Source organism: Martelella mediterranea (genome assembly GCF_021021415.1).
GTDB classification, from domain to species: Bacteria; Pseudomonadota; Alphaproteobacteria; order Rhizobiales; family Rhizobiaceae; genus Martelella; species Martelella mediterranea_C.
Genome location: NZ_JAINWJ010000011.1, coordinates 56,711 through 114,381, shown reverse-complemented (window position 1 = coordinate 114,381; position 57,671 = coordinate 56,711). Strand labels below are relative to the sequence as shown.

Annotated in this window: 45 protein-coding genes and 1 pseudogene (2 of these 46 running past the window's edge); 22 read left to right on the top strand and 24 right to left on the bottom strand. The window is 64.0% G+C overall.

What is annotated here, in order from left to right:
- The 3 genes from K7H91_RS09355 to K7H91_RS09345 all read right to left on the bottom strand — a co-directional run.
- A protein-coding gene (locus K7H91_RS09355; protein WP_230719958.1) for a hypothetical protein crosses the window boundary here: on the bottom strand, nucleotides 1-366 show its 5' end (the start). Its footprint begins 396 nt before the window's first position; 366 of the gene's 762 nt are visible here — the first part of the coding sequence; its start codon is at nucleotides 364-366; the stop codon falls past the left edge of the window.
- A gap of 258 nt (nucleotides 367-624) precedes the next feature.
- Nucleotides 625-1,878 carry a type II toxin-antitoxin system HipA family toxin gene (locus tag K7H91_RS09350; protein ID WP_230719957.1) on the bottom strand — a complete coding sequence of 418 codons (1,254 nt, stop codon included), beginning with the start codon at nucleotides 1,876-1,878 and terminating at the stop codon, nucleotides 625-627.
- Complete coding sequence (locus tag K7H91_RS09345; RefSeq protein WP_230719956.1) at nucleotides 1,875-2,147, bottom strand: helix-turn-helix transcriptional regulator; 273 nt, start codon at nucleotides 2,145-2,147, stop codon at nucleotides 1,875-1,877. The genes K7H91_RS09350 and K7H91_RS09345 overlap by 4 nt, the downstream gene beginning before the upstream one ends.
- Nucleotides 2,148-2,877: 730 nt before the next feature.
- Between K7H91_RS09345 and K7H91_RS09340 the strand changes: the two genes are divergently transcribed.
- From K7H91_RS09340 to K7H91_RS09310, 7 genes and pseudogenes are all read left to right on the top strand, one after another.
- Entirely contained in the window at nucleotides 2,878-4,560 is a 1,683-nt protein-coding gene (locus K7H91_RS09340; protein ID WP_230719955.1) for an OFA family MFS transporter, read from the top strand.
- Between the two features lie 111 nt (nucleotides 4,561-4,671).
- Nucleotides 4,672-5,580, top strand: a complete 909-nt coding sequence (locus tag K7H91_RS09335) for a LysR family transcriptional regulator (RefSeq protein WP_230719954.1) — start codon at nucleotides 4,672-4,674, stop codon at nucleotides 5,578-5,580.
- A gap of 92 nt (nucleotides 5,581-5,672) precedes the next feature.
- Entirely contained in the window at nucleotides 5,673-6,152 is a 480-nt protein-coding gene (locus tag K7H91_RS09330; RefSeq protein WP_230719953.1) for a formate dehydrogenase subunit gamma, read from the top strand.
- The gene (locus K7H91_RS09325) at nucleotides 6,149-7,720 is read left to right on the top strand and encodes a formate dehydrogenase beta subunit (RefSeq protein WP_230719952.1); all 1,572 of its coding nucleotides are present in this window, start codon (nucleotides 6,149-6,151) and stop codon (nucleotides 7,718-7,720) included. Before K7H91_RS09330 ends, K7H91_RS09325 begins: the two co-directional genes overlap by 4 nt.
- A gap of 4 nt (nucleotides 7,721-7,724) precedes the next feature.
- Nucleotides 7,725-10,598, top strand: coding sequence for a formate dehydrogenase subunit alpha (gene fdhF / locus K7H91_RS09320; protein ID WP_230719951.1), 2,874 nt, complete (start codon nucleotides 7,725-7,727; stop codon nucleotides 10,596-10,598).
- A 43-nt stretch (nucleotides 10,599-10,641) separates the two neighbouring features.
- Complete coding sequence (locus K7H91_RS09315; RefSeq protein WP_230719950.1) at nucleotides 10,642-10,866, top strand: formate dehydrogenase subunit delta; 225 nt, start codon at nucleotides 10,642-10,644, stop codon at nucleotides 10,864-10,866.
- Between the two features lie 254 nt (nucleotides 10,867-11,120).
- Nucleotides 11,121-11,672, top strand: a pseudogene (locus tag K7H91_RS09310) (HlyD family secretion protein); the annotation flags it as partial.
- 40 nt (nucleotides 11,673-11,712) lie between these two features.
- On the opposite strand, the gene K7H91_RS09305 reads toward K7H91_RS09310, so the two are convergent.
- The 10 genes from K7H91_RS09305 to K7H91_RS09260 form a co-directional block, all read right to left on the bottom strand.
- Entirely contained in the window at nucleotides 11,713-18,450 is a 6,738-nt protein-coding gene (locus tag K7H91_RS09305; protein WP_230719949.1) for an autotransporter outer membrane beta-barrel domain-containing protein, read from the bottom strand.
- Nucleotides 18,451-18,703: 253 nt separating this feature from the next.
- On the bottom strand, nucleotides 18,704-19,777 hold the full coding sequence (locus K7H91_RS09300) for a saccharopine dehydrogenase family protein (RefSeq protein WP_230719948.1): 1,074 nt from the start codon (nucleotides 19,775-19,777) through the stop codon (nucleotides 18,704-18,706).
- A gap of 3 nt (nucleotides 19,778-19,780) precedes the next feature.
- Nucleotides 19,781-20,560: an amino acid ABC transporter ATP-binding protein gene (locus tag K7H91_RS09295; RefSeq protein ID WP_330165999.1), complete on the bottom strand. Its 780-nt coding sequence runs from the start codon at nucleotides 20,558-20,560 to the stop codon at nucleotides 19,781-19,783.
- A gap of 10 nt (nucleotides 20,561-20,570) precedes the next feature.
- Nucleotides 20,571-21,236 (bottom strand): amino acid ABC transporter permease, encoded by a 666-nt coding sequence (locus tag K7H91_RS09290; protein ID WP_230719946.1) that lies wholly within the window; start codon nucleotides 21,234-21,236, stop codon nucleotides 20,571-20,573.
- Between the two features lie 257 nt (nucleotides 21,237-21,493).
- Nucleotides 21,494-22,411, bottom strand: coding sequence for a 4-hydroxy-tetrahydrodipicolinate synthase (gene dapA, locus K7H91_RS09285; RefSeq protein WP_230719945.1), 918 nt, complete (start codon nucleotides 22,409-22,411; stop codon nucleotides 21,494-21,496).
- 23 nt (nucleotides 22,412-22,434) lie between these two features.
- Nucleotides 22,435-23,181 carry a 4-hydroxy-tetrahydrodipicolinate reductase gene (locus K7H91_RS09280; protein ID WP_230719944.1) on the bottom strand — a complete coding sequence of 249 codons (747 nt, stop codon included), beginning with the start codon at nucleotides 23,179-23,181 and terminating at the stop codon, nucleotides 22,435-22,437.
- A gap of 10 nt (nucleotides 23,182-23,191) precedes the next feature.
- Nucleotides 23,192-24,592: an aldehyde dehydrogenase family protein gene (locus K7H91_RS09275; protein ID WP_230719943.1), complete on the bottom strand. Its 1,401-nt coding sequence runs from the start codon at nucleotides 24,590-24,592 to the stop codon at nucleotides 23,192-23,194.
- A 7-nt stretch (nucleotides 24,593-24,599) separates the two neighbouring features.
- Complete coding sequence (locus K7H91_RS09270) at nucleotides 24,600-25,943, bottom strand: FAD-dependent oxidoreductase (protein WP_230719942.1); 1,344 nt, start codon at nucleotides 25,941-25,943, stop codon at nucleotides 24,600-24,602.
- Nucleotides 25,936-26,190 (bottom strand): 2Fe-2S iron-sulfur cluster-binding protein, encoded by a 255-nt coding sequence (locus K7H91_RS09265; RefSeq protein WP_230719941.1) that lies wholly within the window; start codon nucleotides 26,188-26,190, stop codon nucleotides 25,936-25,938. The genes K7H91_RS09270 and K7H91_RS09265 overlap by 8 nt, the downstream gene beginning before the upstream one ends.
- Complete coding sequence (locus tag K7H91_RS09260) at nucleotides 26,187-27,362, bottom strand: NAD(P)/FAD-dependent oxidoreductase (RefSeq protein WP_230719940.1); 1,176 nt, start codon at nucleotides 27,360-27,362, stop codon at nucleotides 26,187-26,189. The genes K7H91_RS09265 and K7H91_RS09260 overlap by 4 nt, the downstream gene beginning before the upstream one ends.
- 154 nt (nucleotides 27,363-27,516) lie before the next feature.
- Here K7H91_RS09260 and K7H91_RS09255 point away from each other — a divergent pair, with 154 nt between their 5' ends.
- On the top strand, nucleotides 27,517-28,440 hold the full coding sequence (locus K7H91_RS09255; protein WP_230719939.1) for a LysR family transcriptional regulator: 924 nt from the start codon (nucleotides 27,517-27,519) through the stop codon (nucleotides 28,438-28,440).
- 145 nt (nucleotides 28,441-28,585) lie between these two features.
- Nucleotides 28,586-29,410, top strand: a complete 825-nt coding sequence (locus K7H91_RS09250; RefSeq protein WP_230719938.1) for a transporter substrate-binding domain-containing protein — start codon at nucleotides 28,586-28,588, stop codon at nucleotides 29,408-29,410.
- Nucleotides 29,411-29,522: 112 nt separating this feature from the next.
- Here the strand turns inward: K7H91_RS09250 and K7H91_RS09245 are convergent, their stop codons facing one another.
- The gene (locus K7H91_RS09245) at nucleotides 29,523-31,205 is read right to left on the bottom strand and encodes a toxin-antitoxin system YwqK family antitoxin (RefSeq protein ID WP_230719937.1); all 1,683 of its coding nucleotides are present in this window, start codon (nucleotides 31,203-31,205) and stop codon (nucleotides 29,523-29,525) included.
- On the bottom strand, nucleotides 31,202-33,352 hold the full coding sequence (locus tag K7H91_RS09240) for a hypothetical protein (RefSeq protein ID WP_230719936.1): 2,151 nt from the start codon (nucleotides 33,350-33,352) through the stop codon (nucleotides 31,202-31,204). Before K7H91_RS09240 ends, K7H91_RS09245 begins: the two co-directional genes overlap by 4 nt.
- Nucleotides 33,353-33,608: 256 nt before the next feature.
- Between K7H91_RS09240 and K7H91_RS09235 the strand changes: the two genes are divergently transcribed.
- The gene (locus K7H91_RS09235; RefSeq protein ID WP_230719935.1) at nucleotides 33,609-35,501 is read left to right on the top strand and encodes a DUF2207 domain-containing protein; all 1,893 of its coding nucleotides are present in this window, start codon (nucleotides 33,609-33,611) and stop codon (nucleotides 35,499-35,501) included.
- Between the two features lie 55 nt (nucleotides 35,502-35,556).
- On the opposite strand, the gene K7H91_RS09230 is transcribed toward K7H91_RS09235, so the two are convergent.
- The 8 genes from K7H91_RS09230 to K7H91_RS09195 form a co-directional block, all read right to left on the bottom strand.
- A complete protein-coding gene (locus K7H91_RS09230) occupies nucleotides 35,557-36,015 on the bottom strand; it encodes a pyridoxamine 5'-phosphate oxidase family protein (RefSeq protein WP_230719934.1) in 459 nt (152 codons plus the stop codon).
- Between the two features lie 154 nt (nucleotides 36,016-36,169).
- Entirely contained in the window at nucleotides 36,170-36,811 is a 642-nt protein-coding gene (locus K7H91_RS09225; protein ID WP_230719933.1) for a trimeric intracellular cation channel family protein, read from the bottom strand.
- Between the two features lie 108 nt (nucleotides 36,812-36,919).
- Nucleotides 36,920-37,348, bottom strand: coding sequence for a nickel-responsive transcriptional regulator NikR (gene nikR, locus K7H91_RS09220; RefSeq protein WP_230719932.1), 429 nt, complete (start codon nucleotides 37,346-37,348; stop codon nucleotides 36,920-36,922).
- A gap of 72 nt (nucleotides 37,349-37,420) precedes the next feature.
- Nucleotides 37,421-38,008: an ABC transporter ATP-binding protein gene (locus K7H91_RS09215; RefSeq protein ID WP_230719931.1), complete on the bottom strand. Its 588-nt coding sequence runs from the start codon at nucleotides 38,006-38,008 to the stop codon at nucleotides 37,421-37,423.
- The gene (locus K7H91_RS09210; protein WP_230719930.1) at nucleotides 38,001-38,798 is read right to left on the bottom strand and encodes an ATP-binding cassette domain-containing protein; all 798 of its coding nucleotides are present in this window, start codon (nucleotides 38,796-38,798) and stop codon (nucleotides 38,001-38,003) included. The genes K7H91_RS09215 and K7H91_RS09210 overlap by 8 nt, the downstream gene beginning before the upstream one ends.
- Nucleotides 38,795-39,661, bottom strand: coding sequence for an ABC transporter permease (locus tag K7H91_RS09205; protein WP_230719929.1), 867 nt, complete (start codon nucleotides 39,659-39,661; stop codon nucleotides 38,795-38,797). Before K7H91_RS09205 ends, K7H91_RS09210 begins: the two co-directional genes overlap by 4 nt.
- A complete protein-coding gene (locus tag K7H91_RS09200; protein WP_230719928.1) occupies nucleotides 39,654-40,637 on the bottom strand; it encodes an ABC transporter permease in 984 nt (327 codons plus the stop codon). The genes K7H91_RS09205 and K7H91_RS09200 overlap by 8 nt, the downstream gene beginning before the upstream one ends.
- 28 nt (nucleotides 40,638-40,665) lie before the next feature.
- Nucleotides 40,666-42,222 (bottom strand): ABC transporter substrate-binding protein, encoded by a 1,557-nt coding sequence (locus K7H91_RS09195; RefSeq protein ID WP_230719927.1) that lies wholly within the window; start codon nucleotides 42,220-42,222, stop codon nucleotides 40,666-40,668.
- A gap of 433 nt (nucleotides 42,223-42,655) precedes the next feature.
- Here K7H91_RS09195 and K7H91_RS09190 point away from each other — a divergent pair, with 433 nt between their 5' ends.
- A complete protein-coding gene (locus K7H91_RS09190; RefSeq protein ID WP_230719926.1) occupies nucleotides 42,656-43,375 on the top strand; it encodes a helix-turn-helix transcriptional regulator in 720 nt (239 codons plus the stop codon).
- Nucleotides 43,376-43,424: 49 nt separating this feature from the next.
- On the opposite strand, the gene K7H91_RS09185 is transcribed toward K7H91_RS09190, so the two are convergent.
- Nucleotides 43,425-44,819, bottom strand: coding sequence for a glutamate decarboxylase (locus K7H91_RS09185; protein ID WP_330165998.1), 1,395 nt, complete (start codon nucleotides 44,817-44,819; stop codon nucleotides 43,425-43,427).
- A 212-nt stretch (nucleotides 44,820-45,031) separates the two neighbouring features.
- Here K7H91_RS09185 and K7H91_RS09180 point away from each other — a divergent pair, with 212 nt between their 5' ends.
- From K7H91_RS09180 to K7H91_RS09130, 11 genes are all read left to right on the top strand, one after another.
- A complete protein-coding gene (locus K7H91_RS09180; RefSeq protein ID WP_230719925.1) occupies nucleotides 45,032-46,057 on the top strand; it encodes a magnesium transporter in 1,026 nt (341 codons plus the stop codon).
- 105 nt (nucleotides 46,058-46,162) lie between these two features.
- Complete coding sequence (locus tag K7H91_RS09175; protein WP_230719924.1) at nucleotides 46,163-47,323, top strand: alpha/beta hydrolase; 1,161 nt, start codon at nucleotides 46,163-46,165, stop codon at nucleotides 47,321-47,323.
- Between the two features lie 101 nt (nucleotides 47,324-47,424).
- Nucleotides 47,425-48,873 (top strand): metal-dependent hydrolase family protein, encoded by a 1,449-nt coding sequence (locus tag K7H91_RS09170; protein ID WP_230719923.1) that lies wholly within the window; start codon nucleotides 47,425-47,427, stop codon nucleotides 48,871-48,873.
- Between the two features lie 58 nt (nucleotides 48,874-48,931).
- Nucleotides 48,932-49,720 (top strand): YfaZ family protein, encoded by a 789-nt coding sequence (locus K7H91_RS09165; RefSeq protein WP_230719922.1) that lies wholly within the window; start codon nucleotides 48,932-48,934, stop codon nucleotides 49,718-49,720.
- A gap of 184 nt (nucleotides 49,721-49,904) precedes the next feature.
- Entirely contained in the window at nucleotides 49,905-50,099 is a 195-nt protein-coding gene (locus K7H91_RS09160) for a YtcA family lipoprotein (RefSeq protein WP_026173124.1), read from the top strand.
- A 4-nt stretch (nucleotides 50,100-50,103) separates the two neighbouring features.
- A complete protein-coding gene (mdtN, locus tag K7H91_RS09155; protein WP_230719921.1) occupies nucleotides 50,104-51,138 on the top strand; it encodes a multidrug transporter subunit MdtN in 1,035 nt (344 codons plus the stop codon).
- Nucleotides 51,122-52,981, top strand: a complete 1,860-nt coding sequence (locus K7H91_RS09150) for an FUSC family protein (RefSeq protein WP_230719920.1) — start codon at nucleotides 51,122-51,124, stop codon at nucleotides 52,979-52,981. The genes mdtN and K7H91_RS09150 overlap by 17 nt, the downstream gene beginning before the upstream one ends.
- The gene (locus K7H91_RS09145) at nucleotides 52,978-54,471 is read left to right on the top strand and encodes a TolC family protein (protein WP_230719919.1); all 1,494 of its coding nucleotides are present in this window, start codon (nucleotides 52,978-52,980) and stop codon (nucleotides 54,469-54,471) included. The genes K7H91_RS09150 and K7H91_RS09145 overlap by 4 nt, the downstream gene beginning before the upstream one ends.
- Before the next feature lie 56 nt (nucleotides 54,472-54,527).
- Entirely contained in the window at nucleotides 54,528-55,640 is a 1,113-nt protein-coding gene (locus K7H91_RS09140) for a calcium:proton antiporter (RefSeq protein WP_230719918.1), read from the top strand.
- A 20-nt stretch (nucleotides 55,641-55,660) separates the two neighbouring features.
- Nucleotides 55,661-57,349, top strand: a complete 1,689-nt coding sequence (aspT, locus tag K7H91_RS09135; RefSeq protein WP_419197469.1) for an aspartate-alanine antiporter — start codon at nucleotides 55,661-55,663, stop codon at nucleotides 57,347-57,349.
- Between the two features lie 16 nt (nucleotides 57,350-57,365).
- Nucleotides 57,366-57,671: the beginning of a YrhK family protein gene (locus K7H91_RS09130; RefSeq protein WP_230719916.1), read on the top strand. The gene runs 543 nt beyond the window's last position; 306 of the gene's 849 nt are visible here — the first part of the coding sequence; the start codon lies at nucleotides 57,366-57,368; its stop codon lies beyond the right edge, outside the window.

Genomic DNA, 57,671 nt, shown 5'->3' with positions numbered 1-57,671 from the left:
AAGGTCCTCGGCAAACGCATCCCGTGTCGCGGTGTCCTCGATAAATTCCGCTTCCCAAGGCAAATCCGGCGCTTTCCTGTGGTGGCGGCACGTGCCGAATAGCCGGGCATCAGGGAGGAGCGCATGGATGGCAGCGCAATGAAGCGTATGAAACGGGTGGACGTTGAGAACAGCCTCGATGGCGCGCCCGCCATTGGTCAGCGACAGCAACGCGTCGCGCTCGCCATCATCAAGCTCATAGCTGTCGAGAAGCAGGTACCTGCCGTTCGCCATTCGTACGAGCGACATATGGGTGCCGAGATTGATCACGTCGGCAACCTTGAAGTCGCCGCGGAAAGTCCAGAAATTGTCGGCCAGTTGCTGCATCGCGCGGCTTATCCTTCGATCCGATGATGGCCCGCTCGCGGGAGCCATCACCTCTCAAATGGATAGGAGAGGGGCTATGTTCCGCGCGGATGCGCGATCACGGTCTGGCGGGCGATGTGCAGGCTGCAACAGAGCTGGTCAGAGTTCACGTTCACTATCATGCCTGGACGGTGACAGGTGCGCTTCGCCATGATCTTCGCGATCAAGGCGCAAATCGCCTGAAAACCTCATTCCGAACGTCATATTGAGGCTTGCCGCTCAGCCAGAAGAGCGCTGATTGCTGAGCTGCCGCTCGATGCGACGGCAGCGTTTTTTGATCTCGTGAACGATCCGTTCCAGGGATCTCGTCGGATCTCCGGCCGATTCCAGCAATTGACCGGCCACATCGCTGCAGGCTGCTTGCACCCGCACGGCCAGTTCTTCAACGCGCCGAACTGTCGATGCCCCGCTCAATCCGATGTCGGCCGCCAGCGCCTTCCAGTCATCGGCATGCAGATCCGTCGCCTGAAACTTGCCCGCAATGCTCTGGGGAAGGCTCTGGTCGACCTGGGGATAGATTGCGGCGCACATCAGATCATAAAGCGGCGCCATTCTGGCCGTTCCGCTCGCGCCGATCAGCACCGAATAGTTCTTCGCATGGGAATCCGAGTTGCAGATCAGCACATTGAATATCACGGCGTCCAGGAGGGCGGGCCGCTCCGCGGGCGAGACGAACTCTTCGACCGCGCGGAAGAGCATCGGCAGGGAAAGTCCGCCGCCCGTTGCGGAGCGCTGGTATTTCTGCGCCGGAAATCGGCCATTCAGCTGGCAGAGATCTTCCTGGTGGAGCCTGCGGATAAGGCCTTGCTTATCCTTGAAGCGATCATAGCGCTCGACCAGCAGGTAGCGCCTTCGGCCTGCCGTGCCAATCTCGGCTTGCGCCGCTTCCAACCCGCAGCTCCGTGCAAGCGCGAGGCAGAAGGCTTCGTTTTCGACGCTTCCCGCCAGACGCTGGGTGTCCGGCTTGATGATGTGGGTGGAGGGGGTGCCGTTGACGGGGATGGCAATCTTCCCCGCGCTATCGACGAAGACAGGAAGTTTTTCCTGCACGCCCGCAAGCGACATCGAGACGCCGCGCTCGCCGACGAGAAACGGCTTTGACGGCAGCTCGTCGAGTATGCGCTCCAGCGCGGCCTCGTCGTCAACGGGGTGCAGATGCAGACCCGTTTCTCGCGGCTGGCCGATTGAAAGAGCGCCGGCAGTGTCGCGGCCAATATGGGCCAACATGCCGACAATATCCTGCGGCGACACCTTTAGCCGGAAGCCGATCTCGGCAAGGTGCGTTTCCGGCAGCAGGTTGGCAAGCCAGGGCAGCAGTCTTTCAGGGCCTATCGGACCGGATCGGAGCGGCATGGTCAGTGAGATCGGGAAGGCCGATCGCCGGCTCTCCCAGGCTGGTTCATAGACAAACCGCCATGGCTCATCCGTGATGAGGCGCCCGACGGACAGGTTTTCATAGAAAAACGGGATCATTGACGGTTACCGAATGTCGGCAGGAAGTCGAGGCCTGTATCCTCCCCGTCATCAAAGGGCGCTCGGGCCTTCAGATCGCCCAGCTCCAGGCCAACCGTGCGGGCGACTGTCAGCGCCTTTCCGAGCTGGCAGCTCGGCTTTCCGGCCTCAAGGTCCACGATGAAGCGTTCGCCCGTGCCGGCGCGCCGCGCAAGTTCGGTCTGGGTCCAGCCGCACTCCTTGCGCTTCACCCTGATCAGTTCTCCGAAATCCTTGGCCGACTTTATCATATGCGTTCCCTGGAACACTTCACGTTCAGATCGCTGACCTGGCGAAATAGCTTAACGCAAGTGGAGCAGAGCAGCTTCCGGCCATTATGAGACGCCGTGCAGCCCGAACTGGACTTACCGTACAGGAAGTTTGGCGGCATTGAAAGAGAAACTTACCGAAAAGGAAGCTTTCGTGTCGAGACCCCATAACATCCCGATCGGGATGACATGGTCGGAGCTAACCTCGCTCATTTGAACGCACGAGCAGCGTTATCAGACAGATGCCTTTGCCGGCGGCGACAATTACAAGTCACAGCGGTCACCGCCGCCAAGAGCAAAATTTAGCAGCAGAAGAAGCTGTCCTCGACAAGAAGGTGAAGAACGTCGTTTCCTAGTTCGCTCGGCACAGCGCATAAAAACGACAAAGCTCAAGCCCCTCATTCCTGTAAAATTTATATTCATTACAATTTACTGATTTTATCAATTTGTATTATATAAATTAAAATATTAAACAATAATAATTAATAGTAAATAAATAAGAAAGAGTAATTTATTTACTATAAACAAAATAGACATAGAATACCGACTCTCCGAGGCATGACTGATTTGGGGGCCATGTGGATCGTAGCCGCCAGTTTCAGAGGCGTTACAACGCAATCGGCTCCGGAGGAAATCGAACTGCGCCCGGGAGGCCGTCCGATTAGGCCGGCGAGTGGGCGTGGCGAAATGCGTTCTTGGGAGGGAACGACCCATGTTTGACAAGCTGAAGAAGGAACACATCGTCGCGAAAGACGGGTTCAACCGCTGGAAGGTTCCACCGGCATCCATCGCGATCCATCTGTGTATTGGCTCCGTCTATGCGTGGAGCATTTTCAACCCGCCGCTGGTCAAGCAGTTCGGCGTGGTCGCGCCGGCGCCGGGCGACTGGAGCCTGTCCTCCGTCGTCTGGATTTTCTCCGTGGCAATCGTGTTTCTCGGGCTGTCGGCCGCCTTCGCCGGCAAGTGGCTGGAGGAGGTCGGCCCGCGCATGGTCGGCGTTGTCGCCGCGTTCTGCTGGGGCGGCGGGCTGATCATTGGCGGCATCGGCATCATGACCCACCAGCTCTGGCTGCTTTATCTCGGCTATGGGGCCATCGGCGGCTGCGGGCTCGGGCTTGGCTATGTCTCGCCGGTCTCGACGCTGATCCGGTGGTTCCCCGACCGGCGCGGCATGGCGACCGGCCTCGCGATCATGGGTTTTGGCGGCGGCGCGATGATAGCCACGCCGATCCAGGAATTCCTTCTGGGGCTCTACTACAAGGCGCCGCAGTTTCTCGGACCGCAGGACGCCGTGAACATCGTCATCGAGGGCGGCAAGCGCATGGCCGAGGTCAATGGCCAGCTTGTCGAAGTGGTGGTGGCCACCGCCCGGCAGGCCGCCGAAGCGCCGATCGCCATTGACCCCGGCGTCTACGTCGTGGGCACCGGCAATACCGGCGCCGAAGGGACGTTCTTCACGCTCGGCATCGTCTACTTCGTCGTCATCATGATTGCCGCCTTCTCCTATCGGGTGCCGCGGGAGGGCTGGAAGCCGGAAGGCTGGACGCCGCCGACGGCGGATGCCGCCTCGCGCAAGATGATCACCCAGAACCATGTTCACATCGATCAGGCGCTGAAGACGCCGCAATTCTATCTGCTGTGGATCATCCTCTGCTTCAACGTGACGGCCGGCATCGGCGTTATCGGCGTCGCCAAGACGATGATGACGGAGATTTTCGGCACCACGCTGCCGCTGATCGTCAATTCCGCCTTCGCGGCAACCTATGTGTTCATGATTTCGGTGTTCAACATGCTCGGCCGGTTCTTCTGGGCCTCGATGTCGGACTATGTCGGACGCAAGAACACCTATTACTGCTTCTTCGTGCTCGGCACGATCCTCTATCTGTCGATCCCGTTCGCCGCGCATCAGGTCAGCATGAATCCCGCAGTGCTCTGGCTGGTGATGTTCTATGCCGCGACGATGATCATCTTCACAATGTATGGCGGCGGTTTCGCGACCATCCCGGCCTATCTGGCGGATATCTTCGGCACCAAGTTCGTCGGCGGCATCCACGGACGGCTGCTGACGGCGTGGAGCACGGCGGGCGTTCTCGGCCCGCTGGCCATCACCGGCCTGCGCAACATGTCGCTGAACAGCGCGCTCCACAATCTGGCGTCGAAGGTCGATCCGGCAGCCTTCGCCGACAAATTCGGCGCCGGTATCGATCAGCTCGACCAGTTGATCGCCGCCAAGACGGTGACCATCGCGCAACTGATGGAGATCGCGCCGGCGGGCACCGTCGATCCGACGCCGAGCCTCTACAACACGACCATGTATGCCATGGCCGGGCTGCTCGTCATCGCGCTGATCGCCAATGTGCTGGTGAAGCCGGTGCACGAAAAGCACTACATGTGAGGTTCTGGCCAACCGGCGAAAATCCAGACCCCGGCGGTGGCGCCATTGCCGCCGCCGGGGCAGAATGCACGGATACGGGCTATATGAGCGATTGCCCCGGATGGAAGATGCATGATCGAAAAGCTGGAGATGTTCATAACCCTGGCGCGCGAGCGGCATTTCGGGCATGCGGCGGAAGCATGCGGCGTGTCGCAGCCGGCGCTTTCGGCATCCATCAAGCAATTGGAGGAACAGCTGGGCGTTCTTCTGGTGCTGCGCGGATCCCGCTATCAGGGGCTGACGCCTGAAGGCCAGCGGGTGCTGGAGTGGGCCCGGCGGCTTGTCGGCGACGCGCGCACCATGCAGCAGGAACTGAAGACCATTCGCGATGGGCTGAGCGGTCACCTGAAGATGGCGACCATCCCCACGGCGCTATCCTATGTTCCGGCGTTGACGGCGCCTTTTGTGGCAGGCAATCCCGGCGTTACCGTATCCGTGCTGTCGCGTTCATCCGCCGAGATTCTTTCGCTTCTGGAAAATCTCGAGATCGACGTCGGCATCACCTATCTCGAAAACGAGCCGGTGGGAAAGGTCATGCAGATGCCGCTCTACCGCGAAACCTATTGTCTGGTGACCCGCGCGGATACAGAGCAGGCGGCCCGCAAGAAGATTTCCTGGCAGGATGCCAGCCGTCTGCCGTTGTGCCTTTTGACAAAGGATATGCAGAACCGGCGGATCCTCGACGGGATACTGACCGAGATTTCCGCCGATGTTGCGCCGACGCTTGAATCGGATTCCATTGTGACGCTGTTCGCCCATGTGCAGACTGGTCTGTGGTCGACCATCATGCCGGAAAGTCTGGCCACGACGCTCGCAAACGAGGCATTGAAGGTCATCCCCCTCGTCGAGCCGGTGGCCGGAGCGCTGGTCGGTCTCGTTGCGCCGCATCGCGAGCCCCATGCGCCGATCATTTCAGCACTGTTGCGACAGGCGCGGCATCTGGCCGAAACAAATAAACCTGATTTGGAAACTCATCTATAAGCAAATTCCATTGATCAACGGAACTGCTGCATTGATTAAACGCCGTCAGATGTGACATTTTTCAAGTTCTGTCTCCTGGGAGGAGTGACTTGATGGATTTGAATACTGAGCGGGAAGCGGTTTCCGCAGGCACAGCCGCAATTATCGAAGATCATCTGCAGCGCGAAGCGCCGCTGCTGCCGATCCTGCACGATATACAGGTGGAATTCGGCTATGTGCCGGAAACCGCATTGCGGCTTGTCGCGGAAAAGCTAAACCTCAGCCGCGCCGAAGTGCATGGCGTGATGAGCTTTTACCACGATTTTCGCCGCGAACCCGTCGGTCATCACGTGTTGAAGATCTGTCGCGCCGAGGCCTGCCAGTCCATGGGCGGCGAGGCGCTGGCCGATGGTCTGCGCGCCGCCCTTGGCCTTGACTGGCACGAGACAACGGCGGACGGCAGGCTGACGCTCGAACCCGTCTACTGTCTGGGCTTGTGTTCCTGCGCGCCGGCGGCGATGCTGGACGATGCTCTCTATGGACGACTCGACGAAGCGACGCTGAAGGATGTCGTTGCGGAGGCCGGACAATGAAACCCGTCATTTTCATCCCTTGCGATGCCGCGGCCCTCGCCGTTGGTGCCGACAGGGTGGCATCGGCCATTGCCGAAATGCTTGCCGCGCGCGGACTGGACGCTGAAATCGTGCGCAACGGCTCGCGCGGCCTGCATTGGCTTGAGCCGATGATCGAAGTACGCACCGGCCACGGCCGCGTTGCCTATGGCCCGGTGAAGCCGTCCGATGTCGAAAGCCTGTTCGATGCGGGCTTTCTGGATGGCGCGGAGCATCCGCTTTTTCTTGGCGAGACGCGGGAACTGCCGTTCCTGAAGCGGCAGACGCGGCTGACCTTTGCCCGCTGCGGCGTGACGGACCCGCTATCCGTCGCCGACTATCGCCATTACAAGGGCCTGCGCGGTCTGGAAAACGCGATTGCCATGCAAGGCGCGGATATCGTTCGGGTGGTGACCGACAGCGGGCTTCGCGGTCGCGGCGGCGCGGGTTTTCCCACCGGCATCAAGTGGGACACGGTGCGCAAGGCGGAAGGCCCGCAGAAATATATCGTCTGCAATGCCGATGAGGGCGACAGCGGCACCTTTGCCGACCGGATGATCATGGAAGGCGATCCCTTCGTTCTGATCGAGGGCATGGCGATTGCCGGCCTCGCGACGGGCGCGACCAGGGGCTATATCTACACCCGCTCGGAATATCCGCATGCGATCCAAACCATGCGGAAGGCGATCGAGATCGCGCGCCGCGAGGGCATTCTGGGACCTTCGGTGCTCGGCTCCGAGCATGCTTTCGATATGGAAATGCGCGTGGGGGCAGGCGCCTATGTCTGCGGCGAGGAAACCTCCATGCTCAACAGCCTCGAAGGCAAGCGCGGCGTTGTGCGCGCCAAGCCGCCGCTTCCGGCACTCGAAGGCCTGTTCGGCTGTCCGACCGTGGTCAACAATGTGCTGTCGCTGGCCTCCGTTCCGCTGATCCTGGATCGCGGCGCTGAGTATTATCGCGATTTCGGTATCGGCAAATCACGCGGCACCATGCCGATCCAGCTTGCCGGGAATATCAAACATGGCGGGCTGTTCGAGACCGCCTTCGGGATCACGCTGAATGAGCTGATCTACGATATCGGCGGTGGCACGGCCAGCGGACGGCCGGTGAAGGCGGTGCAGGTGGGCGGCCCGCTCGGCGCTTATTTTCCGACGAGCCATTTCGATATCCCCTTCGACTACGAGGCCTTCACCGCCAATAACGGGCTGATTGGCCATGCCGGCATCGTCGTCTTCGACGATACCGCCGACATGATGAAGCAGGCGCGGTTTGCCTTCGAGTTCTGCGCGGTGGAAAGCTGCGGCAAATGCACGCCCTGTCGCATCGGTGCGGTGCGCGGCGCGGAGGTAATCGACAAGATCGCGGCGGGCGCAGGACTGGCCGAGCAAAAGACGCTTCTGGACGATCTCTGCAACACGATGCGGCTTGGCTCGCTCTGCGCGCTGGGCGGCTTCACGCCATATCCCGTTTCAAGCGCGCTCACCCATTTCCCGGAAGACTTCGGACCGCGCCCCCAATCACGGCCCCAACCGGCAGAAGCAGCGGAGTAGTGATATGTCCCTGATCAAGGAAATCGATTACGGCACACCGGCTTCGAAAGCGGAGGCGACGGTTACCCTCACCATCGACGGTTTTGATGTCACCGTTCCCGAGGGAACATCGGTGATGCGGGCGGCCATGGAAACCGGGATCGCCATTCCCAAGTTGTGCTCGACCGATATGGTCGACGCCTTCGGCTCCTGCCGGCTCTGCCTGGTGGAAATCGAGGGGCGGCGCGGCACGCCGGCCTCCTGCACCACGCCGGTTGCCGATGGCATGGTGGTCTCGACCCAAACCGACCAGTTGAAGACGCTGCGTCGCGGGGTGATGGAGCTCTATATCTCCGACCATCCGCTCGATTGCCTCACCTGCGCTGCGAACGGCGATTGCGAATTGCAGGATATGGCCGGCGCGGTGGGCCTGCGCGATGTGCGCTACGGCTATGACGGCGGCAACCACGTGAAGACGCGCGACGGCGTTGGCGAAGTCAATGCCCGCTATCTGCCGAAGGATGAAAGCAACCCCTATTTCACCTATGATCCGTCGAAATGCATCGTCTGTTCGCGCTGCGTGCGCGCCTGCGAGGAAGTGCAGGGCACATTCGCGCTGACGATCGAGGGACGCGGTTTTGAATCCCGCGTGTCGCCCGGCAGTTTCGGCGATGATTTCCTCGGCTCCGAATGCGTGTCCTGCGGGGCCTGCGTTCAGGCCTGCCCGACGGCAACGCTGCAGGAAAAGTCGATCATCGACATCGGCCAGCCGGAGCATTCGGTCGTCACCACCTGCGCCTATTGCGGCGTCGGCTGCTCGTTCAAGGCGGAAATGCGCGGCGAGGAACTGGTGCGCATGGTGCCCTACAAGGATGGCAAGGCCAATCACGGCCACTCCTGCGTCAAGGGCCGTTTCGCCTATGGCTATGCCAGCCACAAGGACCGTGTCCTGAAACCGATGATCCGCGAGAACATCAACGACCCCTGGCGGGAAGTCTCATGGGAGGAGGCGCTCGGCTTTGCCGCGTCGAAGCTGCGCCGTCTTCAGGCGGATTACGGACAGGACTCGATCGGCGTCATCACCTCGTCGCGCTGCACCAATGAAGAGACCTATCTGGTACAAAAACTTGCCCGCGCGGTCTTCGGCAACAACAATACCGATACCTGCGCCCGCGTCTGCCATTCACCGACCGGCTACGGCCTCGGCCAGACATTCGGCACCTCGGCGGGAACGCAGGATTTCGACAGCGTCGAAGACGTCGATGTCGCGCTGGTCATCGGCGCCAATCCAACCGACGGGCATCCGGTATTTGCCTCGCGGCTCAAAAAGCGGCTGCGCCAGGGCGCGAAGCTGATCGTCATCGATCCGCGCCGCATCGATCTGGTGAAGACGCCGCATGTGGCCGCAAGTCATCATCTGGCGCTGCGCCCGGGCACCAATGTCGCCGTCGTCACCGCGCTGGCGCATGTGATCGTCACCGAGGGGCTTTATGACGAGACCTTTATCCGCGAGCGTTGCGACTGGGACGAGTTTCAGGATTACGCCGCCTTCGCTGCCGAGCCCGCCAACAGCCCGGAAACCGTGGAAGAACTCACCGGCGTTCCGGCCGAAACCGTTCGCGAAGCGGCAAGGCTTTATGCGAAGGGCGGCAATGCGGCGATTTATTACGGTCTCGGGGTCACCGAACATTCGCAGGGCTCGACCACCGTTATCGGCCTTGCCAACCTCGCGATGATGACCGGCAATATCGGCCGTCGCGGCGTTGGCGTGAACCCGCTGCGCGGCCAGAACAATGTGCAGGGCTCCTGCGACATGGGCTCTTTCCCGCACGAATTGCCCGGCTATCGCCATGTCAACAATGCGGATGTCCGCGATATCTTTGAAAAGGCCTGGGGTGTTTCGATCTCGGACGAGCCGGGCCTGCGCATTCCCAACATGCTGGATGCCGCCGTCGATGGCACGTTCAAGGGGCTCTACTGCCAGGGCGAGGACATTCTGCAGTCCGACCCCGATACCAAGCATGTGTCGGCCGGACTGGCCGCGATGGAATGCGTCATCGTCCACGACATCTTCCTGAACGAGACCGCGAATTACGCCCATGTCTTCCTGCCCGGTTCGACCTTCCTGGAAAAGGACGGCACCTTCACCAATGCCGAGCGGCGCATCAACCGGGTGCGCCGGGTGATGTCGCCCAAGGCCGGCTATGCCGACTGGGAGGTGACGCAACTGCTCGCAAATGCGATGGGCGGCAACTGGTCCTACGCGCATCCATCCGAGATCATGGCGGAGATTGCCGCGACCACGCCGAGCTTTGCCAATGTCACCTATGACCTGCTTGACGAAAAGGGCTCGGTCCAGTGGCCCTGCAATGACAAGACGCCGGAGGGCACGCCGATCATGCATATAGACGGCTTCGTGCGCGGCAAGGGGCGCTTCATCCGCACCGATTATGTGGCGACCGACGAAAAGACCGGGCCGCGCTTCCCGCTGCTTCTGACCACCGGGCGCATTCTCAGCCAGTATAATGTCGGCGCGCAGACGCGGCGCACCGACAATGTCGTCTGGCACGAGGAGGACGTCCTGGAAATCCATCCGCATGACGCCGAGCTTCGCGGCGTCAAGAATGGCGACTGGGTGAAGCTGCAAAGCCGCTCCGGCGAAACCAGCCTGCGCGCAAAGATCACCGACCGGATGTCGCCGGGCGTCGTCTATACCACCTTCCACCATCCGGCCACGCAGGCCAATGTCATCACCACGGATTTCTCCGACTGGGCGACGAACTGCCCGGAATACAAGGTGACGGCCGTTCAGGTTTCGCCGTCCAACGGGCCGACGGACTGGCAGGAAGACTATGAGCGCTTTTCAAGACAGGCACGGCGGGTCGAGGCGGCAGAGTAGATCTGTCGCCCACCGGCATCCCCCTCTGGCTAAGGACAAATAAATGGCGCCTGAAAAGCTCACGCATATGGCAAACCAGATTGCCGCCTTTTTCCGCACCCGCCCGCATGACGAGGCGGTGGCCGGCGTGGCCGACCACATCAGCAAATTCTGGGAACCACGCATGCGCGCCCAGCTTTTCGAGATGCTGGAACAGCCCGACAGCGGATTTGACCCGCTGGTGATCGAGGCCGGAAACAGCATTCGTGCGGTGGCGAAGCGGGGCTGAGCGCTCCGGCGGCGATTGACCACAGCATGGAAAGGCGCTTGTCGAGCGAGCGCAGGGCGTTGCTGCGCGGGAAGACGGCGCCGGAGCACAATACCCGGCTTTCATGGACCCGCAGAGGATGCACAGTGTTGCGTTCGAGGACGTGGTCGAACCATCTTGCCGTCGGAACCCCGCAAGGCGCGCCCTGAATGATCTCGACCGCGCTCGGCATCCTGTTGGTTCGCACAGTGTGGTTGCGCATCGTGCGCGGCGACAGTGACGAAGGGCGATCTCCTGTCCTTTTCGACGACAGCGTCCATAGCCAGCAGCTTGCCCAGACCACGATCGTCAACCGCCGCGCCCTCAAAGCCAGCGTGGCCGCGGCCGAGGCTGCGCGCTCGCTTGCCGAAATCAACCTGGAAAACACGAAAATCACCGCCCCGCGCGATGGCACGCTCGGTCAGGTCAAGGCGCGCGTGGCGCAGTATGTCACCGCCGGCGCCCAGCTCGTGGCGCTCGTGCCAGACAGCCCCTGGTTGATCGCGAATTACAAGGAAACACAGCTCAAGGGATTGAAGCCGGGTCAGAAGGTCACCTTCACCGTCGATGCCCTCAACGGCGAGGCCTTCACCGGCCATATCGAGAGCTTCTCGCCGGCCTCAGGCTCGCAGTTCTCGGTGATCACGCCGGACAATGCCACCGGCAATTTCACCAAGGTCGCCCAGCGTGTCCCCGTCAGGATCGAAATTGATCCGGGCCAGACCGATGCCGACAAGCTCGCCCCCGGCCTTTCGGTCATCGCCCGCGTCGACACGAACCAGAGCTGATCGCGTTTTTGAGACGCCCCTTGCCGGGGCGTCTCGAGCTTCAGAAATCGTAGGAGAACCGGAGCATTCCGGAATTGCTGGAGGTGTTCTCCGAGAACGCCCCGTCATATTCGGCGCGCAGATGCATGCCGTTGTTGAGATTGGTCAGCTCCGCGCCGAGGCTCACCCGACCGAACACATCGTCCATCGGCAGGGTGAGGTCGAATGTTCCCGCGCCGGCCGGGGCCGCGGTGAAACGGGCCTTGGTGGACCAGTCGTCAGCCGACGAGAAGGTCACGCCGGCCCGCGCATAGCTGCGAAGCTGGTAGGTTTCCGAGAGAGCGAAGCGCGAGCCGACTTCGAACGAGGGCGAGGCCATGATCGCCCACTGGTCGCTGTCTTCCACCGTCTGGTTGAAGACGCCGGCTCCGGTTTCGGCGTAACCGCCGGCATTGGCGTAGATCAGGTCGATATCGACATAGGGCTTGGCGTAGAAACTGTCCTGCGCGAAGGTGTAGGCCATGCGCCCGCGGGCGGCGAAGGTGGTCACGTCGCTGGAGCTGGTCGCCAGGCCGCCCGTCGAACCGAGGATCGACTGGCGGCTGTTGTCGAACGAGCCGTAGCTCCCCGAAACCGCGCCGGCAAAAAGCCATGGCCCGGGATTGTATTTCAGGCTTGCGCCGACCGCGAATGTGTCGCCGTTGACAGAGGTGCGGCCGTCCGCGCCGTTGATGTCGCTGTTCTCATAAGCCGCCGTCAGCCCCATGAACAGATCATCGGCAATGGCGAACTGCCCGCCAAGGGCGTAGCTGTAGGTGGTGTCGTCATAGCCGCTGACGCCGTCGATCGTGCCCTGGTTGAACCGCTGGCCGCCGAACTGCGCCCAGACGCATTCCGTCTGCACGATCATCGCCGTCGGTCCGTCGAAGACCGGGCAGCTCATCAGCCGGTCGAGACGCTGCGCGGCCATCGTCGCGGACTGCGCCGCCGGCACCGCCGGCATCGGCGAGTGGATCGCCTCGATGGCATTGGAAAGTCCGCCGCCGCCGGCCCTGGCGAGTTCGGCAAAGGCAGTGCCGAAGCCTTCGCCGCCCGTGTCCCAGACCCGCTGGAAATAGTCGGCAATGCGGGCGCGGTTGCCGGTCAGGCCGAAGCGCGAACCGTCGAAGTCAGCATCCACGGACAATGCCAGCGATGAGCCTTCCTCCAGAACCCTGTAGGTGAAGATGTCATGCAGCTTGCCGGTCAGCGTGCCGGTGCGCGCGCCACCCACCGTGAGGAAGGGGAGCTTGCGCGGCAGCAGCGAGATCGGCGCGACGTCGAGCGTGCCCGAAAGCGTCGCGTCCTGTTGCAGGATGAGCTGGTCGATCCGGTTGTTCTCGAAATCGGCATCGACGACCAGCGTTCCGCTGTCCGCCTGCCGGAAATTACCGGTCACGCGGGTCTCGCCGATGCCATTCTCGTCGCCGACGAACAGCTGGCCGTGGTTGACCACATTGGCCTGCAGCGTCCGCGCGCCCCGGCTGACGCCGAAATTGTTGAACGTGCCGGCGTTGTAGGGCACCGCGATGAACGCGGTCGTCGCCAGGCTCTGGGTCGCAAGGTCGTATTCATAGCCCGCGCCCGAACCGTTGCCGTCGGCATTCTCCAGCATGACATCGCCCGCGACAACGCCGTAATTGTAGATGTCGAGCCTGCTGCCGTCCGCCGACGACCTGTCGCCGACGAAGCGGACCGCCGTGCCGGAATAGGCGCTGACCATGGCGCCGTTATCGACGAGCAGCACATTGTCGCGCCCGCCGCTGACGAAGACACCGGCGCCCTGGTTTGTGCCGCCGCCAACATTGCCGCCGACCTCGATGCTGATCGTTCCGAGATCGGACGCATCCGTATTAGCAGCCCCCTGGCTCTGCGCGAAAATGCCGATGCCGTTCGAGCCGATCGCGTTGACCTCGCCGCTCTGGACGACGTTGACGTCGCCGCCGTGACCATCGCCGAACAGGCTGGTCGAGCCGGCGAACGCGCCGGAACTGTCGCCGCCAAACCCGCCGCCGCCGCCGATCGACTGCGCGACGATGCCGTAGGCGTCGACGCCCGAGACGTTGATCGTGCCGTCGAACTCTACGCCGACATCGCCGCCGTCGCCGCTGCCGTTGATGCTGTCGAACTTGCGGTCGAGCGAGAGCGTCGACGTCGTCGCATCGCCGGCAATGCCGCCGCCGCCGCCGACCGACTGGGCGAAGAGGCCGTGCGCGCCGCTGCCATGGGTTTCGATGGAACTGCCATTGCCCGCGATCACGGTGACATCGCCGCCATCGCCGCCGGAACCGCCGCGGCCGCCGACGCCGAGCGACAGGATGACATCGGACGCGCCGACCGCGCCCATGCCGCCGCCGCCGCCCACCGACTGGGCGAGCACGCCGAAGGCGCGGCTGCCATTGGTGGTGATGTCGAGGCCGGACTGGATATTCACGTCGCCGCCATGGGCGCTTCTTCCGCCATTGCCGCCGACCTGAATTTGCAGCGTCGCGTCGCGCAGGCGGTAGGAATCCTGTCCGCTGCCGATCGCGCCAAGCCCGCCGCCGCCGCCGACCGACTGGGCCACCAGGCCCATCGCGTCATTGCCATAGGTCGCGATATTGGCTGTGCCCCCCTTCACGGTGACGGTGTCGCCATCCGAGCCTTCACCGCCATCGCCGCCGAAATTGGCGCCGAGCACCATCGCGCCGAAAGGATTGTCGGTCGCATCGCCGCCAACGCCGCCGCCGCCGCCGATCGATTGCAGCAGCACGCCATGCGCCATCACGCCGTTGGTCACGATCGCATTGGCGTTTTCGAAGGTTGCCGTCACCTTGCCGCCGTCGCCGCCGTCGCCGCCCGTGCCGCCGAGCAGGAGGTTGGCCTCGCCGGTCACACGGCCGCCGGGGATGGTCGCCGCCCCGCCGAGGCCGCCGCCGCCGCCGATCGACTGCGCCATGATGCCGATCGCATGATCGCCCTGGGTGCCGATGGAGCCGCCGAAGGTGACGTCGACCGCCTTGCCAACGCCGCCCGTGCCGCCCGCGCCGCCGATGCCGACATTGCCCTGATAGGTCTGGTAGAGCAGCGAGAGGTAGGAGCCCGCCGCGACATCATTGCCGGCGACCGAGCCGCCGATACCGCCGCCGCCGCCGATCGACTGCGCCGCGATGCCGATGGAGCCGACACCGGTCGTGGTGATGGTGCCGTAGTCGGAGATCGTCACGTCGGAGCCGTCGCCGCCCACGCCGCCCTGCAGGCCGAGCGTCATCGACAGCGAGCCGGTCACCGTCATCGGCGTGCCCGTAACGCCGACCTTGCCGGAAATGCCGAAGGCGCTGCCCTGCGAGGTGCCGCCGCCGCCGCCGATCGACTGCGCCACGATGCCGTGGGAATTGTCGCCCGAGGTCTGAACGCCGGCGCCATTGGCAAGCGTGACCGTGACATAGTCGCCGTTGCCGCCCGCGCCGCCATCGCCGCCAAGCTGTTTCTTGCCGGTGAAGCCGACAAACCCGAACGAGGCCGAGGCCCCGGTCGACGCTCGCCCGGCATTGCCGCCGCCGCCGCCGATCGATTGCGCCACGATGCCATCGGCATTGTTGCCGCTGGTCACGACCGAGGCGGTGTCGTTGAGCGCCACCGTGACGGTGTCGCCATTGCCGCCGGCCCCGCCCGTGCTGCCGAGCGTCTCGCCGAAGGATGCGGAGAACACGCCGGCGCCGAGGCCGCTGGTCATGGCATAGGTCCAGGAATTGCCGCCCGTGCCGCCGCCGCCGCCAACCGACTGTGCGAGAAGGCCGTGCGAGCCGTCGCCGGCGGTCGCCACGCCGGTCGTGCCGTTGAGGCCGACATCGACATCGCCGCCCTTGCCGGCCGCGCCGCCATCGCCGCCCGCCGAGAGGGTAAAGCTCATCGAAACCGGCACCTCGACCGGGATAACCTGGGCGATTGCCGCGGACATGGCGCGCCCGCCAATGCCGCCGCCGCCGCCGATGGACTGGGCGAGGATGCCAATCGAATCCGAAGTGTCGTCGCCGGCCGTGCCGGTGGAAATGATGCTGTCGGTGAGGTCGACATTGACCCGGCCGCCATCGCCGCCCTGGCCGCCCGTGCCGCCGAGCGAGAAGGTCGAGGCGAACACCAGCGATTCATTCGCGCCGTAAGCCGCACCGCCGATGCCGCCGCCGCCGCCGATCGATTGCGCCACGATACCGTTGGAATTGGAACCGAGCGTCGAGGCCTGCAGATTGTCGAAGGCGACGTCGACCCTGCCGCCGGTGCTGCCATCGCCGGCATCGCCGCCGACCGTAAGCTGAGCGACCGTCAACACCGCTTCGCTGACCGCATTGCCGCCCGTGCCACCGCCGCCGCCGATCGACTGCGCGAGAATGGCCGAGGCATTGTCGCCGGCGGTGGCGACGGCCGGCGCGCCGCTATAGGCGCCGGTGGCGAGATTGCGGTTACCGACGGAAACAAGGCCGCCATCGCCGCCGATCCCGCCGCTGCCGCCGACGCCGACGCCGATGAGCACGCCGAAATCGAGCACGTCGCCGCCATCGCCGCCGCCGCCGCCGATCGACTGGGCGGATAGGCCATAGGAGAAATCGCCGCCGGTATAGATCGAACCGTCTTCGAGGAAGGCCTGAACCGCGCCGGCATCGCCGCCTTCGCCGCCATCGCCGCCGACGGAAAGCAGGCCGAAACCGCCGGCGCCCGCGCCGCCGCCGCCGCCGATCGACTGCGCCAGAATGCCGGTCGAGGCGTTGCGCGAGGTCTGCACGGAACCGCGATTGTAAACCTGGACGAGGCCGCCGGCCCCGCCGCCGCCGCCGCTGCCGCCGACGATCAGCTTGCCGCCGCCAAGCGTGCCGGCAGCACCCCCGCCACCGCTGATCGATTGGGCGATGATGCCGCGCGAACCATAGCCGAAGGTCGCGATGATGCCGGTATTGGTGACGGAGACATGGCCGCCATCGCCGCCGAGGCCGCCATCGCCGCCAAGGCTGATGATCGAGGCGACCGGCAGGTCGCCAGCGCCGCCGCTGCCGGCGATCGACTGCACCAGCATGCCGGGCGCCAGGTTGCCGCTTGTGTAGATCAAGCCGGCATTGGACGCGGTGATCGCGCCGCCATCGCCGCCCTGGCCGCCAGCGCCGCCAGCCCCGAGCACGGTGATGAAATCGCCGCCGGTACCCCCGCCGCCGCCGATCGACTGCAGGGCAATGGCCGCGGAATAGTCGCCAAAGGTCTCGGTCTGCGTGCCGCTGTCGGTCGCAAAGGTGATGCGCCCGCCATCGCCGCCAACGCCGCCGCCGCCGGTCTGGCCGACGAGTGCTGTATTGTCGCCGCCATCGCCGCCTGTCCCGCCGATCGACTGGGCGAGGAAGCCATAGGCGGAGGTGCCGGACGTGGTGATCGACGCGGTATCGTAGATGCCGACGGAAAGCGCGCCGCCATTGCCGCCATCGCCGCCGGAACTGTCGCGCGAGCCGTCCTCGCCATCGCCGCCATCGCCGCCCTTGCTGCGCATCACGACGCCCGAAATCGCCTCGCCCTGGGTGGTGATGTTGGCGCTGCCATGCAGTTCGACCTTGCTGAGGCCGGCGACATCGCCGCTGGTGTCGCCGGCATTGCCGCCGTCTCCGCCCTTGTTGCTGCCGGGCGCCTCGCCGCCATCGCCGCCCTGGCTGATGGCCACCACCGCGCCGGAAAGCCCGTCGACATGGTTGTCGGAAACGATATGGATGTCGTTGTTGACGTAGACCTCGACCTGGTAGCCGGCCTCGCCCTTTCCGCCCTTGTCGCTGTTGTCTTCGGAATCCCGACCATCGCCGCCCTTGCTCAGCGCGTAGATGCCGCGCACGCCGTCATCGGAGCCGTTATGGTCGTTCCAGTAGATGTCGATCGTGCCATTGTTGGTGACGGAGATATTGCCGCCCGTGCCGCCATTGCCATTGTCATGGCCGCCCTTGTTGCCCTCGGCGATCGCGGCAATGCCCCAGCCGAAGTCGCGGCCATCGATATGGGCGCTGCTCGTGCCGAGCGTGATCGCGCCATTGTTGACGATGGCCATGTCCTTGGCGTCGCCGCTACTGCCGCCGCGCTGGTCACCGACCGTCGAATCCTGATCACCGCCCTTGCCGGCATGGGCGAGCGCATAGATGCCCGCGCCGCCGTTCGGAAGCGCCTGCTGGAGCGAGATGGTGGAATTGTTCTCGATGGTGATCGTGCCACTGTCGCCGCCGCGCCCGCCATCATCGCCGCCGGCGCCGGTATCGTCCTCGTCGCCGCCGCCATGGCCGCCGAGGCTCTGGACGAGAATGCCGTAGACCTCGTCGTTCGAGGATCCGGCAATGGTGATCGAGGCGTAGTTGTAGACCGAGAGATTGCCGCCATCGCCGCCATCGGTGTGGCCATCATCGTCGCCGTCGCCGCCGCTGGAGGAGAGCGCCAGTCCGTAGCGGCCGTCATCGCCGATGGTGATCGTGCCGTAATTATCGAGCCGATAATCGGGGCCGTCATCGCCATTGCTGTCGTCGTCGCCATCATCGCCCTCGCCGACCAGCGGATAGCTGGCCGTGTAGGTGCCGCTCGAAATCGTGCAGGAACTGGCGTCGTCGGGAGAGAGGCAGAACACGGTCTGCGCCCCGGCTGCCGGCGGCATCAGCAGGGCGAGGGCGGAGACCGTTGTCAGGAGGAGCGCCGCTCCGGTCGCTCCGTTGTTTCCGGTTCCGCGAACCGCGCCGCGCTCGCCCCCCAGACGCTTCCAACCCTTGGCCATCAGTCTGTCCTCGTCCCTCAGCTCGCCGCAGCGGCGATGTTAACAATGGAAAAGTGCATGATGGCTGTAAAGAGCGGGCCAAAACCGGTCAACGCGTCGCCGATGAAACGGCCGTTTCACTCGATGAATCGGCACGAAGGCCAGAGCCGCCACTCGACAGCCCCAGCCTTCTGCAAATCAAGTCGCGTTGCGAAGCCCCGATTTCGGGCCGAAACGCTAGAAGCGAATCTTCAGCCGGGCCGCTATTTGCCGTTCACGCCACGAGCAGCCGCTTGAGGAAGGGGTTTTCCAGCAATTGTTCGCTCTCGATCCGGTTGTGGGCCACCATGCCGCTTGGGCCGAAAGCGCCCTGTCGCAAAAGGTCGATCAGGCTTGCGGCGTAGGCGGCGGCGACCGAGGTCATGGCGTTGAACGGCTGATGCCGGTCGGAGCGGAAGCGCAGCGACAGCGATCGTTCGGCGGGACGGTTGCGATGCGTGCTGCGCGCCGTCAGGAACAGCAGGAGTTCGTCCTTGTCGATGACGGGCAGCCCGTTCATCAGCAGGGATCTGAGCATGTCGCGGCGGGTTTTCAGCCCCAGATCGTCCAGAAGAAAGCGCATATAGTCGAGATGGCCGGGATAGCGCAGGGTCTTGAAGGTGACGTTCCTCACCCCGGCCTCCAGATAGGGCGTTAGGTCGGACAGGCCGCGCGCGGTGGTGAAGCACTCATAGGCCGTTCCGTCGAGAATGACCTTTTCCAGATGCTCCAGCGGTTTCAGGAACACCGCCTTGCCGTCCTGCACGGCTTCGCAGGCCCGGGTATATTCCTCGATCATCGCGTCGATATCCCAGATCTGGCCGTAACCCAGCCGGTTTGTGGGGTAGCGCGGCAGCGAGCCGACCCGGATCGTCAGATCGCTGATCGTGCGGCCGGGCTCCATCAGCCCCGAGGCGATGTTGTCCACCAGCCCCGGCGCCACGCCGGTGCCCGAAAGCACGACGCGCGTTTTGGCGAGTTGTTGCAGCAGGGAAAGATTTTCCGGCCGGATCGGGGAGAAATCCAGAAAATGCGCGGTCGAAGCGCCGGCAAGCTCGGCAATGCCGGATGAAGCCCAGTCGGGGGCGGCGGCAACGATCAGATCGCTGCCGCGCGCCTCGGCGGGCATCTTCTCATTCTGGCGCTGGCGCAGCGCCTTGACCGGAAGGCCGAGCGACGCAAACGCGTCGAGCGCTTCTTCGGAAGGGTCGATGATCGTGACGTCGATGTCTGAGGTAAGACACAGCGTTGCCGCAAGCGCCGAACCGACCTTGCCCGCGCCGAAGATCGCAATCTTGAACCTGTCCATGGTCTACCCCCTGAAACGGGAAACGAAGGCCTGAAGCCTTGGGTTCTGCGGATTGAGGATCACCTGGTCGGGCGAGCCGGTTTCCGCGATCACGCCCTGGTCCAGGAACAGGACCCGGCTCGATACATCGGCGGCAAAGGCCATTTCATGGGTCACGATCGCCATGGTCATGCCGTCTTCGGCGAGCTTGCGGATAACGGCGAGAACCTCGCCGACGAGTTCGGGGTCAAGCGCGCTGGTCACCTCGTCGAGCAGCAGCACCTCCGGCTCCATCGCCAGCGCGCGGGCAATCGCGACGCGCTGCTTCTGGCCGCCGGAGAGATGATTGGGGTAGGCGGCGTGTTTTTCGGCGAGGCCGACCTGGCCGAGAAGTTCCATTGCGTGGGCGATGGCCTCCTTCTTCGGCTTGCGGCAGACGATCACCGGCCCTTCGATCACGTTTTCCAGCACCGTCTTGTGCGGAAACAAATTGAAATGCTGGAACACCATGCCGACATGGCGGCGAAGCGTGCCGATCCCGATCTTGTCGCCGGCATCCCGGAAGCTTGCGCCGACATCGCGCCCACGAAAGCGGATCGTGCCGCCGGTGGGCATCTCCATGACGTTGAGGCAGCGGATGAAGGTGGACTTGCCGGACCCCGAGGGGCCGATCAGGGCGACGACCTCGCCGCGCGTCAGGGTCAGGTCGATCCCTTTCAGGACCTCGTGAATGCCGTAGCTTTTCTGAAGGCCGGCAGCTTCGAGAACCGGCGCGCCGGTCTGGCTTTGCTGTGTCATGTTCATCTTCCTTCCCTCAGTCGCTGACCCTGAGCCGTTTTTCAAACCAGTCCGCGGCCTGCATCAGAGGCAGCAGCACGACGATGTAGAGCACGGCCATGACCGTGTAGGATTCCAGCGGCCGGTAGGTCTGGCCGTTCACCACCGCGGCCATATAGGCGAGGTCGGCAACCGAAATGACGGAGACGAGCGAGGTGTTCTTGAACTGGATGACCGACTGGTTGATGAAGGATGGCAGCACCCGTTTCAGCGCCTGCGGCAGAATGATCCGGCGCATCGACTGGAATGGGCTCATGCCGATGGCCGCCGCCGCCTCGCGCTGGCCCTTGTCGATCGACACGATCCCGCCGCGGAAGATTTCCGCGTAAAAGGCGCCGACATAGAGCGACAGGGTCAGCATGGCGGCGAACCGGTTGTCGATGTTGACGCCGATCAGCAGCGGGAAGGCGTAGTAGAACCACAGCAGTTGCACCAGGAGCGGGCTGCAGCGGAAGATTTCCTGATAGATCCGCCCGATCCAGTTGAACACCCTGAACCGCGACAGCCGCGCCGCGCAGGTGACGAAGCCGAGGATCACGCCGAAAAAGATCGATCCGAACGTGTAGACGACGCTGATCCCGAGCCCGTAGAGGAACAGGTCGCGATACTGCCATACCGAATGAAAGTCCCAGTTATACTGCATCACTTTGCTCCCTGGCTGTCATGTCGATGCCTTGTCAGGGCCAATCTTCGCCCGGAACACTGCTCTTGATGCCGTTTCTCGTTCATTTCGGTTCCCCTCGTTATGGTGAAGCCCGGCCCCTTCCGAGATAAGGAACCGGCGTCTGTCGCCGGCGCGCTGAACCGACATTCTGTTAGCGGTTGCCGCGCGCCGAGCAATTGTCCTTGCTCAAATCCGAACCGAAAGCCGGCGGATTTCCGTCGGGTTGCCGCGATGCCTCACCGCGCGCCGAGCACGCCGGAGGCCGCCGACGTATAGCGGTTCAGGATGCCGGCGAGGCGCTCGCGGTTGGCGTCGGAGACCGGTACCATCGGCAGCCGCATTTCCGGACCCGAAAGGTTGTTCAGCGCCAGCGCCGCCTTGACGGGGCCGGGATTGCTTTCGACGAACATGCCATCAGTGAGTTCGGCCACCAGATCGTGCAGCGCAAGCGCGTGGGCAGTGTTGCCCTCGTGCCAGGCCCGGACCATGGCGACCATCGTGTCCGGCGCGACATTGGCGACGACGGAGGTGACCCCGACCGCGCCGAGCGACAGGAACGGCAATGTCAGCCCGTCATCGCCCGAATGCACGATCAACTCGTCGCCGCAGGTGCGGCGTAACTCGCTGACCCGGGCGGCGGAGCCGCCGGCCTCCTTGATGGAGAAGATATTGGCGTGATTGCGCATCAGCGTCGCGCAGGTTTCCGGCGCGATCTCGACGCCGCAGCGGCCGGGCACGGAATAGAGCATGACGGGCAGCGCGGTCGCCTCGGCCACCGCGCCGTAATGGGCGATCAGGCCCGCCTGGGTCGGCTTGTTGTAATAGGGCGTGACGACCAGCACGGCATCGGCGCCGGCCGCTTCGGCGCGGCGAACCTTTTCAACCGCCTTCTTCGTGTCGTTGGCGCCGGCGCCCGCCATGACGAGCGCGCGGCCTCTGGCCTTTTCGACCGTGCGGGCGATCAGTTGATCGGCCTCGTCATCGGAAAGGGTCGCGGCCTCGCCGGTGGTGCCGACGGGCACGAGACCGGCGACGCCGGCGGCGATCTGCCGCTCCACAAGCGCATCGAAGGCGGCAAAGTCGATCGTTCCATCGCGAAACGGGGTCACGAGGGCGGTGAAAACGCCGGTAAAGCGGCTCCTGAGTTCGTTCATTGTGTTCTCCTCTGATTGGAATATCACCGGGCGGCGAGGCTGTCGGCGAGTGAATAGCGGCGGGGTTCGCGATGACCGGAGCTCAGCCACTGCGCTGCGGCGATGGCGCCCTCGGCATAGGCCGAAAGCGTGTGGACCTGATAGGTGAAACGGGCCTCCGCCGAACCGAGATCGAAGCTGACGGCGTTGATGCCGACGGTATCGCCTTCGCGGAACACGGTGATCGGCGTTTTTGCGGCGGCAAAGCCCATGACGGCGCTTCTCGCCTCTTCGATCTGTCCGGCCAGCAGTCTGGACGTTCCCGAAGGCTCGGCCTTCTTGCGGACGTGATAGGTCTCGCTCACGCGCGGCTCGCCCTCCGGCATCATCCGGGCAAAGCCGAGAACGTTCAGGCGAAAGGCCTCGAAGCCGCGGGCGAAATTCGCGCTGATCAGCATAGGCCGGTGGGCGCAGCAGGCAGAAAGGCGGGCATCGTCCTCGGCGGAGAACCCGGTCGTGCCGATGACCACGGGTATGTTCTTCAGGCCTATGGCCTCCTGAAGCGCCATGCTGGCCTCAGGCGTCGAAAAATCGATGATGACGTCGCAATGGCTCTTCATCGCCGCATCGGCGGGGCGATATTCGATGCTGCTGCCGGCGACGGGCTTGCCGACAAGCCTTGAACCCGGTGACACCAACGCCGCCGCAAGCTCAAGTCCGGGATTGGAGACGATCAGCTCCACGAGACTGGTTCCGACACGGCCCGAAGCGCCGAGAATTCCGATACGCATTGTGCTCTCCTTAGTCGATCACGACCTTCTGTTCCGACATTTCCCTGATGGCGACGCGCACGCCCTCGCGGCCGAGGCCGGAACGCTTGATGCCGCCGAAGGGCACATGCTCGGCGCGGAAATCCGGCCCCTCGTTTATCATCACGCCGCCAACGGCGAGGTTGCGGGAAAACATCCGGACCAGGGCATGGTCGTTGGTGAAGACGCCCGCCTGCAGCCCGTATTCCCCGGCATTGACCTCCGCGATCGCCGCGCCGGCGTCGGAAAAGCGGCGGATCGCGATCACGGGGCCGAAGGTCTCCTCGGCAATGACCGGAGCATTGGCGGCGACATCGGCAAGCACGGTCGGCGCGAAAACGGTGCCATCATGATTACCGCCAGTCAGAAGCCTGCCCTTGCCGGCGCCGACCGTGGCCTCGATCCTGCCGGCGACCAGACGGGCGGCAGGCAGGTCGATCACGGTGCCCATGTCGGTGTCGTCACGCGAGGGGTCGCCGAACTCGATTGCGTCCACGGCGGCCATCAGTTTTTCGGTGAAGGCTTTTTCAATATCGGCGTGAAGATAGAGTTTCTTGACGGCGGCGCAGCTCTGGCCGGCGATCTCGAAGCGGTGTCCGATCGTGGTGGCGACGGCACGATCGAGATCGGCATCGGGCAAGACGAACAGCGGATCATTGCCGCCAAGCTCCATCAGGCAGCGCACCAGACCGCTGGCGTTCTTGAGCGCCAGCCCGGCCGCCGGGCCGCCCGTGAACGACAACAGGTCGATCGGCGCGCGGGCAAGAGCAAGGGCCGCCTCCGCCCCGCCATGGACGACCTGGAACAGGTCGTCCGGCCAGCCGGCCTTGCGGGCCAGTTCGCAGAGCCTGTTGGCCGCAAGCGGCGCCTTCGGCGAGGGCTTGGCGACGACGGCGTTGCCGGCGGCAATTGCCGGCCCGAGCTTGTGGCAGAGGAGATTGACCGGATAGTTGAAGGGCGTGATCGCCCCGACAACGCCGACGGGCTCGTAGGTGACGGTCGCAAGCCGGTCGGCGCCGCCTTCGACGATGGCGCAGTGCAGGGCCTCGCCGTCGAGGAAGGTGGCGGCGTCGCCGGCAAGCTTCAGCGTGTTCTGGGCGCGGCGGATTTCGTTGCGCGCCTCCCTTATGGTCTTGCCCATTTCCGAAGAGACGAGGCGCGCCAGGTTTTCGGCGTCAGTGGCCATTTCGGCGGCAAGCGCGTTCAGCAGCGCGCGGCGCGTGGCCGGGGTCGAGAAACGGAAGGCGCGGGCGGCGGCCTTGGCGTTGATCACGGCGGCGTCGATCTCCACCGGCGTGTTCACGCAAAGCTCGCCCACCGGCGCGCCGGAAAACGGGTTGCGGACGGAAATCGTTTCTGTTTTCGGCAGGATCGCCGCCTGTGCCTGTGCCATAGATGCCTCACTGGTCTTTCGGTTCAATTGGGGAGGAAGCCGCGGTGATCATCGCGTCGATCGGGACCGGGCGCACCGGCCATCGCCTGCCGGCAAGGTTTTCAGCCGCGGGGATGGTCTGGCCGGGTCTGATCTCGGCCATGAAGGCTGCGGTATTGTGGGCGCAGAACCGCCCCTGGCAGGCGCCCATGGCGAAGCGGCCATTGTGCTTGATCTCGCGCTCCGAGGGCGCATCGACGCCGATCACGAGCCGCTTCAGATCGCCCGCGGTCTTGCCCTCGCAGCGGCAGAGGATCGTGTCATCGGGCAACGCCGCGAACGGGGATGCGCCTGATGCGGGCGCGAATATCCGGTCGAGCACCGCCTGCGCCGTGCGCATGTGCGCCAGCATTGCTTCGGGCCTTGGCGCATGTCCGGACAGCGCGGCAATCACCTGGCCCGCAGCCTTGCGCCCGTCGGCTTCGGCGGCAATCGCGCCAAGCGCCTCGCGCCCGTCGCCGGCATGGAGGATCAAGGGGTGGCTTGGGGAAGGCTGACCCTCGGACGGCAATGCGAAATCATTGGGCCGGATGCCGTCATGCAGGCCTACGCGATCGACGATGATCTCCCGGGTGCGGTCATCCCGCCCGGCCAGCGTGACGGTAAAGCCGTCGTCGGTCCGACGGATATCGCGCACCGTGGTCGCCTGCAGAACCGGTATCCGCCGCGTGAGCAGCGTCGCCATGTAGCCGAGGGATTCCGTCAGCAATCGGGGAAACCGGAAAAGCTGCAAGCCGGCGGCAACCGCCCTGAAGGGCGCGCCCGCCTCGACGACCGCCACCGGCGGATTGCCGAGCCGCGCCATCTGCGCGGCCACGGCGAAAAGGAGCGGGCCATTGCCGGCGAGCAGAACGCGGCCTTGCGGCGGTCGTCCGGTTTCCTTCATCATCACCTGCAGGCCGCCGGCGGTGGAAATGCCGGGCAGGTGCCAGCCGGGGCGTGGCAGGACCTTTTCGATCGCCCCGGTTGCGATGATCACCGCCTGCGGCCGGCGTGTTTCGATACGGCCCGTCCGGCGGTTTTCGGTGACCACCCAGCCGTCGCCGTCGACCGCGATGAAGACCTGTTCATGGTGGATCGGGATGTTTTCGGCGGCCCGTCTCAGCCGCGCGAAACGCGCCTTGGCCGCGCGCGGCTGGGCAACCGGCGTGACGCCGTCGATGGGCTGGCGGTAGATCGCGCCGCCGATCGTTGGCCGTTGTTCGATGATCTCGACCGAAACGCCGGCGCGCTTCAGCGTAGCGGCGGCCGCAAGCCCTGCCGGACCGGCGCCGATGACAAGCACTTCGGCTGTTTTTGCCGGCTCAGACATAACCGCCCTCCATGCTTTCCACCTGCATGCCGTCGCGGGCAGGGGTAAGACAGGTTTCCCGCGCGATCCCGTCGACCCGCGCGACACAGCCCTGGCAAGCGCCGATGCCGCAGAAATAGCGGGTCGGCTGGCCGAGACCGTCGGCGCCAAGCTGCATCACGCCTTCGGCGGCAAGGGCGGCAGCGATGGTTTCGCCCGGGCGGAAGACGATTTCGCGCCCCATGAAGAAGAATGTCCCCCGGCTCATGCCGCCACCTCGCAGATGCCGAAGCGGGCGGGATCGAACGGGCTGATATCGATCGATGGACGCTCTCCGGTGACAAGTTCGGCGATCGTCCTGCCGGTGACCGGGCCAAGGCAGATGCCATCACCTTCAAAGCCGGTGGCGATGAAGCCGTTTTCTATGCCGGGAAGCCTGCCGATCAGCGGCAATCCGTCGGAAACCGCGGTGCGCGCGCCGGCAAAGGCCCTGAGAAGCCGAAGCCGCGCGAGCCCCGGTACCAGCGCGACGGCATCGCTCAGGATGCGGGACACGGCCTCGAGATCATTGACCTTGCGGTCGCCGAAGGCTTCGCGCGTGCCGCCGATCAGGAATTGCCCCGTCTCCAGGGGGTCGATGACCAGCCCAAACCCGCGTCCGGGCGGGGCGGCATCGCTGTTGCCGGAACGCTTGGAAAGCAGATAACGGCCCGACATGATCGCGCCGGGCATGGATTCGTTGAGGGCGACGGCGCGTTCGGTGACGAGCAATTGCCCCTTTCGCGGAATGAGCCCGGCGCCGACATTGACCAGACGCTCGGAGCCGGAACCGGCGCAGATGATGACAGCGTCGGCGGAGAGAAACCCGTTGTCGGTCTCAACGCCCTCGACCCGTTCGCCATTGCCGGCAAGCCGCAGGCGGCTGGCGCGGGTGTTGCGGTTGACGGCGATGCCGGCGGCTTCGATCAACCGATGAACGATCCGGTAGCCGATCGCGTGTCCCTCCGCATGAACTTCAACGGCAAGGGACGCGCTTTCGGAAAGCGCCGGAAAGCGCCGGCGCAATGCGCAGCTGTTGAGATGCTCCACGCTCACGCCGGCGGATGAAAGGGCCGCCGCATGCGCCTCCAGCACCGTGCATTCTTCCGCGCTGGAGGCGATGATGAAGGTCGAGCGCTGCTTGAACAGGCCGGCGAACAGTCCCTCTTCGGCCAGCCTGCGGTAAAGCGCAATGCCCTCCAGGGCCGTCGTCATCATCGGGCCGGGACGCTTGCTGGCCACGGAGACCGCGCCATCGGCAGCGCCGGTCGCTTCCGCCGCCGGCGCGCTGCTGTCGATCAGAGTGACGCGGACGCCCTTCTTCGCCAGAAAATAGGCGGTCGCCGCGCCGACGATGCCGGAACCGATAACGATGGCGGATGGTGAGGAGCGGGAGTGCATTTGGTTTGACCGGTATGATGACGTTCGATATCGGTCATATTGACGGCTGTCGGCTTCGGGCGTCGATACAAGAGAATGGCCTTCAAAGGTCATGTTTTTTGTATCAGGTTAGCGGCCGGCCACCCCTTAAAAGAGAAGAAAGGGGATTTTCGCGATGGCAAAGATCAGTCTTACGCTGGTGCAGACCTTCTATCATGTGGCGCGCAACGGCTCGTTCTCGGCGGCGGCGCGCGAGTTGAACCTGTCCTATCAGTCCGCTGCCAATCACGTGCGCCGGCTTGAGCAGATACTGAAGAACAAACTGATCGAATCCGAACAGGGCGCCAAGCGCATCACGCTCACGCCGCGCGGGCGCGCGCTGTACAATCTGCTGCATCCCGAACTCGACATCATGCTGGAGCGGCTGACGACGCTGATCGAGAACCAGCGTTCCGCGCTCCGCGTGGGCATGCCGCAGGCGATCTTCTTCTATCTGTTTCCGAAGGTTCTGGCCCGCTTCCGCGAGGCTTTTCCCGAGATGGAGTTTTCCGTCTACGAGCGCGATACGGTGCTGGCCGAACTGGTGAAGAACGGCAGCCTCGATGTTTGCATCTCGGAACGCTATTTCGGCGACCCGGTGGTGCCGCAGCGCATGCTCGGAAGCTACCGGCTCTCGCTTGTCTTCCCGCGCGCCTGGGGCGATGTTCCGGCGCAGGAGGATATTCCGGACTGGGCAGCGGACAAGCCGTTCGTGACCTATGAACCCGGGCAGACCCTGCGCAATGTCTCGGTCGATTTTCTCGGCCGCGAGGGCAGGGCGGTTCATCCCGCGATTTCGACGTCGGGCAGTTCCAGCGTGAAGCTGTGCGTGGAGGAGGGGCTCGGCTTTTCCATCATTCCATCATGGTGCGTGGCTGCCGATGACGAGAAGGTCGCCTCGCTCCGCCTCACCAGCCTGCCGGAAATCCGGGTCTATTTCGGCAGTGCCGGCTTCCTGCAAACCCACCCCATGGTCCAGCAGCTTTACGAGGATTGCCAGCGCGAACTGGTGGGGCCGGTTCTGGACCCGCCAAGCGGCGATATCCTGCCGCCTCTATGACCCGAACATACAAAAAAGCGCACAAGCGCCGTCTTTTCTCTAGCATTGTCTCGATCGGCTGAGCCGCTAGCCTGCTCCCGGACGTGACCGATGGGGGTTGCGGTTCGAAAAAACGATCAATCCGGGGAATTATGGAGATCTCTCAATGAATTTGTTTGCCAAGATCTGTGGCGCGACGGCGGTGGCGCTTTCGCTGTTTTCAGCCGCCGCCAGCGCCGACACGGTCAGTGATATTCGCGAGCGCGGCAAGCTGCGTATTCCGGCGATCCTGAACGAAGTGCCCTATTTCAACAAGGACCCGCGCACGGGCGAATGGACCGGCTTCGTCATCGATATGGCGTCGGATATCGCCAAGACGCTCGATGTCGAGCTTGAAGTGGTGGAATCGAGCTGGTCCAACGCCATTCTGGATGTCCAGAGCGGCAAGGTCGACATGGCCTTCGCCGTGACCGCGACGCCGGTGCGCGCGCTGTCGGTTTCGTTTTCCGACCCGACCTATTACAACAGTTTCGTGCTGATCTCCGCCGATGAAGCGCTTGCGGGCAAGAGCTGGAACGAACTCAACGACCCGCAATACACCTTCGCAGTTGATCTCGGCTCCGCGCAGGATCTGATGGCGCAGCAATATCTGCCCAAGGCCAACATTCTCCGCTTCAAGACCCGCGATGAGGCGATCGTCGCCGTCACCACCGGCAAGGCCCAGGGGCTGATCAACACCATGCTCAACGGGCTGGTGATCTCCAAGAAGGCCGCAAGCGTGGGCAGCGTCAAGGTGCCGACCCCGGTCCTGTCCACGCCCTCGGTGATTGCCGTGAACTACGGCGCGGACGAGACCTTCAAGAGCTTCGTATCCGCCTGGGCCGAGTATAACCGCCGAATCGGCAACAACCAGACCTGGATCCTGAAGAGCCTGGAGCCGTTCGGCATCTCGCTGACGGACATGCCTCCCGGCTTCGGCTTCGGCGGCTGATCGGGACCACGGATTGCCTTCCGCTTCCGAAGACAGAAAGACGCCCGGCGCGTGTGCCGGGCGTTTCTTGCGTGCGGCCGTTCGCCGGCGCTCGCGGCCGCCCGAAAACAGCTTATCGCGCATCCCGGGCGGGAACCGCGTCCCCTTGCAGCCGTCCATCGCGCCAGGGCTGATGTGAAACGGGGCCGTCGGCGTCGTAATAGGTGGTGGCGCCGTCGCGCTTGTCGTCCTTCCACATCTGCATTTCCTCAAGCGCGCCGTTTTCCGCCAGGATGTAGCTCGGCCCGTCCTTCATACCGTTGCTGAAGCTTGTGACCGCGATGCGGTAGCCGTTGCCGTCAAAGGTCGTCCAGCGGCCTTCCCGGATACCGTGGTCGTAGCGGCCCTGTCGCGTTTCGTCGCGGTAGGGCACCTGTTCCAGCCATTCGCCGTGCTTCTCGCCGTCGACATAACGGCCGCCGGCAATCATCCGGTCGCCATCCAGTTCCTTGTAGGGACCGTTCAAGACGCCCGCCTCATAGGTGGCGAGCTTCTTCAACTCGCCGTTCATCGTGAAGGTGCGCTGCTCACCTGTCAGCTTTCCGTCATCGTCATAGGTCTCGTGGATGACGTCGCTGGAGTGTTCGATGCGGCGCCAGTCGCCGACGCGTTTGCCGTGGTCGTAATAGCCCCGGTCCAACTCCCGGCCGCGCCAGACGCGGGTGTAAAGACCGTCCTCCTTGCCGTCGACATAGTGCACGCGGGTGGTGATCTGGTCGCTCTCGGTGGTCGAGACGAACAGCCCGCGATATTCGCCGTCAACCAGTTCGGTGCGGTCGAGAAGCTTATCGTTGAGATCCTTCGTGAACAGGAGATAGCCGTCGGCCTTGATCTCGGTTTCGGTGAAGTTGCCGTAATGCTCGACGGTTTTCCGCCCTTCGCCACGGCCTTCGATCTGCACCGGCTCTTCGAGCCAGATCAGCTCACCGTCCTTCCATTTCCGGTTTCTCAACGCGCTGCCATCTTCGGCATAATCGGTCTGGGCCACGAGTTCGCCGGATTCCGACCAGCGTTTTGCGCTGCCGGTCGGCGTGCCCATGTCATAGTGGCGCTCGGCTCGGCGCGCGCCGGAGGGCCAGTATTCGGTGACGACCCCATCGGCCGCGCCGTCGACATAATGGCCTTCCTCGATAAGGTTTCCGTCCTTGTCGTAGTCCCTGTAGGGGCCATCGCGCCGGCTCATCGACCAGTGGATTTCGGCGGCAAGCTTGCCGTTCTCGTGGTATTTGTGTTCCACGCCGTCAATATGGCCGTCGACATGGTTGTTTTCGGTCGAAAGCGTGCCGTCCTCATAATAGAGGCGCCACGGGCCGTTTAGCACGCCATCCTTCCAAGTGGTTTCACGCTGGGTCTTGCCATCCGCCCAGTACCGGACCTCCGTACCGTTTTTGCTGCCGTCATCATAGGGCGTGCGGCCCATGACATTCTCATCCTCATCGAAGGTCAGCATCTCGCCGTCGCGGCGGCCGTCCTCGTTGAGCGGAACGCGGGTTTTGAGATAGCCCGAGCCGGGATAGAAGGTCTCGATTTTTCCGACCTTGCGGCCCTCATCCAGCGTCGGGGCGGTGTTCCAGACGCGGGCATAACGGTCATCGTCTTCGTCGTAGATATCAATAATATAGACGCCGTCCTTTGCCTTTTCCGGCGGGGTGTAGCTGTAGGCGCCGTCTGGGGAAGGGGCCAGATTTTCATCGACATTGGCGGCATGTGCCGCGCTCGCGGCAAGGGCGAGCAGAAGGGCGAGAGCGGTTTTCATCGGGCGTCCTCCCTCGGTTCGGGCAGATCGGGAAAGCGGATCTCGAAGCGCCGGGTCACCGGGTCGGAACCGGTATCCGCTTCAAGGATGCGTTCGGGCCGGCCGGCGGCGCGGATATGGCCGTCTTCGAAGAGCGCCGAAGCGAGCGTGTCGTCGGGGGTGAGGGGCGTGCCATCCGGCGCGACCAGCGCCAGTGCGGTGCCCTCGGCATCGACCAGCCGGAAGCGCGCGTTGAATGCGCCAATCGTCATGGTGCTGTCCGCGCCGAGCGCTTCCGGTTCGATCAGCCATGGCCGCGCGGGATCAAGCGCCTCGCTCGCCTCCCGCCATGCGACGGTGGTCTCGCAATCGATGACGACGGTGATCGGGTCGTGCCCGTAGAAATGGGTGCGGATGCCGTCATCGGTTTCAAGCTGAAGCGTCGTCGTGCCGGTCCGTTCGTCCGCCTGCGCTTCGAAGACAAGGTCGTGACCGGCAAGCGATACGGGCTCATCCAGCCCCGCCTTGCAGTGCTTCGCCTGCGTCGTCGCGAGCCTGAAACGCAGCGCGGCCAGATCGAGGCCTTCAGGCGTGAGCGCATCGAGCGCCGGCGGGGCGCCGTCAGGATAAAGCGCCCGCATCTCGGGTTCGGTGTCGGGATCGAGGCGTTTGCCGCGTTCGGTGCGGAAGGTGACCGCGCGGGTCGCGGCTGGCGTTTCGGCATAGCGTTCGACGCGGATGTCGATCTTTTCCGGCACGGTTTCAGCCTTGAGCGCCACCCTAATGCCGCTGTAATCCGGCAGCGCCAGCCGGCGCGCCTGGCTTTCTTCTGGCGTCAGCCAGTCCGCGCCGCTGTCGGCGGCATAGATCTGGCCCTTGACGTCGCTTCCTTCCGGGAAGGAAAGGCCGAAGAAATCCCAGGTTTTGCCGGACAGGAGAAGTTCATAACCATCATCGGTTGGCCGGAACTCGGCCGAGGCGCCGTTGCGCGTGACACTAGCCGTCGCGTCCGCGTCCGGTCGCAGCGTCAGGGTGAACGGCTCGGAGGGATACCAGTCGACCTTGGCGCTGAGCTCGGTTGCAGTCTCCAGATCTTCGCTAACATCGCCGATGCCGACGGGACGCGCGCGCGAGACCGTCCGGAAACCGTCGGCGTCCGGAACAGTTACGGGCATGGTGGCGATGAACGCGGTCGGCAGTTCGGTGTCGCCGTCCAAGAGACGGAGATCATGAAGCGCGAAGCGGCCGATATTGCTGCCCGCTGCGGGATCGTGGGCGAAGCTCAGCGTGTAGGTCTTGCCGTGCTTGTCGGCCTCTCCCGGATTGCCGGGGAACACCATGTCCGGCTCGGGCGGCATGACGATGGTTGAAAACGGAAAGGTCGGCATGTCATGCCACTGCGGCTCGCCCCGAAATGCGTGGGTGTAGAGCGGGAAGGGGCTTTCCGTGTTCGCCATCGCGATGGTCTGGCGCGAGAAACGCTCATCCTCCGCGCCGGGATTGATGCGGGTATCATAGGTCATCACCGAGCGCTCGACCCAGCCGCTGTCGCGCGCCAGCACCGAAACGCCGGACAGTCGCGTATTCGCCGAGGCGCCTTCATAGCTGAGGAAAACCGCATCCGGCGTCACCGCGCTGACGGTGATTTCGACATCGGCGACGCCCGGCAGCGTGGTGGTGGTGGACCAGCCTTTCTCGGCTTCGATTTCGACCGGCAGGACCGGCTGGCCGAGCTGGTCGCGCATCTGGGCGAGCATGGCTTCCGGCATCTCGGCACCGCCGCGCGGGGCGAAATCCTTGAGCCCGTGATTTTCCGGATCGATCGTGGCGGAAAAGCCCTCGCGCATCAGCAGGGCAAGATCGTCGGGCGCGTCGCCGAAGGCGGTGCTGGTCACGCGCGATCCCTCGTCATAGGCGAACCACAAAGGGAAGACATCCATGCTGATGCCGCCATCATCGTCGCGGTCGGTGACCGCAAAGCGGGTCAGTGCCGAAACGTACTGGTTGTCGTAAAAACCGTCCGAATCGGTGAAGCCGGAAGCGATGGAAATTTCGAGGTGATAGGTCCGTTCGCTGCCGACCGTCGGGTCGAAAATGATGGTCTCGGCCTTCGCCATGCCGGGAATGGCGGCGACAAGCAGGGCGAACCAGAAACGTCGTTCGATCATGCTTTCTCCTTCGATGGCGCAGTCATGAAGGGGCGGGCTGAGAGAGGCAAGTAACTGTAAGTTGAGATTTACACCCTGTCGGGAAAGACCGTTGTAACAAGCGGATTTGTTTATGCTTTTTGGTCGGGCTATAAGGCCCCGTCACCCGGATTCGCCACACCAGAAGCCAGGGCCGTCAGCGGCATTCTTCATGGGACCATCCTCGCTCTTTCAGACCGTTTTTCCCCGCCGGCATGGTAAATCGGATGGCGGCCTTTTGGTCTCGGGGAAGCGGATCGTCACGGCCTTCCTGCTTGTGCTGATCTGGCTCGCGCCGGCCTTGGCGCGCGAGCGGATCGAGCGTTTCGAAAGCGATATTGCGATCGGCCCGACCGGCCGCCTCGATATCACCGAGACCATCGCGATCAAGGCGGAGGGATACCGGATCGAACACGGTATCTTTCGCGATCTGCCGGTCGCGGGACGGACGGCGGAGAGCGGCGTCGATCCGGGCGCGCTGCAGATCCTGTCGGCCACGCTCGACGGAAAGCCGGTGCCCATGCGCGTTGCCCGCCGCAGCGACTATATCCGCATCTTTCTGGGAGATTCCGGAACCGATCTCGAACCGGGCGTTCACACCTTCCGGCTTTCCTATCGCACCGGACCGCAGATCGAAAGCCGCGACGGTCACGACGAATTCTACTGGAATGTGACCGGCACCTATTGGGCCTTCCCGATCGACAACGCCGCCGCGACCATTCGTCTGCCGGAGGGTGCTGCGGCCACCGCGGTTGCCGGCTATACCGGCCCGTTCGGTTCGACGCGCACCGAGGTGTCCCGCCGCCTCAGCCCGGATGGCGGCAAGGTCGATGTCTCGACCTACCGCGTTCTCCGCCCGGAGGAGGGGCTGACGGTCGCAATTGCATTTCCCAAAGGTTTCGTAAGCGAACCGGCCGCCGCAGAGCGGTTCCGGTGGTGGGTGTGCCGCAATCCGGGCGTCGCGATTTCCGTCATCGGCTTCGGCACTCTCGGCCTGCTGTTTCTGTTGGTCTCCCGGCGGATCAGGCGGCCCGGAGAGGAGCAGGCCTCACGATACCCTGTGGTCGAACGGCGAAAGCCGCCGCGCGGCACGACGCCGGCTCAGGTGCAGTATATTTCGATGCGGCGCATGCTCGGCCATTCCGCGCTCCTCGCCACGGTTATCAATCTCGGCCTGCGCGGGCTGATGACCATCGTTCCCGAGGGCAAGGCCTGGCGGATCGTGCTGGACGGGGGCGACACCGGCACGCTGGCGCCCGAAGAGGAAGCGCTGGTTTTGGGCGTGCGCGCCGAAGGCGGCAGCGTCCTTGTCGAGCGCAACAACCGGCAGACGCTGAGGCGACTTTACGGCGACTTCGCCCGCGTGGTGCGCGCCACCCATGGCCGCCGCTATTACGCGCCCAACGGCAAGTGGAAACTGGCGGCCGCCTTCCTCTGCTCCGGCCTTGCCGCAGCGCTTGCGCTGACCGGCATGGATGGCGAAGGGTGGATCCTCGCCTATGGCCCGCTGCTGCCGATCGCGCTCGGCCTTGCCTTTGCGGGCTTCGATGCGCGCGCCTCGGCGGATACGGTCAGCAATGCCGCCGGAAACGGCATGGGCGGGGGACTGGTTGCGAGCGCGGGTCTGTGGCTGGTGACCGGTTTCTTCACCGGCGCCTTTGGCTGGGCGACGGCGCTTGGCCTCGTGGCGACGCCGGTGCTGTTCTGGTGGTTTGCCGCGCGGATCGGCCAGCCGACGGAGGAGGGGCGGGCGCGCGAGGCGGAAATCGCCGGGCTTCGCCTTTATCTCGAACGCGTCGGCCACATGCGCCACGCCAATCGCAGCGAAAGGGACGCGCTTCCCGCCCTGCTGCCGTTTGCGGTGGCACTCAACATGAAATCCGAATGGAGCCGCGCCTTCGACAGCGTCATGGACGCCGGCCCCGGCACCATCAACCCGATCCCCTTCGGCCTTCACCCAACCTTTTACGACACGGGCGCGAACGGCGCGACCATCTTCGGCGCCTGCCAGGCGCTCAGCACCAACCTCACGGCCTGCATCTCGCCCAACGGCTCGGGCTCGGGCGGCGGCTTTTCGGGTGGCGGCTTCTCCGGCGGGGGCGGCGGAGGCGGTGGCGGCGGCGGCTGGTGAATCAAGCCGCCACCAAAAACGTCGCAAGTGAGGCCGTTCAGGCCTCGATGGTTCGCTAGAAGCGGACCTCGAAGTGGTCACCCATATCGGGTTCCTCGTCCGTCACCTTGGCCTTTGCGATCTGGATGGCAAACCCGATCGAGCCCTTGGTGGCCCAGACCTCGGCGAAGTCGGGCGTAAACCGGATCAGACGGATGTCGGGATCGTCGATGCCATCGAACCAGCTCGAGGCAACCGGGTTCCAGAGCGCCTCGAGCTTTTCCCGGTCCTGGACCACCTCGGAGCGACCTTCCACGCGGGCATGCATCTCGCCATTGCCGGTGACGATCAGCGAACTTTCGGTCTCGCCCGCCTCGATCGCCTTCACCAGCTCGGTGCCCTTTGCGGTGATGAACCAGATCACGCCTTCCTTGTCATTGGGGTAGGGCGACATCGGCACATGGCGAGCCGAACCAATGCCCAGCATCGCGGCGCGGACATCGTCCATTTCTTTCCAGAATTCGGATTTTGACATTGTTTTCTCCTTTTGAAGAAAGAACGTCTTCCGTCCGAAAAAGTTGCCTGACGATTTTGCGGATTGCCGCACGAGGAGGCGTGTCGTGTCCAAGGGCGAGATCGAGGAATTTAGCCAAGGAAGGCCGGAGGCGTGTTGATATCCGTTGCTGAACTCAATGCAGATCGTGTTTGTAGACGAATTTCGGCATGCCCCAGCCGAAGCGGAGCGCCAGCAAACGCAGGCAGAGGCCGGCACTCAGAGCCAGTAGCAGGACGAGGTTGTGGTCGAGGCCAATCCGACCGCCGCCTGCGAAGATCGCAACCGTGATGACGGAGACGGTCGCATAAAGTTCCTTATGGAACAGCAGCGGGACATCGTTGCACAGGATATCCCGCAACACGCCGCCGACGCAGCCGGTGATCATGCCGGCGGCGACCACGACGAGAAACGGCTGATCGAGGCCGATGGCGATGTTGCTGCCGATAATGCTGAAGACAACAAGCCCGACCGCATCGAGAAAGAGAAAGAGGCGTTTCAGCCGATGCATGTGCCGTGCAATGATGATCGTCAGGATCGCGGCGCCGCCAGTCACCAAAAGAAGCTCCGGCGAACCAACCCATGAAAGCGGATGGTGGTCCAGAACCAGGTCCCGGACCGAGCCTCCCCCGAGCCCGGTGATACAGGCGAGCAAGATCACGCCGACCCAATCCATGCTGCGCCGCCCGGCCGCGAGCGCCGCGGTCATGGCTTCTGCTGCGAGGGCAACGAGATAGATGATGTGCAGGAGATAGAGCGTCGTCGGATCGGTAATCATGCCATGCTCCCGAACGATGTTATACCAAGAAAGCGGGATCGCGCCTGCCGCGCTGATATTGCCTTTACTGGCAAACGCCAGGAAATCCTGAGCGGCCGACAGAAACGGTCAGGCGTCCTCGCCGCCGGCATCATTGTCCTCCACCGGGATCAGCACCAGCTTGCCGTGGAGCACATGTCGCTCGGTGATCACGTGGTCGGCGAGATGTTTCACCATGCGCGGCTCGCCCCTGAGGATCGAGACCTCGAGGCAGCGGTCATGGTCGAGATGAACATGGGTGCTGACAATCGAGAGGTCGTGATCGTGGTGGAAGGTGTTGGTCAGCCGGCGCGCCAGATCGCGCGCTTCATGATCGTAGACATAACTCAACACGCCGATGCATTCCTCCACCGCGCCACTGTCGACGAGGGTCTGCTGCATGCCGGCGCGCGTCAGGTCGCGGATCGCTTCCGAGCGGTTCTGGTAGCCGCGTTCGCGAACGACCTTGTCCAGTTCGTCCATCAGATTGTCGTCGAGGGTTACGGTGACGCGCTGCATGGCTCGGTTCCTTCATTGCTTCGCCACCCCTTGATAGCCGCCTTCTCATCGTTCGCCAACCGGCAGAGAGGGTCAAAGCGTGACGAGGCGGCCGGACAGGCGGGCGAGCAGCGGACGGTCGTGGCTGATGACCAGCATGCCGAGATTGCGCTTGCGCACCGCGCCGATAAGGGCGTCCCAGATCTGGGCCTGGGTCAGCGGGTCGAGCGGCGCGGAGATCTCGTCGGCCACGAGGTATCTTGTGCGCGGACCGAGCGCGCGCAACACCGCGATGCGCTGAAGTTCCCCGCCCGAGATTTCGTGCGGAAAGCGGTCGTACCAACTCTTCGAAACGCCGAGCGCCTGCCGGGTCTCCTCGTCGGGCGACCAGCCCTCCGCAATGATCCGGCCCACCGTCCAGCGCGGGTCGACGGCGAAGATCGGCGACTGGTGGAGATACTGCACCGTGTTGTAGCCCTTCGCATGGGCCTTGCCATCGACCAGCACCTCGCCAGAGGCCGGCCTGTGGTAGCCGGCGAGAAGCCGCCCCAGCGTCGACTTGCCGGCGCCCGACCGGCCGGTGAGGCCGACGATCTCGCCCGGGCGGACAAAAATGTCGACCCCGTCGACCACCGGCGCTCTGACGCCATAACCGAACCGAACGCGTCTCGCCTCAAGCATGGTCGCCACCCCGAAACTCGTTCTGCGGCAGGGCCCGCCACAGCACGCGGGCATAGGCCGTGCGCAGCCCGCCGCCGCCGCCCGAAAACCCGGCGGCGTCTTCCTCGCCCTCGAGCCGGCCATCGCGAATCAGGCAGACCCGATCGGCATAGGCAAGCGCGGAGGCGAGCGAATGCGTGACCAGCAGAACGCCCTTGCCATCGCCGGCAAGCTTGCGAAGCCGCGCCAGCACGATATCAGCATTGTCGTCGTCGAGGCCGCTGGTGGGCTCGTCCGCGACGATCAGGTCCGGATCGCCGATGGTCGCAATCGCCATCAGCATGCGCCGCGCCATCCCGCCGGAAAGCTGGTGGGGAAAGGCATTGCCGGCTTTCTTGCCGAGCCCGAACTGCGCAAGGGTTGCGGCAAGGCGGGCATCATCCGCCGGCGCACCGGCCCGCCGCGCCGCCCAGCGAAGCTGGCTGATGCAGCGCGCCATCGGATCGAGATGGCTCACCGATTGCGGCATCAGGGCCATGCGTCGCCCCAGCAGGGCCGGCCGGCTCCGCTCATCGACCACCCGGCCTTCGAAGCGGATCGCACCTGTTGTGCAGGCATTGGGCGGCAGCACGCCGAACAGCGCATGGGCGATCAGGCTCTTGCCGCCGCCGGAAGCGCCGATCAGGGCAACCACCTCGCCGCGCCGCACCGAAAAGCCGATGCCGCTGACGACCGGCACCTCCCGCATCGAAAGCAGGCCGCTGTAGCGGCGGAAACCGATGCCGAAATCGTGGAAGGAAAGAAGCGTCATGTCTCTGCCGTCCTTGGATCGAGGATCAGACGAAGGCCGTTGCCGACGGCATCGAAGCAGAGCACCAGCGCCAGCAGGCTAAGGCCGGGAAACAGGCCCAGCCACCATTTTCCGGCGGTCAGATAGCGCATCGAATCCGCCAGCATCACGCCGATCGCCGGTCGCGTCGGGTCGAGGCCGAACCCGAGGAAGGTCAGGCTCGCCTCGTGCAGGATCGCATGCGGGAACATCAGCACCAGGCCGACCAGCATCTGCGGCAGCAGATGCGGCAGGATATGCCCAAATGCAATCGACGCCCAGGACCTGCCGAAATGGCGGGCCGCGACGACATAAGGCGCCTGCCGGATCTGCAGCACTTCGGCCCGCAATATCCGCGTCAGGCGCGGCCAGTGGGTCAGCGCGACCGCGAGCGTCACGGCAACAGGTCCGCCGCCGAGCGCAAAGCAGATCAGGATCAGCAGCACCAGGTGCGGCAGGCCGATGGCGGCGTCCACCAAAAGCGACACCAGCCCGTCGACCCACTTACCGCCGACGATGGAGACAATCGCCAGAACGGTGGCGATCAGCACCGAACAGGTCGAGGCCACAAGCCCGACCCAGAGGCTGGTGTTGAGGCCCTTCAAGGTGCGCGCCAACATGTCGTGGCCCATCTGGTCGGTTCCGAACCAGTGCTGCCAGTCCGGCGGCGACAGCCGGGCGGCGAAATCGGGGGCGACGCCCGCCGACCCCGCCATCAGCACGGCAACGGGAACGAACAGGATCAGCGCCAGCCCGAGCGAAGCGACCGACAGCGTCCAGACCCTGTTGCCCATGCGCGGCAGGATCATCGGTTCCTGCGCCGGCACGTGGAGGGTTTCAGCCATGCGCGCCTCCCGCCGTGAATTCCGCCTCCCGGATCCGCGGATCGACGAGATGATAGAGCATGTCGGCGATCATATTGCCGATCGACACGAACAAGGTGAGGAACAGGGTAATGGCGAGCAGCAGCGGCACGTCGCCCCGCACGCCTGCGGCGACCGCGGCCTGCCCGAGACCCGGATAGGCGAAGACCTGTTCCGCCAGGATCGAGCCGCCAAACAGTTCTCCAAGCGAGGCGAACAGGATGGTAATCGCCGGCAGCGCGGCATTGCGCACCCCGTGCCGAAGCACGACGTCCCATTTGCCGGCCCCCTGGGCGCGGGCGTAAAGGGCGGCGTCAAGTTGCAGGATCTCGGCGATCTTGGCCCGCGTGTGCAGCGCGACCTGCGCCACGCCGAGCAAAGTGAGGGCGGCGAGCGGCAGGGCGAGATGCTGCAGCCGCTCGGCGAAGGTGACATCGGCGGGCACGACGCCGAGCGGTCCGGCGCAACAGACCGGCGCCCAGCCGAGTTCCACGGAGAATACGATCAAGAGCAGGATCGCGATCCAGAAGGTCGGCGCGGAGGAAAGGAAATAGGCATAGAGCCGGATCACCCTGTCGGCCCAGGAACCCGAATTCGCGCCCGCGACGACGCCAAGCACAAAACCGAAAATGCCCGAAAACAGCCATGCCAGACCCACAAGCGGCAGCGAGGTCCAGAACCGCGCGGCAATCACCTCGGAGACCGGCGCATTGTAGATCATCGAATAGCCGAGATCGCCGTGCAGGAGGTTGCGCACCCACAGCGTGAACTGCGCCAGTGGCGGCTGGTCGAGCCCCCAGCGCGCCGCGATCAGGGCGCGCTGTTCGGGCCCGACCCGGGCGATATCGATGCCGAGATAGGCATTGACCGGATCGACCGGGGAGATTTTGGCGAGCGCGAAAGCGACAACGGCCACGAGAAGAAGCACGGCCGCAAGCCGCGCGAGGCGCGTGGCCACCAACCTCGGGACGGAGCTCAAGCCGGGGTTACTCACACGTCCATTTCCATTGTTCGATCATCGCGGTGATCGGCCATCCGTGGCCGTGCGGCTCGATCTGGGTATCGCCGATATCGAGGCATTCATTGACGAAATAGACGTGATCGAGATTGACGAGCCAGGCCCAGCCGGCAAGACCGCGCGCGGAAAAGCCCGTCTGCCCGTCCCATTCCGCCGCCTGCCAGTCGGGATAGGACACCTCGAGGCTTGCCGATTGCTGGGCATCGGCGAAATGGGCGTCGACGGTTCCGTCGGAAAAATAGCCGGGATTATAGAATTCGATGCCGCCCCAGGCGGAATTATAGAGGCTGTAGACCTCGAGCGGGCTGTGGCTGCCCCAGCCGAACATGACCGGCTGCTGATGGTCAAAGCGGCCGATCTGCTCCCAGGTCGCACCCAGCGGCCGGGCGGCGATCCCGAGCGATTTCAATTGTTCCGCCGTGACAACGGCAAGCGCCTGACGCACCGAATCGGAGGCCGGATAATAGATGTCGAACGCGGCCTTCACGCCGTCGCGAACGCGGATGCCGTCATCGCCGACGGTCCACCCCGCCTCGTCCAGCAAAGCGCGCGCGCCATCCGGATCATAGGCGACGGCGGCATCGGGATTGGACCAGGGCAAACCGTCCGCCGGTCCATAGGCCGGGCGGCCATAGCCGTTCAGCGCCACCTCGACAAGCTGCTCCCGGTCGACGCCGAGATTGACGGCGCGGCGGATGGCGAGATCGGACGTCACGTCGTTGCCAACCGTCTCGCCGTTCACCGCGCCGGGCGCGGTCATTGGAAAGGAAAGACCGCGATTGTCGACGGAGGGCACGATGACCTTCCGGAACCCGTCAATGTCGTCATCCGCCATCAACGCCGGCACGGAGACCATATCGACCTGACCGGTGCGGGCCGCTGCGAGACTGGTGTCCTCGCCCGAGAATACGAAGGTCAGACGTTCGAATTCCGGCTTCTGGCCATAATAATCCGGATTGGCCTCGACGATGAGCTGCTCACCTTCCGTCCAGGAGACCATCTTGAAGGGACCGGAGCCGACCGGGTTGCGGGCATAGCCGGGCCCATAGCCCTCCGACGGCACGATGCCGAGCGAATAGAAATTTTCCGAAAACGTTACCCAGGGGCGCTTCAGGCGGATTTCCACCGTCAGGTCGTCGATCGCCTCGGCGCTGTCCATCACCGTCAGGTCGAGCACGCCGCCGGCTTTGGCCGCCGCGTTGAAGGTGAAGGCCACGTCCTCGGCCGAAAGCGGCGTCCCGTCGCTGAAGGTCACGCCGGGCCGCAGAGTGATGGTCCAGACCAGCCTGTCGTCAGAAAGCGACCACGCGCTGGCGAGGTCGGGAACGGTTTCGAGCGCCGCATCGCGCTTCAGCAGGGTCGACTGAAACAGCGGATGGCCATAGCGCCCCCAGCCCAGCAGCGGATCATAGCCGGTATCCGGCTCGCCGCCGATGGCAAGGATCAGCTCGGATTTGGCGGCGGCGGGGACCGCGGCGGCGAGCACGCTCGATACGATCAACACACCTGCCCTGAAAACTGTCATGAAACGCCCCTGGTTCAATGAGTAAGCAGTTTAGTACGAACGAGTATGACGTCAAGACAAAAACATCATACTTTTCCGGAGGCTAGGGGAGATCTGGTCGCAGGAAAGGGTACGCGGAATCAGACGTTGAGACCGCAAGGGCCAGTTGGAGGCCGTCCGGCTTGACCCATTTCGACAGCTAAACGATACCGTGCAAAAGAGGAAACTGTCAGAATGGACAGTCGGGCGGAAAAACCGGAGACGTGATGATCCACGGGACCACAGACCGTCCGATGCGGGCCATATCCGTCATGCATCCGCTTCAAGCACGTCCTGCGCGCTTTCGATTTTCACGGCCGCTGCCCTAGCGTCGCGACGCATCGACTGTCAGAATTGACAGTGATCAATTTTAAACATTAGGATGATCTAATCTATAGAGTTTTCGGGGGACAACATGCTGAAATCGCTATCCAGAGACGTCACCAGAATCGCCTTTGCCGAAAGCCTTCCGGAGGTCAAGAATGCCTTCACACAGAGCCTGAACAGGCTGGGCTTCGTCAGCTACAACATCAGCGTCAACAAATCCTCCACCTCGGAGTTCATGGAAAAGCCGACCCTTACAACCTGGACGACAAAACAACTGGATACCTATGTCGACGACAAATGGCATCAACGCGATCCGCTGATGGAGCATCTGCATCAAAACAGGACGCCTCTCCTCTGGCACCTGACGACCTGGGATACGTCCAACAATCAGGACTACTGCGAATATATCCGTTTCCAGGGCATCATGGGCGGCTTGACGCTGTCGCTGCCAGCGCTCAACGGAAAGGCCAGTGCGATTACGCTTCTGTCCATCGACCCGACGCCGCAATCGCCTGACGTGATACCGGAGGTCACGATCCTGTCGAGCGTGGCAGTGGCGCGCCTGGCCGCCTTCAAGGAAGGCCAGTTCACCGAATATGATCTCCGCCGTTTCGAATTGCTGTCGGACCTTCAGGTGGAAATCCTGAGCTGGATGGCCAAAGGCAAGACCAACAACGAAATTTCCAGCATTGTCGGGCGCACCGAACGCGCCATCGCCTACCATGTGAGCGAGATTCTCGCCAAGCTCGACGTCACCTCGCGGGCCCAGGCGGCGGCCTTCTATGCCGCGATGGGTCACAGCGACTGACGGGACCGGCGCCGTCGCGCTTCAAGGGCGCGACGGTCGCCTTGCCGGCTCAATGATGGAAGCCGGAGGCCTCCTCCTCGGAGATCGACCTGGTGATCGGATGGGATTTGAAATAGTCCACCGACGCCTTGATGTCCCGGATCAGCAGCGAGCAGAGATCGATGCTGACGCCGTTGCGCACCAGAATGCGCTGCACCGCCTGATCCTGGCAATTGGCCGGAAGCGTGTAGGCCGGCACCTGCCAGCCGCGCGAACGCAGCCTGTCGGCAAGGTCGAACAGCGTGTATTCGGTCTTCACCCCCTCCTTGAGCTTCCATGACACCGCCGGAATGCCGCGCTTCATGTCGCCGTCGAACACGATATCGACGAGCCCTGTCTTTTCCAGCTCGTCGGCCAGATAGGCGGCGCTGCGATAGCAGGCCTCGTGCACCTTGCGGTAACCGTCACGACCGAGGCGGAGGAAATTATAGTACTGGCAGACGACCTGACCGCCGGGCCGCGAAAAGTTCAGCGTGATGTCGCGCATATTGCCGCCGAGATAGTTGACCCAGAAGATCATCTCCTCGGGCAGGTCCTGTTCCTCGCGCCACACGACCCAGCCCACGCCAAGCGGCGCCAGACCGAACTTGTGGCCGGAGGCGTTGATGGATTTCACTCGCGGAATCCGGAAATCCCATTCGAGCTCAGGGGCGCAGAACGGCGCGAGAAAGCCCCCGCTGGCGCCATCCACATGGATCGGGATATCCAGCCCGGTGCGTGCTTCAAGATCATCAAGCGCCTCCGCGACGGCCTTCACCGGCTCGTATTCGCCGGTAAATGTGACGCCAAGCGTCGGCACCACGCCGATCGTGTTCTCGTCGCAGAGCTTCAGAACCTCTTCGGGCGTCATCAGCAGCCGCCCGTTTTCCATCGGGATTTCGCGGTGCTCGATATCCCAGTAGCGCGTGAACTTGTGCCAGCAGATCTGCACCGGTCCGGTGATCAGGTTGGGCTTGTCGGTGGGCTTGCCCTCGGCCTTGCGCCGCGCTTCCCAGCGCCGCTTCATGGCGAGGCCGCCCAGCATCGCGGCTTCGGACGAACCGGTCGTCGAGGCCCCGGTCGCAGGCCCCTTGGGCGCGTTCCACAGATCGGCGAGCATGCTCACGCAGCGCGCCTCGATCTCGGCGGTCTGCGGATATTCGTCCTTGTCGACCATGTTCTTGTCGATGCAGTCGTCCATCAACTGGTGGACTTCGGGCTCTTCCCAGGTCTGGCAGAAGGTGGCGAGGTTCTGACGGGCATTGCCGTCCATCATCAACTCGTCCTTGACCGCGGCATAGGCCGAACGCGGCGCGCGGACTTTTTGCGGGAATTCCCTTTTTGGCAAAACGGTCAGGAAATCTGCAGAACCGTAGGTTTCGTCATTCGGATCGAACAGGTCGTCTTCGACGGATTTGTCAGCCACAGGTCTCTCCCCTAATCTGGAACCAGCAAAAGAAGTACCCAGCGGTTGACTTCGGGTCAAGGAGTGACGGTAAGCTGATACTGTCTGACGCTCGTCGTTTGCCGCGCTCGCGGCTTTCGAAAAACTTTAATGCTGGAGCGCTATTGCTGCGGCGCCGATGACCGGCAAAAAGCGCCGCAAGGCCTGTGACGAAGGAAATGGGGGACGACGAAATGACCGATATTGCCAGTTCCATGCTCGCGCCGGAACATCCGGTGGACGCGATCTGGGATGCCGCGCCGCTGCTGCTTGCCCCCGATCTCACCTGCCCGGAGGCGACGGATCGCTTTGCCAGCCGAAGCGGCGCCTTTCACACCAGCGCCTGCGTGGTCGATGGCGATGGCCGCCTGCTCGGCATTGTCAGCCTCAGGGACTGCCTCAACGGAAGCGGTCCCATCGAGCAGGTCATGACGACCAAGGTTCCGACCGTCAGGCGCGGTGAAGCCGGGGCCGAACGGACGGCCTATGACATGATCGACCGCGGGATCGACATCATGCCCGTGCTGGAACGGGATGGCCGCGTGGCCGGCGTGGTTCACGCCGAAAAGGCCAACGCCTTTCTGGTCGAGGAACTGCATGAGGACGCCGATCGCTGGGTCGGCATCGCGGGCGGGGTGAAGGATGATTATTTCGATCATACCGTCTGGTCCGACTTCCGCCGCCGGGTTCCCTGGGTGCTGGCGCTTGCCGTTGCGGGCCTTGCCGCCGGCTATGTGGTCCACATCTATGAGGATGCGCTCGACGCGCTGGTGATCCTCGCCCTCTATATGCCGATGGTCGCCGATACCGGCGGCAATGTCGGCACCCAGTCCGCGAGCCTTGTGACGCGCGCGCTCACGACCGGCGACGTCAAGACACGCGAGACGCTCTGGATATTATGGCGGGAGACACGCGTCTCACTGTTGATGGCCGGCACCTTGTTCCTGTTCGCCTTCCTGAAGGTGCTGCTGATCTCCAACGCCGCCGATGTGCCCGCCACGATGACGCTCGAGGGGATCGGCTTCGCAATCGCGATCGCGCTCGCCGCCCAGGTCATCTCCGCAACGCTGATCGGAGCGGTGCTGCCGCTGGTGGCCGTCGCCGTCCGGCAGGATCCGGCCGTCGTCTCCGGCCCGGCGCTGACCACCATTGTCGACCTCACCGGCCTGCTGCTCTACTTCACGATCACCGCCTCCATGCTTGGTCTGGCCGCGCCGTAAGCACACGCCATTGATTTTCGGCGGGTTCGTCCGTAGTAAAAACGCAAGGATGCGGCGGTGACTTTCCGCAGGACGTCAAATCACGACTTACCGGGAGCAGCGACAATGCGGATCGCGCGTTACGGCGGAAACGACATTGTGTCACAGCAGGAATTTGCAGATCCGCGCCGCATGCTGGCCGGCGCCCTGCGCGCGATCTCGCTTTGCCTGCTGCTGTTCGCGGTCGCCGGCTGCGGAAAGCGGCCCGGAACCGAAGTCCTCTATCCGCATCCCGATGCCGCCGCGCCCGCACGGACCGTGACGATCTATGTCGCGACCACGCGAGAGCCGGCCGAAAACCGCATCGAAGGGTACACGCGAGAGCGCGAAGACGAATTAAGCTATGCCGAATTCGTGATTTCGATCCCGCCGGACCATGTTCCCGGCGAGATCGAATGGCCGCTTTCCCGCAAGGCCCGCCCGGATGAGGATTTCACCGTGCTCCGCCATACGGCGCTTTCCCGGGCCGCATTCGACAGCCGGATCGGCAGGGCCGCCCGCGAAAGCGGCAAGGCGGCGATGTTCGTCCACGGCTTCAATGTCAGCTTCCAGGAGGCGGTGTTCCGGATCGCGCAGCTTTCGGCCGATTCCAACATATCCGGCGTGCCGATCCTGTTCTCCTGGCCCTCTCAGGCCCGCATCTTCGACTACGTGACCGACAAGGAATCCGCGACCTTCTCCCGCGACGGCCTGACGGACGTGCTGCAGCAGGTCACCGGCCAGCCGGGCGTGCGCTCGGTTCTCCTGTTCGGCCACAGCATGGGCGGCTGGCTGACCATGGAGGCGCTTCGCCAACTCAGCCTCGAGGGCGACGTCAAGGCGCTCAGAAAACTCAACGTCATCCTGGCGGCGCCCGATATCGACGAGGATGTGTTCGCCACCCAGGTCGAAGCCATCGGACCGCTCGATCCGCCGATGATGGTGATGGTTTCGAGCGACGATTACGCCTTGCGCGTATCGCGCCTTTTGCAGGGCAACCGCCAGCGCGCCGGCCAATTCGACATCACCGATCCGGAAGTCGTGGAAGCCGCCAAGGAGATGAATATCCTGCTTCTTGACATCTCCTCGATTTCCTCGACCGATGCCCTGCGCCACAGCCGCTACACCGCCATGGCGTCGCTATACAAAGAGTTGGAAGACACTGACGACATGGTGAGCAGCGGCTTCCGCCAGGCCGGCGGACGTTTCTTCGAACCGGCGCAGGCCGCAGCGACGCCTTCGCCCTGAACGCGCCTTCGGCGTGTGCCGTTTCGGGATCGCCGCCTTGCAATCGCGGCGATCTTCCCAAACAATCGTCCCCAAGATCGTCACAGCCTCGGGAGGAAAAAATGCGCGCCGGCTCCAAATACCAGCACCTTGTCCACCATGCAGGCTGCCCTTGCCACACGCCGGAGGTGATCCGGCTGAATGAGCGGCTGATGCAGGGCGTCAACCGGCGCTCGGTGCTCAAGGCCATCATCGGGGCGGCTGCGGCCAGCGCGTTCGCCTCGGTCCCGGCCTTCGCGCAGGACGGCGAACGGGCGATCCTGTTTTCGAATGTCCGGGTGTTTGATGGCCTTTCCAATGCGCTCATCGAAGGCCGCAACGTGCTCGTGCGCGGCAATCGCATCGAGGCGCTGGTCCCGGTCAGCGAGGATATCGCCAATGTCGACGTCATCGATTGCGGCAACCGGGTCTTGATTCCGGGCCTGATCGATTCCCACTGGCATTCGCTGCTCTGCGCCATTCCGATGCAGACCGCCATGGCCGCGCAGGTTCCCTATGTTCATCTGGTAGCCGCCAACGAATCGGAAAAGACTCTGATGCGCGGCTTCACCACGGTGCGCGATGTCGGCGGCCCGTCCTTCGCCCTGAAGCGCGCGATCGACGGCGGAAAGGCGGTCGGCCCGCGCATCTACCCCTCCGGCGCGATGATCTCCCAGACCTCCGGCCATGGCGATTTCCGCATGGAATACGAGATCCCTGCCTCCGACCAGAGCAATCTCAGCCATGCCGAGGAGGCCGGCATTTCATCGATCGCCAACGGCGTGCCGCAGGTCCTGAACCGCGTGCGCGAGCAGTTGCTGCTCGGCGCCAGCCAGATCAAGATCATGACCGGCGGCGGCGTGTCCTCGCTCTACGACCCCGTGCCGAGCCTGCAATTCACGCCGGATGAAATCCGCGCCGCGGTGCAGGCGGCAACCGACTGGGGCACCTATGTCTGCACCCATGTCTACACCGCAAAGGGCATTCGCCGTTCGATCGACAACGGCGTCCAGTGCATCGAGCATGGCCAGCTTGCCGATGAGGAGACGGTGCGGATGATGCTCGACAAGGGCATCTGGTGGAGCATCCAGCCCTTCCTCGGCGGCGAGTTCGCCAACCCGATGAGCACCGACAAGCAACGCGGCGAGCAGCAGATGATTGCCGAGGGCACGAGACGCTGTTTCGAATGGGCGCAGAAGTTCAATTTCGAGCGCATGGTGTGGGGCACCGATATCCTGTTCAACCCGGCCAAAACCGAAACGCAAGGGGCCCAGCTCGCAAGACTGTCGGAATGGTTCTCGCCGGCAGAGGTGCTGAAGCTCGCGACCAGCCGCAGCGGCGAACTGCTGGCGCTGTCGGGCGAGCGCAACCCCTATGACGGTCGTCTCGGCGTGATCGAAAAGGGCGCTTTCGCGGACATGCTGCTGGTCGATGGCAATCCGCTTGAAAATATCGCTCTGGTTGCAAATCCGGACAATTTCGCGGTAATCATGAAGGACGGCCGCATTTTCAAGAACAGCCTGCATGGCTAGACAATTGGGGGCACATTTGAAGTCCGTTTTATTTGCCTTGTCGGCTTTGGCATGCCCGATGGCCCTGACCGCGGAGGCAGCCGACCTGTCGGCCGCACCGCCCGCGTCGCAGCCGACAGCCGTGATGGAGACGCCGGCCGAGGGCTGGCAATTCGAGATCACGCCCTATGTCTGGATGACCGGGATGTCTGGCGATGTATCGCCCTTCCGGCGGGCGCCCACCGTCCATATCGACAGCAGCTTCTCGGATATCCTCGAGGAACTGAATATCGCCGGTTTCGCCAATGCCTGGGGGACCAACGGTGCGTTCGGCTTCTACGCCGACCTGATGTATGTCGACACCACCGCGAACGAGGCCTCCGGCCCGGTGGCGATCCCGGCTTACGGCATCACCGTGCCCGGTATCGACGTCAGCGTCGACAGCAAGCTCTTTTCCGGCGCGTTGTTTGGCGGTGTGCGGCTTGCCGAAACCGATGCCTTCCGCCTCGATGCGCTTGGCGGCATCCGCTTCGCGCATCTCACCACGGAGGTCACGGCCTCTATCCCCTCGGTCCCGCGCGGCTACAGCGCGAAAAGCGAATTCGGCTGGGTCGATCCCGCCCTCGGGTTCCGGATGGCCTATGATGCCGGCGACCGCGTCAGCCTCGTCGGCCAGGCCGATGTCGGCGGCTTCTCGGTGGGCTCGGACCTGACATGGCAGGCGATGGCCACGGTCAACTACCGGATCACGAAAGCGACCGCGCTTTCCTTCGGCTACAGATACATGTCCATCGACTACGATGATGACGGGCATGTCTTCGACACCGTCCTGCAAGGCCCGACGGTCGGACTGAGCTTCCGGTTCTAGCCCCAGACTGTCAGCCCTGACGGTTGACAGGCTTTCCTGCTATGCAGGATAGTCATTCCTGCGCCACAACCCTCGGGGCGGAAAAATAACAAGACTGGGTGCTTGCGTGCGTATAACGGGTTCAATGCTTCTCCTCATGGCGGGAATTTTCACGCCTTTTCGCGCATTCGCGAGCAGCAGTCCCGTGATTCCATTCTTCGGCGCCTATTTCCCGTCCTGGATCGCCTGTTCGCTGATCGGCATTTTCGGCGCTGTTATCGTCCGGCTCGTATTCATCAAGATCGGGCTCGATGACGTGATGCCCGTGCGGGTGATCGTCTACCTGTTCCTGGCAATCGCCATCGGGCTTGCCGCCTCCCTCATCCTGTTCGGACGGTAGAGCCATGCTGAGCCCAAAGACCGCCGCCCTCGCCCTCATCCCCGTCGTCGTCATCGGCGCAACCGCCTTTCTCGGCTGGAAACACATGGCCCGGATGGGCGCCGATATCCTGTCGCAGGACGCCACGCTGACGGCCCCGATCACCCAGATTTCCTCCACCGTTCCCGGCCGGATCTCGGAGATCCATGTCGCGGAGAACGACAAGGTCGAGAAGGGACAATTGCTGTTCGAGATCGAGGACGAATCCTACCGCCTCCTCGTGGTCCAGGCCGAAGGCGACCTGAAGGCCGCCGAGGCGATGCACGAGACCCAGAAACGCAATATCGACGCCGAGGCGGCGAACGCCGAGATCGCCCTGCAGCAGATCGAACGCGCCCGCGTCAATCTTGAACTGGCGCAGGAAACGCTCGACCGCCTGCTGCCGCTCCAGCCCAAGGGCTACGTCACCGATCAGGAAGTTCAGGACGCGCGCACGGCCAAGCGCGATGCCGAAGTCTCGCTCGAACAGGCCCTGCAGCAGAGCAAGGCCGCCGACGCGCTGGTTTCCTCCCCCGAGGAGACGCTGGCCCTGATCCAGAGCCGGCAGGCGGCGCTCGATATCGCCCGGCGCAATCTCGCCAACACGAAGATTTACGCGCCCCATGATGGCCGCGTGGTCGGGCTGACGACATCGAGCGGCCAGTTCGTGGCCTCCGGCGCGCCGCTGTTCACGCTGGTCAACACCGGCGATTGGTACGCCTCCGCCCTCTACCGGGAGGCCGAACTGGAAAAACTGCCGGCGGGCACCTGCGCCTCGGTCTATGTGATGGCCGACCGATCCGTCGAGATCAAGGGCGTGGTGCAGGGCATCGGCTGGGGCGTGGTCTCCGGCGGCGAGATAGACATTCCGAGCGCCCTTCCCTACGTGCCGAAGGAGCTCGACTGGGTCCGGATCGCGCAGCGCTTTCCGGTGCGCATCAAGCTTATCGATCCGCCGGAAAACCTGATGCGCATCGGCGCATCCGCCTCGACAGTGGTTCGCCATGGCGAGCACTGCTGAGCGCAGCGACTTCAGGCGGCGGTCCCACCGCCTGATCGAGGACCTGATGCCGTTTCCGGGGCGGCTCAGGCTGTCCCTGTCGATCGGCGCGATCTGCGCGATCTCGACCGTGCTGTCGATGATGTACCATTTTCCGGAAGCGGCCATCGGCTGCTATCTGGTGATCTTCCTGATGCGCGCCAACGCCGCCGAGAACGTCGTCACCGGCATCGGCATTATCATCGCGGTCAGCCTCGTGGTGTTCCTGCTGATCGGCATCATCAACCTCACCATCGATTTTCCACCGGCGCAGATCGCGGCGATCGTGATCGCCTCGTTCATCTTCCTCTATCTCGATTCCGCTACCAAGGCCGGCGAGCAGGCCGGTATCGTGGCCCTCGTCATCGCTTTCGTGCTGACGCTCCTCGGCAATGTGCCGATCGGCGAGATCGCGACCCGCGCCGTGCTCTACGCCTGGGCGATGGTGTTCGTGCCGATGGCGGTGATGGCGGTCTACAACCTCCTGTTCGGCATCCCGCCGCAAAAGCTGTTGCGGGAAGCCATCGCCGAGCGGCTGGAGAAATCCGCCGATGTTCTCGAAGGAAGGGAGGACGCCCGGGAAAAGCTGATGGACCTCATCGGAGAGGGAACCGCCGAACAGGAAAAGCGACTTCTGCTGATCAAGCTGCTCTCCATCCTGCGCGGCCCGGCCTATGCGTTTCTGGAGCGGACGCAGTCCCACAGCTACCGCCTGATGCTGGCCGTCTCGGCCCTGCCGGAGGAAGGCCCCGCGGAAGAGGCTGATCCAGCGCGGCAACGGCTTGCGGCGCACTGCCGCGCGCTTGCCGCGGCGGTGCTGTCCAGGAAGGACCTCCCCGAATCTGAACCCGTTGCCGACCTGCCGGTGGAGTTTAAACCGGTCGCCGGCGCACTCGCCGATATCAGCCGGGTCGCACCGCTTGAAAAGGGCGCCCCGGTTGATGATCCGCCGGTCGCGCCCGACATTTTTTCTCATCCGCGCCACCTGCATTTCGCGCTGAAAACGACGCTTGCCGCCGTCACCTGCTTCTTCATCTATACCGCGATCGACTGGCAGGGCATCCACACCGCGATGATCACCTGCTATGTCGCGGCGCTCGGCACCACCGGCGACACCGTCCACAAACTGGTGCTGCGCATCACCGGCTGCCTGATCGGAGCATTTTTCGGGCTGCTCGCCATCCTTTTCGTCATTCCGCAACTCGATTCGGTCGGCGGACTGGCCTTCCTGATCTTCGCCGTCGTGTCGCTTGCCGCCTGGGTTTCCACAGGCAATGAGCGCATCTCCTATGGCGGCGTGCAGATCGCGCTCGCCTTCCTGCTGACGGTGATCCAGGGCTTCGGGCCCGGCACCAGCCTGAGTGCCGCCAGCGACCGCATCATCGGTATCCTGCTCGGCAATGCCGTGGTCTATGTGATCTTCACCAATATCTGGCCGGTCAGCGTCAAGGACGAGGTGAAGCGGCGCACGGCGGCGGCAATCGCCAAGCTGAAATCGCTCGCAAACGCTGACCAGCCGGTTCGCCAGGCCTCCACCGGGCTCGTCGCATCGATCCAGACCGACCTCGGCGTTATCAGGGAAGCGGTTGACATGGCCTCCTATGAACCGCGACATATGCGTCCGGGGAAAACCGAGCGCGAAACCTATCGTAGCGACGCCGCCATGTTGGAGGACCTGTCGCTGGCGCTTTATTTCAGGCCCGTGGTCGATGATGAGACATGGTCGCGGCTGGCTGTTGCGGAGCGACGCATCGATGCGGGGGAGACCGCCGCAACGGATGAAACGACCGGGATGGAAGAGGCGGGAACGGGAGAGAGCCGATGAGACGACATCTGATGCCTGCCCTCGGCCGCGGCGCGTTTCTCGCCATGATGCTGGCGCTTTCCGGCTGCGTCGCTGATACGCTCGCGCTCGCCCCGCAATCACCCGACGCGCAATGGCAGCCCGGTGACGGCGACTCCGCCGGCGAGATGCGCCGGCAGGCCGAGACAAGCGGCGCACTGGCGCTCACAGCGCCGGCGGTGGACGAAAGCCGGCTCTACAGCCTGCCGCAACTGATCGACCTCGCCCAGCGCAGCAATCCCGAGACCCGCGTCGCCTGGGAACAGGCCCGGCAGGCAGCGCTCGCCGTCGGCATGGCTGAGGCGACCTATCTGCCGGTGATCACCGCCAATGTCATCGGCGGCAGCAACGAGAATGCCGCCGAACTGCCGATCCCGATCGGCGGCAATGCCTATTTCAACTCCAATATCAACGGCGTCGTGCCGTTCATGGCGCTGCAGTGGCTGGCCTTCGATTTCGGTGGCCGCAGCGCGGTGGTGGAAGGGGCGAAGCAATTGTCGCTGGCCGCCAACTACCAGTTCAATGCCACGCACCAGCGCCTGATCTTCGAGGTCACCAGCGCCTTTCACGATTACAACGCCGCCCGCGCCCACAGCCGCGCCGCCGGCCAGGCGCTTGCCAACAGCCGCACGGTTTACGACGCGATCAGGGCGCGGCGCGAGCGCGGGCTCGCCACCTCGGTCGATCTCGCCCAGGCCGAGCAGATCGTGGCGCAGGAGGAACTGCGCGTGGTCCAGGCGCGCGGCAGCGAACAGGATACCTATCAGGCGCTGCTCGGCGCGGTTGGCGTCTCGCCGATGACCAAGCTGAAGATCGAGGACACCAAGGATCGCAGGCTTCCGCGCGCATCCAGCATGCCGACCGAGACGATGATCGAGATCGCGCTGGCCAACCGTCCCGATATCTTCGCCGGCTATGCTGCGCTGGAGGCGAGCCGTCAGGGCGTCAAGAAGGCAAAGGCGGACTTCTTGCCGAAGATCGGCGTCTTCGGCACGCTCTCCACCTATGAGACCCAACTCGATGCCGCCGGCCTGCCCGCGGTGGAAAACAGTGGCCTCAACGGCAACATCATGTTCGGCGCCACCATCCCGCTTTACGACGCCGGCATGCGCGACGCCAACCTGAAGCAGGCCCAAAGCCGGGTCGAGGCCGCGGAGCGCAATTTCGACCAGCTGAAGGATGCCGCCGCCCGCGAAATCGTGGTCGCCTCCAACGCGCTGACAACCGCGATCCAGGCCAATGATTCCGCCGTCAAGCTGCGGCAGGCGGCCTACAAGACCTATGATTCGGCGCTCGAATCCTACCAGAACGGCGTCGGCACGGTTTCCGCGCTCGCCACGGCGCAAAACGGCCTTCTCGACGCCCGGCTCGCCGAGGGCGATGCGCGCGAGGCGGCCTTCACGGCCGCGGCCAACCTCGCCTTCGTGCTCGGCACATCGACCAGCGCGATTCCCGCCGGAACGCCACGATAACAGAACGCCAGTTCCGGCAACGTGACCGGAACAGACAGCCGAGAAGAGAGAAACGCATGCACGCCCGCAATTCGATCCCCCGGTGGAGCCTGTTGCTGCCTATCGCCGCCTTCGCATGGGCCGCGCTTGAGATCACGGGCGTGCTGCACGACACCGCCATGGTGTTCGTGTTGCCCGCGATCCTGCTTCTCGGCGGCTCGGTATTCGCCTCGGTGCTGCATGCCGAGGTGCTGGGCGCCAGGCTCGGCGAGCCGATGGGCTCGATCATCCTCGCCTGTTGCGTGACGCTGATCGAGGTCGCGTTGATCATCTCGATCATGCTGTCCGGCATCGAGGGCGGGGAGGAAGTCGCCCGCGACACGGTGTTCGCCGCGGTGATGATCGTGCTGAACGGTATCATCGGCCTCTGCCTCGTGCGCGGCGGCCGGATCTATCACGAGCAGAGCTTCAAGCTGCCCGCCGCCTCGGCGGCGCTCGCCGTGCTCGGCACGCTCTCGACGCTCGCCTTCGTGCTCCCCAATTTCGCGATTTCCGGCGCGGACAGGCAATATTCCTGGGCGCAGCTTCTGGTCATCAGCCTGTGCTGCCTGACGCTTTATGGCGTGTTCCTGTTCGTCCAGACCGTGCGCCACCGCAACTATTTCGTCGACGACGCCGATGAGGCGCCGCCAGCCGGCGAAGACTTCTTCCCCGAGCACCCCGAAAAGCCGTCCGCACGAATGACCGCGATCAGTGCCGTCATGCTGCCGGTGTCGCTGCTGGTGGTGATTCTGCTCGCCGAGGCGCTGTCGCATCCGCTTGATCTCGCCATCACCGCAGCCGGCCTGCCGCATGCGCTCGTCGGCGTCGTGATCGCGGCGCTCGTGCTGTTGCCGGAAGGCATCTCCTCGGTGCAGGCGGCGGCGCGAAACCGGATCCAGCAAAGCATCAACCTGGTGCTGGGTTCGGCGCTCGCCAGCATCGGCATGTCGATCCCGATCGTCGCGCTGGTGTCGATCTTCATCGGCCAGCAGCTCACCCTCGGCCTCGAGCCGGAACAGATGGTGATGCTGCTTCTGACCCTGTTCGTGAGCACGCTCACGCTCGGCACGGGACGGACGACGGTGCTGCAGGGCGCGGTTCACCTCGTCATCTTCGTCGTCTTCGTCCTGTTGACGCTGGTGCCTTGAAAACGGAGTGAATGCATAACATGCTCGACTGGCTGGCAACCACGCTGCGTGAAAACGTGGAAATCCCCCTCTTCCTTGCCCTGTTCGCGGGCTACACTCTCGGACGGGTCAAGATCGCGGGGATTTCGCTTGGCGATGTCACGGCGACGCTGCTAGCAGCATTGGTGATCGGCCAGATCGGCATCACCGTCTCGAACGACGTGAAGACGGTGTTCTTCGTGTTCTACCTGTTCGCCGTCGGCTACAGCGCCGGGCCGCAATTCGTGCGCGGCCTCTTTTCCGGCGGCCTGCAACAGGCGGCCTTCGCCGCGCTCGTCTGCCTCATGAGCCTCGGCGCGGTCTATCTCGCCGTCCGTCTTGCCGGCTATGACGTCGGTATCGCCGCCGGGCTCTACGCCGGCTCGACAACGACATCATCCGCTCTCGGCCTTTCCCAGACCGCGATCGGGCAATCGGCGATCTCCGCCGCCGCCAAGACCAGCGCCAACCAGATCCTCCCCGCCGCCTTCTCCATCAGCTATGTGATCGGCACATTCGGCTCGGTGGTGATGCTCGGCATCCTCGGCCCCAAGCTGATGCGGGTCGACATTGCCGCCGCCTGCCGGGACTATATCCGGCGGGTGGGCGGCGCCGGCGACCGCAGCGGCCGGGGTACGGCCTGGCATCAATATGTCGCGCGCGCCTACCGCGTCGATGAGGGCGCGCCGCTCGACGGGTTGACGGTCTTTGCGGCCGAGCATTTCTTCAAGGGGCACCGCCTGTTCATTGCCCGCCTGCGCCGGGACGGCGCGATCACCGAGGCCACGGCCGACACGGTTATCAAGCCGGGCGATGTCCTTGCCTTCGCCGGCGAACGCCACGTGCTCCTCGGCGAGATCGGCCGGGTGCTGGCCGAGGTCGACGACGCCGAGCTTCTCGGCGTCCAGGTCGAGGGCACGGACATTCTGGTGACGGCGAAGAACATTCACCGCAAGTCGCTCGCCGAACTCGCCCACATGCCCGAGACGCGCGGGATATTCCTCACCGGCATCCGGCGCGGCGCCATGTCGGTCGATATACCGATCCTGCCCGATACCAGGCTCTATCGCGGCGATGTCGTCACCGTGGTCGGGCGCTCGGCGGATATTTCGGCGGTGGCGAAGACGTTCGGCTATCTCGATCGCGAGACCAACCGCGCCGACATCGCCTTCATCGCGGCCGCCATCATCGTCGGCGCGCTGATCGGTTCGCTGACGCTTCGGGTCGGCTCGGTTCCGCTGACGCTGTCGACCGCCGGCGGCGTGCTGCTGGTCGGCCTGATGTTCGGCTGGCTGCGCTCGATCCGTCCCGCCTTCGGCAGGGTGCCGCAGGCAACGACCTGGTTCATGAACTCGATCGGGCTCAACATGTTCATCGCCGTCGTTGGCCTGTCGGCAGGGCCGAGCGTGATCGCGGGATTGAAGGAACTCGGCTTCGTCTTCGTGCTGTGGAGCATTTTCGCGGCCGCGCTGCCGATGCTGCTGTCGATCTATATCGGCAAATACATCTTCCGCTTCGATGATGCGATCCTGCTCGGCTGCTGCGCCGGCGCGCGCACGGCCGCCGCTCCGCTTGGCATGATCACCGACAAGGCGGAAAGCCAGGTGCCGTCTCTCGGCTTTTCGGTCCCCTACGCGACATCGAGCACGATCCTGACCCTGTTCGGCATCGTGATCGTGCTGATAAGCTGATGGTGCGGACGCGATGATGAACCAGAAAGCCCGGAACCCCGCCAAAGAGCCCCATGAAGAGGCGCGCGGCCCCTGGCCGTTCGTGACGCTCCGCCGGTATCACAGGGCCGGAAGACCGCTGCTGTGGCTTGCCCGCGACCACCGCAAGGGCCTGTTCCGGGAACGGCGGGCGCTGGAACACACCCGGGCGGCGCCCTGGCACACAGCGCGCTACAACTGGATCATGGGGCTGATCTTCTGCATCGGCTCGTTCCTGTTCATGCTCGGCAGCGTGCTGGCGCTATCTCCCTCGCTGACCAAAGGCCTGCCGGACTGGACGGCC

Bases quoted from the DNA above. Each gene is read 5' to 3' on its own strand.
- K7H91_RS09270 (WP_230719942.1), bottom strand. From the start codon at position 25,943: ATGTCTGAGCCGGCAAAAACAGCCGAAGTGCTTGTCATCGGCGCCGGT.
- K7H91_RS09240 (WP_230719936.1), bottom strand. From the start codon at position 33,352: ATGATCGAACGACGTTTCTGGTTCGCCCTGCTTGTCGCCGCCATTCCC.
- K7H91_RS09295 (WP_330165999.1), bottom strand. From the start codon at position 20,560: ATGAACATGACACAGCAAAGCCAGACCGGCGCGCCGGTTCTCGAAGCT.
- K7H91_RS09180 (WP_230719925.1), top strand. From the start codon at position 45,032: ATGACCGATATTGCCAGTTCCATGCTCGCGCCGGAACATCCGGTGGAC.
- K7H91_RS09210 (WP_230719930.1), bottom strand. From the start codon at position 38,798: ATGACGCTTCTTTCCTTCCACGATTTCGGCATCGGTTTCCGCCGCTAC.
- K7H91_RS09350 (WP_230719957.1), bottom strand. From the start codon at position 1,878: ATGATCCCGTTTTTCTATGAAAACCTGTCCGTCGGGCGCCTCATCACG.
- K7H91_RS09325 (WP_230719952.1), top strand. From the start codon at position 6,149: ATGAAACCCGTCATTTTCATCCCTTGCGATGCCGCGGCCCTCGCCGTT.
- K7H91_RS09265 (WP_230719941.1), bottom strand. From the start codon at position 26,190: ATGAGCCGGGGGACATTCTTCTTCATGGGGCGCGAAATCGTCTTCCGC.
- K7H91_RS09170 (WP_230719923.1), top strand. From the start codon at position 47,425: ATGCGCGCCGGCTCCAAATACCAGCACCTTGTCCACCATGCAGGCTGC.
- K7H91_RS09190 (WP_230719926.1), top strand. From the start codon at position 42,656: ATGCTGAAATCGCTATCCAGAGACGTCACCAGAATCGCCTTTGCCGAA.
- K7H91_RS09205 (WP_230719929.1), bottom strand. From the start codon at position 39,661: ATGGCTGAAACCCTCCACGTGCCGGCGCAGGAACCGATGATCCTGCCG.
- K7H91_RS09245 (WP_230719937.1), bottom strand. From the start codon at position 31,205: ATGAAAACCGCTCTCGCCCTTCTGCTCGCCCTTGCCGCGAGCGCGGCA.
- nikR (WP_230719932.1), bottom strand. From the start codon at position 37,348: ATGCAGCGCGTCACCGTAACCCTCGACGACAATCTGATGGACGAACTG.
- K7H91_RS09330 (WP_230719953.1), top strand. From the start codon at position 5,673: ATGGATTTGAATACTGAGCGGGAAGCGGTTTCCGCAGGCACAGCCGCA.
- K7H91_RS09230 (WP_230719934.1), bottom strand. From the start codon at position 36,015: ATGTCAAAATCCGAATTCTGGAAAGAAATGGACGATGTCCGCGCCGCG.
- K7H91_RS09345 (WP_230719956.1), bottom strand. From the start codon at position 2,147: ATGATAAAGTCGGCCAAGGATTTCGGAGAACTGATCAGGGTGAAGCGC.
- K7H91_RS09225 (WP_230719933.1), bottom strand. From the start codon at position 36,811: ATGATTACCGATCCGACGACGCTCTATCTCCTGCACATCATCTATCTC.
- dapA (WP_230719945.1), bottom strand. From the start codon at position 22,411: ATGAACGAACTCAGGAGCCGCTTTACCGGCGTTTTCACCGCCCTCGTG.
- K7H91_RS09260 (WP_230719940.1), bottom strand. From the start codon at position 27,362: ATGCACTCCCGCTCCTCACCATCCGCCATCGTTATCGGTTCCGGCATC.
- K7H91_RS09140 (WP_230719918.1), top strand. From the start codon at position 54,528: ATGCACGCCCGCAATTCGATCCCCCGGTGGAGCCTGTTGCTGCCTATC.
- fdhF (WP_230719951.1), top strand. From the start codon at position 7,725: ATGTCCCTGATCAAGGAAATCGATTACGGCACACCGGCTTCGAAAGCG.
- K7H91_RS09280 (WP_230719944.1), bottom strand. From the start codon at position 23,181: ATGCGTATCGGAATTCTCGGCGCTTCGGGCCGTGTCGGAACCAGTCTC.
- aspT (WP_419197469.1), top strand. From the start codon at position 55,661: ATGCTCGACTGGCTGGCAACCACGCTGCGTGAAAACGTGGAAATCCCC.
- K7H91_RS09305 (WP_230719949.1), bottom strand. From the start codon at position 18,450: ATGGCCAAGGGTTGGAAGCGTCTGGGGGGCGAGCGCGGCGCGGTTCGC.
- K7H91_RS09150 (WP_230719920.1), top strand. From the start codon at position 51,122: ATGGCGAGCACTGCTGAGCGCAGCGACTTCAGGCGGCGGTCCCACCGC.
- K7H91_RS09275 (WP_230719943.1), bottom strand. From the start codon at position 24,592: ATGGCACAGGCACAGGCGGCGATCCTGCCGAAAACAGAAACGATTTCC.
- K7H91_RS09340 (WP_230719955.1), top strand. From the start codon at position 2,878: ATGTTTGACAAGCTGAAGAAGGAACACATCGTCGCGAAAGACGGGTTC.
- K7H91_RS09145 (WP_230719919.1), top strand. From the start codon at position 52,978: ATGAGACGACATCTGATGCCTGCCCTCGGCCGCGGCGCGTTTCTCGCC.
- K7H91_RS09290 (WP_230719946.1), bottom strand. From the start codon at position 21,236: ATGCAGTATAACTGGGACTTTCATTCGGTATGGCAGTATCGCGACCTG.
- K7H91_RS09315 (WP_230719950.1), top strand. From the start codon at position 10,642: ATGGCGCCTGAAAAGCTCACGCATATGGCAAACCAGATTGCCGCCTTT.
- K7H91_RS09255 (WP_230719939.1), top strand. From the start codon at position 27,517: ATGGCAAAGATCAGTCTTACGCTGGTGCAGACCTTCTATCATGTGGCG.
- K7H91_RS09335 (WP_230719954.1), top strand. From the start codon at position 4,672: ATGATCGAAAAGCTGGAGATGTTCATAACCCTGGCGCGCGAGCGGCAT.
- mdtN (WP_230719921.1), top strand. From the start codon at position 50,104: ATGCTGAGCCCAAAGACCGCCGCCCTCGCCCTCATCCCCGTCGTCGTC.
- K7H91_RS09300 (WP_230719948.1), bottom strand. From the start codon at position 19,777: ATGGACAGGTTCAAGATTGCGATCTTCGGCGCGGGCAAGGTCGGTTCG.
- K7H91_RS09250 (WP_230719938.1), top strand. From the start codon at position 28,586: ATGAATTTGTTTGCCAAGATCTGTGGCGCGACGGCGGTGGCGCTTTCG.
- K7H91_RS09175 (WP_230719924.1), top strand. From the start codon at position 46,163: ATGCGGATCGCGCGTTACGGCGGAAACGACATTGTGTCACAGCAGGAA.
- K7H91_RS09195 (WP_230719927.1), bottom strand. From the start codon at position 42,222: ATGACAGTTTTCAGGGCAGGTGTGTTGATCGTATCGAGCGTGCTCGCC.
- K7H91_RS09215 (WP_230719931.1), bottom strand. From the start codon at position 38,008: ATGCTTGAGGCGAGACGCGTTCGGTTCGGTTATGGCGTCAGAGCGCCG.
- K7H91_RS09165 (WP_230719922.1), top strand. From the start codon at position 48,932: ATGGCCCTGACCGCGGAGGCAGCCGACCTGTCGGCCGCACCGCCCGCG.